Origin of the sequence: Bradyrhizobium sp. CCGUVB1N3, from assembly GCF_024199925.1 — a bacterium.
In the GTDB taxonomy this organism is placed as follows: domain Bacteria; phylum Pseudomonadota; class Alphaproteobacteria; order Rhizobiales; family Xanthobacteraceae; genus Bradyrhizobium.
Genome location: NZ_JANADR010000001.1, coordinates 9,508,429 through 9,563,503 on the forward strand (window position 1 = coordinate 9,508,429; position 55,075 = coordinate 9,563,503).

A 55,075-nucleotide genomic window follows, 5' to 3' on the forward strand; every position below is an offset into this window, starting at 1 on the left:
GAGTTCCAGCGAGGTTGGAGGCACCACAGCCTTTTAACTAGCTACTCTACTGTCATCTCAAGTGATTTTGCTCTCAGATATTTGTTATCCACGGAGGTAAAATGCCCGATTTTCGCGGCTAGATAGCGGCAAGCATCGGCCTGAATTGAGACTTGCAAATATTAATTGATTGAGATAATTATCGTCACGGTTACGGGCAGTGCGAACTCTTCAATAAGGGGTTCTGAAACACCGCTCGTTAAACCTCCAAGGAAACCCTCGGGATGCCCCCCGAGGGTTTTTTGCTTTTGATCTCGGTACGAAATCGGCTCAAATCCCTCGAATTCGGTGGTGTTGCACTCCTACAACAGCTCGTCACGAACAGTCGATTGATTGAAACAATTAATTGAGGCGATTGTTTTGGTGAATTATATCGAACTTAACGACGGAGGGGGGCACCTCGAAGTCGTTTCCGCAACCGGAGACCGGGGCGGGCGAATGGGGAATTGAGGGGCCGGAGGCCGCGATCTTCGATCGCGTCCAAGTCGCCCAACACCAACTTGGAGGTAAGCAAATGAAATTGATGAAGAGCCTTTTGCTCGGTTCGGCGGCGGGTCTGATCGCCGTGGGCGGAGCGCAGGCAGCCGATCTGCCCGTGAAGGCCAAGGCGGTCGAATACGTGAAGATCTGCTCGCTGTACGGCGCAGGCTTCTACTACATGCCGGGCACTGATACCTGCATCAAGTTCGGTGGTTACACGCACGGCACGGTGGCGCTCGGCACCAACAACATGTACGGCTTCGCCGGCGGCGTCACCGGTGCAAACAACCGTCTGAGCAACTACTACACGTCTCGTGCCCGCTTCGATATGACCGTCGACACCCGCACCGCGACCGAGTATGGCGTTGTTCGCACCTACGCCGATTTCGCTCTCAGCTGGGTGAGCGGCGGCTACGCGGGCGGCGCCACCGCCCCCGCCCTGACCGCATATGACACCAGCACCGCAGTCTCGCTCGGCCTGTACCACGCGTTCGTCCAGTTCGCTGGCTTCACCTTTGGTCGTACCGCCTCGGTGTTCGACGCTCCTTGGACGGGTTATCCGGCTGGCGGTCCCGATACGCTCCCGGGCGGCAGCAACCAGGTCATCGGCATCAACCAGGCTACCTACACGGCAGACTTCGGTCAGGGCATCACCGGTTCGATCTCGTTGCAGGATGCGGTTTCGCAGACCCAGTCGAACCTCTGGAACCTGTCGGGTGCGACCGCTGGCGGCATGATCGCCGGCACGTATGGTTCCGCCGATTGGGGTGGCTCGCGCTCTCCGGACATCGTCGGTGCCATCCGCGTCGACCAGGCCTGGGGTCTGTTCCAGATCTCCGCGGCGGCGCATGACATGCATGCGGCCTACTACGGCGCGACTGAGACGACCGGTCACCCCGACGACAAGTGGGGCTGGGCAGTTCAGGCGGCGTTGTCGATCAAGAACATCCCGACCGGACCTGGCGATACCATCAACTTGACGGCCGTCTATACGGATGGTGCGACCAAGTACAACTTCCAGACTTTGTTCCCGCAGTCCTTCGCGATCTACAGCGGCACGGGCCTCGCCGGCGCCTATCAGAGCGTCGGGATCGCCGGTCTGGCTGATGGTGTCTTCACCGGAACGTCTGCCGCCAATGGCAGCTCGATCGAAAGCGTGAAGACCTGGGGTATCCGCGGTGGCTATACGCACAACTGGAGCCCGACCTGGGCGAGCGGCCTCTACGGTGCGTATGCTCAGCTGAAGTATGGCAGCAACGGCGCCGCGACGATCTGCGCCAACGCCGGCACCCTGCTCGGCTTCGTCGGCACCTGCAGCCCCAACTTCAACGTTGGCATCATCGGTACCAACCTCGTCTGGACTCCGGTGAAGAACCTGGCCTTCACGGCGGACGTCAACTGGACCCATCTCGACCAGAAGTACTCGGGAACGTTCACGAGCCCGGCGGTGGCCTCGATTGCCAAGCCGGCAGCTGTGTACGAGGCGAAGGATCAGGACGCCGTCAGCGTTCGGCTCACCGCTGCGCGCAACTTCTAAGATCGATCTTTCGACCGATCAGAGAACCCCGGCGGGCAACCGCCGGGGTTTTTCTTTGCGGCTTATGTTCGAGCGGAACGGGTCTTTCTCGGGATCAACTGCCTCAGGCTAGGACTGCAATCCGCATGTCGGTCGCAGATTGGCTTTGGCTTCGGCTTCGAGTCGCTGCTCACTGACCGGAAGCTCGCGAAAGCCGCCGCAGACAGCGCGGAGTGAGTTCTTGCGAATCAGCTCGCGGGTTCGGACCTGCCTAGCCGCGCGCTCGCGCAATTCCATTACCCCTGGGGTAATGGAAGGGCCGAAATCCGCATGCTACGTTTTTGACCATGAACGCATATGCATCCGCCGCGCAGGCCGAGCGCGCCCAGCCTATCCATATCGGCGACCACTTGCGCGAATGGCGGCAGCGCCGCCGCATGAGCCAGCTCGATCTCGCAGGCGAAGCGGAGATCTCGGCGCGGCATTTGAGCTTCGTCGAGACCGGCCGCGCGACGCCCTCGCGCGAGATGGTGCTGAGGCTTGCCGAGCGGCTCGATGTTCCCCTGCGCGAGCGCAACGTGCTGCTGGTCTCGGCCGGCTACGCGCCGGCCTTTCCGCAGCGCCCGCTGGAGGATCCGGCCTTGAAGTCAGCCCGCCAGGCGATCGACCTCGTTCTCAGGGCGCACGAGCCGAACCCGGCACTCGCCTATGACCGGCACTGGAATCTGGTCTCGGCGAATCGCATGGTGGCGCCGCTCCTGGCTGGCATCCCGCAGCGGCTGCTCGGCCAGCCCTTCAACGTGCTGCGACTCGCCTTCCATCCCGAAGCGCTCGCGCCACGCACCGTCAATCTCGCCGAATGGTGCGGGCATCTGCTGGAGCGGCTGCACCGGCAATGCGAGGCGACCGCCGACCCCGAATTGATCAAGCTCTACAATGATCTGAAGAGCTATCCGATTCCGGCACGCTCCGCGCCGCTGTCGCACGACAATGTCGCGATTCCCTTCAAGCTGCGGCATGAGGGCGAGATACTAAGTTTCTTTTCCACCACCATGGTGTTCGGCACGCCCGTCGACATCACGCTGTCGGAGCTCGCGCTGGAGACGTTCTTCCCGGCGGATGAGCGCACGGCCGAGCGGCTGAAGCAGATGGCGGCCAGAATGGGCTAGCGCCCTTGCCTCGGGGCTCGTTCGGCTTATCTTCCGGCGGAACCGATGGTCCGCCCGAAGGAGATCGCCCATGAGCTCACCTAACATGAGCACGCTCAAGCCGCTTCAGATCGACGTCGTCTCCGACGTGGTGTGCCCCTGGTGCTATATCGGCAAGCGCCGAATCGAGAATGCGCTCGCGCTGGTGCCGGATGTGCCGGTCGAGCTCAACTTCCGCCCGTTCTTCCTCAATCCCTGGGTGCCGCGCGAGGGCATCAGCCGCGAGGAATATCTGACCAAGAAGTTCGGCTCGGTCGAGGCCTATAAGGGCATTGCCGGCCGCGTGGTCGCGGCCGCAGGCGAGGAGGGGCTGACCTATCGGCCGGATCTCGTGCAGCGCCAGCCCAACACGATCGACTGCCATCGGCTGATCCATTGGGCTGAGGCTGCCGGCAAGGCGCCCGAAATGAAGCAGCGGCTGATGGAGCTCTATTTCCGCGACGGCGGCGATCTCACCGAGGTGAACGTGCTGGTGCAGGCGGCGGCCGATGTCGGGCTCAATGCGGACGACGTGCGGCGGCGGCTTGCCACCGACGAGGACGTCGCCCTGATCTCGGCGCAGGCGCAGGACGCCGCCGAGAAGGGCATCTCCGGCGTGCCGACCTATGTCTTCGCGCAGAAATACGCCGTCTCCGGCGCGCAGGATCCGAATCTGCTCGCGCGCGCGATCCGCCAGGTGTCGGAGGAGATCAACGCGCAGGCGGCGGAGTAGACGTCACCTGCGAAGCAGGTGAAGCGCTCGCCGCGCGATGTCCAGCGCGGCATTGCGCGCGACGAGTGCCGCATGGATCAACGCCGCCATCGCATCATTCCGCCGCAGTGGAATCAGCACATCACCGATTGCAAAACGGCCGCGCCAGATCGGGTTGATCATGGGGTGATCGACGCTGGCGGTGGAATCGGCGCTCGTGATGGCCGGATCGGCGCAGAGATGGCGGGTCAGCTCGACGGTGAGCTGCACGCCCGGCGAATACCTTGCAAAGCGCTCGTCGATGCCGAGCTTGAAGAAGAAGGCGCGGTCGCGATGGCGCAGCACGATGCCGGCGGCAATCGGCGTTTCTCCGGCGCGCAGGCTGATGATCTCGCATTGACCGGTTTCGGCGAGCGCAGCCGCGGCACGGCGAATGAAGGTGGCATCGCCTGCATGCTGGATCAGCGCGGTCCCGCGCTTGCCTTTCCAGCCGCCCGCCTCGAGTCGCAAGAATGTTTCGAGCGCTGCTTTAACCGCGTCAGGCGTGCGCGCAACTTCGAACGTGACCGGACCATGCTCTTCGAGCCGGTGCCGCTGGCGCCGAAGCTCCTTGAGCTTCTTCGTCCCGAGCGCCTCGCGCAGCAGCGCATCGCCATCCTGCGTCGCATCGAGACTGGCGCGCACGTAAGAACTCAGCACGCGCGGCTTCAAACCGTCGCGAGACAAGATTGCAGTCAGCGATTTCATCGCCGCACCGTCAAGCGCGACGTCGCGCAGGATCAACGTGTGGGCGCCGGCATCGCGCGCTTGATCGAGCAGGCGCGTCGCGGCTTCGCTCGCGGTGTCACGATCAAGCAGCGGGCTGCACAGCGTGCCGTAGGGATGCGCGCTCACCAGCGCGGGCAGGGGGATTTTCCAGGCGCGCCATAGCGAGACGACCGGCAGCAGCCCGATCAGTTGTGCAGATGGGCTCAGCGCGCGCAGCGCCATTGCGCCGGTGCGGCCGCGGGCCGTCGCGCTGACGGCGAGCACCCAGGGTGGTAGATAATAGCCGTTCGGCTCGATCGCCTGCGCGCTGAGCGCCTGCCATTGCCCCACCTCGACGGACGCAAGCGGGACGAGCGGCTCAGGGTCGGAGAGGTTACGGGCGCGCGGAGCCGTGGCATCGCTTGCCGATGCGCTCTTGACCGCAGCTCGATGTGCGATATCGACCACGTTCCGTCGTTCCCCGTTCACGCCGCCCGGGCCGGAGTCCGAGCCGCATCACGGCTCATGCTTAGCGCAAACATTGGAAAATACCGTTGGCGCAAGGCTTCAATTCGAGCGGTAGTGTTAACGTCCCGTTGACCACATCCGCGGCAAGCCGCCGGATGCCGCCCTGTTACTGGTCGGCCGGCACAAAATGATCCAGGTCGGTTAAGCCCGCCTGACCGGGCCACCATCAACCAATGACGCAAAAACGAAACAGGACCGGACGACGATTGTCGTCCGGTCCTTTCCGATTCCATGCGACGGAACTAGTAGCGATCGTCGCCGACACCCACGCCTACACTAACGCCCGGCGTGCGAATGCCGACGCCCGCGCGCGGTTCGTCCCAGTCGCGATAGCTGCGTCGCTCATAGTAACGCTCGCGCGGCATGTAGCCGTAGGAATCGCGGATGATCACGCGCGCGCCGTTATGGGTGCGCCAGCAGCGGCCGGCGTCGTCGCAGACGAGGCGCACCTGCTGCACGAGATCGGGATTGGCGTATTCGCTGGTCGCGGAGATGTCGGTAGCCTTCGCGACTCCTGTCGCGGCCAGGGCCCCGACGCCTGCCAGCAGCGCAATCATCGTTGTCCTCATCAGTCCTCTCCGTGGCAACTGCCCTCGGGGTGACAAGAGTGGGCGTGCGCATTCGTTCCGGATGTTCTTGCGGGTTTTCCCGGAACATGACCGTTGTTCTGGGGAACATGATGACGTTGAGCGGAAGACGAAGCTGTTTCCTAGATCGGCTCGTAGGTTTCGGATCCGCAGATGTCGTCGGCCTCTGCGCGCCGCCGGTCGACCATCTTGCCGCCGCTGATGGTCACGACATAGGTCTGGGTGCCGAGCGCGGCGCCGGTCGCCGATGTGAGCTGCGCGCGGACGCAGGACGTCCAGCCCGGTCCGCGGACTTCGTGATCGGGTGGGGCGACCTGCACCTCGCGCGGATATGACGTCGCCATGAAGACGAATTCGATCTGCTCGTGAACGATTTTTTTGACGTCTGGTGGCGGTTCGGGAGGCGGCTGCTCGGCGTCTTTCATGCGCATGAATTCGGGCACCGGCGCGCGGCTGTCGGCAAAGCCGCAGGCGCCGAGCGCCAGCGCGCCGGCGAGCAGTGCCGCATGAGCAACGATCCGTAGCATCCGTGAAGATCCCCCGCGTCCCGACAGATGGGTACGAAGACTGCCGATCGAAGCCCCCCTCGATCAACAATTGCTGAGCGGGACCGAACGGCCGGCGGGGATTTGCCAATGAGGCAATGCAGGCTAGGTTGATACGCCAGGTGGGAGGGATTGACGGATGAGGATTTTTGTCGTCGCGGTGATCGTGCTGGCATGCGTTGCCGCGCCTGCGCAGGCCCAAATGGGCGGCCGGCGCCACGGCAATGACGGCCCCAAGACCGAGAAGAAGGCTCCCGAGGTCGACGAGAAGGCGTACAAGGCAGCCCTCGATCGCATTCCCGATCCCAAGGAGAAATACGACCCGTGGGGCGGGGCGCGCCAGACCGAGCCCGCCAAGAAGCCGAAATAGCACCGGGCGAGCCCGATGATCCGCCTCTGTCATCTGGCCGGCCTGCTCGCGGTCCTGATGCTTGGGCCAAGTCCGGCCTCCGGCTGGGAGTTTTGGGGCGGCGACGCCGGCGGTCAAAAATATTCAGCACTGAAGCAGATCACGCCCGACAATGTCGGCAATCTCGTCCGCGCCTTCGAATATCACACCGGCGATCTCGTGACGCGCCCGAGCGAGGTGATGAAGCGGACGAAATTCGAGAGCACGCCGCTGTTCGTCGAGGACAGCCTGATCTTCTGCTCGCCCTTCAACGAGGTGATCGCGCTCGATCCCGGCACGGGCGCCGAGAAGTGGCGCTACGATCCGAAGATCGGCACCTATTATCGCCCCGCAAACCGTTTCGTCTGTCGCGGCGTCACCTATTGGGTGGACGACCAGGCGCCGGCGAATGCCGCGTGCCGCGCCCGCATCTTCATGGGCACCAACGATGTGCGACTGATCGCGCTCGATGCGCGGACCGGAATTCCCTGTGCCGGTTTCGGCGACAAGGGCGAGGTCAGGATCGACGTCGGCATGAAGCTGGAATGGCCCGGCGAATTCCAGATCACCTCGCCGCCCGCGGTCGGGCGCGGCGTCGTCGTGGTTGGCTCTGCGATCGGCGACAACCGGCGCGTCAACGCGCCGGCGGGAACGGTGCGCGCGTTCGACGCACGCAGCGGCCAGCCGCGCTGGAGCTTTGAGCCTCTGAAGCACGACGGCATCGAAGCCGGCCACGCCAATGTCTGGGCGCCGATGTCGGTGGACGAGGCGCGCGGACTGGTGGTCCTGCCGACATCCTCGCCGTCGCCGGATTTCTGGGGCGGCAGGCGCCCCGGCAACAACGAGCACGCCAATTCGGTCGTAGCCCTGCGCATCGAGACCGGCGAGCTCGCTTGGTCGTTCCAGGCCGTGCATCACGATCTCTGGGATTACGATCTGCCGTCGCAGCCGACGCTCGCGCGCATCGACACCGGCGAGGGGCAGCGCGACGTGGTGATCCAGCCGACCAAGCACGGCTTCGTCTTCGTGCTCGACCGCGACAGCGGCAAGCCGGTGTGGCCGGTCGAGGAGCGCCGCGTTCCGCAAGGCGCGGCCGAGGGCGAAAAACCGTCGCCGACGCAGCCGTTCCCGACCCATGTGCCGGCGCTGACGCAGCAGACGATCTCGGTGGACGATGCTTTCTCGCTGATCCCCGGCATGGGCTCCGCCTGCGAGCGGCAGTTCGCGGCGGCACGCAACGAGGGCCTGTTCACGCCGCCCTCGACGCAAGGCACGCTTGAGTTTTCCGTTCACCGGCGGCGGGGTGAACTGGGGCAGCGCGGCGTTCGATCCCGGCAACCAGATCCTCTATGCCAACACCAGCCGGGTCGCACATCTCATCAAGCTGATCCCGCGCGCGGAGGCGGCCGGCTTCAATCCGCCGCCGGGCCATGATTTCGGCCAGCAGCAGGGCGCGCCGTTCGCGATGTCGCGTTCGGTGGTGATGTCGCCGATGGGGCTGATCTGCGTCAAGCCGCCATGGGGCGAGATGGTCGCCGTCGACCTCAAGGCCGGCAAGATCCTCTGGCGCTCCACGGTCGGCACCACCGAGGATCTCGCGCCGCTCGGCCTGCCGTTTGCGTGGGGCACGCCGCTCGTCAACGGCGTCGCGATCACGGCGGGCGGTCTCGTCTTCACCGGCGCGATGGATGCATACTTGCGCGCCTTCGATGCGAAAAGCGGACGCGAGCTGTGGCAGGGCCGGCTGCCCGTACCAGGCGTTGCCAATCCCATGACCTATCTCTGGAAGGGCGAGCAATATGTCGCGATCGGTGCCGGCGGCCATTCGGAAGGCGGCACGTCGATCGGCGACAGCGTGGTCGCGTTCCGCCTGGCGCGGGAAGGGGAATCGCCCTCGCTATTGTCGCGTACGCTCGATCGTCCCGGCGGCCGGTTCTGGGCGACGGTCGCCGTGCTGGTGCTCGTGGTGATCGCGCTCGTCATCGCCGGCTTTCGCGGGCGCGTGAGTCGTCGCAGGACGGTCTAGTCGCCCGGCGCGAAAGACGCGTTTTGCGAACCACGGTTCACAGCCTCGGCATTATTGTTCGAAGGCGAGACCGAGGCGTTTATCGTTGCGCCACACGGTGCGGCACTTGCGCACGAACAGATCGCTGGAGATCGACAGAGTAAACGACGGCGGCAGTAAAACGCGGCCGTCGAGGTCGATTGCAGCGCCGCTGCTCGACAAATTCCGCACCGTGCACGCAACGCCGCGGCTTTCAAAGCTGATCGTCCCACCCTTGAAAACCCGATGTCGCTGCGCTGCACGCTTCTCAAACATGTCCGTTAATCCAAACTGAGAGAGTGTAAATTACGGCATGAAAATTACATCGAACTAAATTCAATCTACGTCGTACTTGCCGGGCGCTTCATACTTCGTTTACGACAATGCGCGGCAGGCGCGGGCGTTGTGCTCGCGCTTCCCAGCGGCCTCGCGAAGAGGTCGATCAATTTGTGGCGCGCCTCGCCAATGGAGATATTGATGAAGACCACGATTTCGATTTTGTTCGCTGCCGCGCTCGCACTGTCGTCGGCTCCCGCCAACGCCACCAAGCTCGATCTGTCGACCATGAGCTGCAAGCAGTTTCTCGAGAGCGGTGATGACACCATCAAGCTGGTGCTGACCTGGATGGACGGCTGGTACAAGGGTGACGAGGACAACGCGATCATCGACACCGACGTGTTCGTCGACAACGCCAAGAAGTTCGGCACCTATTGCGGCAACAACCCGACGGTCAGCATCGTCACCGCCGCCGACGAAGTGCTGGGCAAGTAAACTACCCCGGCAGCATCGCAAACGCGCTCGAGACCATTGCCACCGGCTTGTTGTCGGTGGCGGACAACAGCGTGACGCGACCGAAGCTCATGGTGCGTCCGAGCCGCACCACCTTCGCATCCGCCAGGACGTCCGACGATGAGACCGCGCGCATGAAGTGCGTGGTCTGGTCGACGGTCGTCATCGGCCGGTAGCCGCGGTTGGCGGCGAGGATCGCGATCACCATCGAGGTGTCGGCGAGCGCCATCAGGGCCTGGCCGCAGACCACGCCGCCGCTGCGGCACAGCCGCTCGGAGAAGGCCATGCGCAGCACCGCGCCTGGCTGCCAGTCTGTATCGTTCGGCGGCGGTTCGTGGTCGATGCGCTCGACCGACAGGCCGAGATCCTGAACCCACGGCGCGAACACGTCGCCCAGCACGCGCCTCGCCTCCTCGATGCTGAATTCCGTCGTTGGCTGCACTGGCATGAATTCCGTTTCCCCCTGTTGCCCGATGTTTCGGCCATTCTGCCCGGTATGGCACGGCAAAGTCACCTCGTCCCGGGGGCTTCCGCCTTGGCTTGAAAATGCCCGACTTCGCCCCCTATGATGCCGCGCCTCGGAACAGGGTGGATGATGTTGCGGCGATTTGTCTTGGTGTTTTGCTTGGGCCTGGTCGGCCTTGCGCTGGGCGGGTGCACCAAATGCGGCCCGATCTGGGACGATTGGCTGCAATCGCCGAAATCCTGCAAATCTGACCGTTTCTAGCGGGTCGCGCGGGCATGCGGCGTCTCAGTTGACGACGCGCCGGCTCGACCCATCGATATCAAGGAGTGACACGATGAAGGTTTTCCGTATGGCGGCGCTGCTGGCTGTGATCGCCGGGCCGGCCTACGCGCAGAATGCGATGCCTCATATCAATATGTTGCAGGATGGGCCGAGCAAGACCGACGAAGAGAAGGCGGCCGATGCCGAGCGCGACCAGCGCTACAAGGAGACGCTGAGGAAGATTCCGGACGCCAAGGCCCCCAACAACGACCCCTGGGGCGGCATGCGCGCCGATCCCCCCAAGACCGCAGCGCCCAAGGCGTCGGCCGCAGCCAAGAAGACCAAGACCGCTCCGACCGCCAACTGACCGCGACAGCCGGCCGGACTCCTCTTCGCTCTCCAATCTCCCTATATTCGGGGGCGTATGGGTGAAGGAGTTGCGGCATGGTGTTTCGCCCGCGGGATCTTGCCGACCGGATGGCGCGCCGGCGCAAGGCGGGCGACGGCTATTTGCGCGAGACCTTCACATTGCCCCGCGAGGCGGCGAGGGCGAAGGCGCAGGCCTTCTTCGCCCGCTATCCGAAGGCCGGCTACATGAGCGAGGTCGAAAGCTGGCGCGAGCTGCCCGGCGGCGACATCGAGTTCACGATGCGGCGCCTGCCGAGCGCCGACTGAAGCGAGCGGCCCGGCTTCCAGCTTGCAGCAACTTTTAGTTTTTTTCGGAAACCCCGTTCAAAGCTTTGCGCTTTAGTGTCTCCTCTTTCAGGGGAGGGCGATGGCCCGGCACCGCAAAGATCTTGGCGCCCGCAGACATGTGCGGGTCGATCTCTACAGGCCCGGATTTCTGATTCCGGCGCCCGATGCGCCATGGATCGAATGCACGATCGTCGATGTCTCCGACGAGGGCGTGTCTCTCGACGTCGGTGCGTTGCCTGTGCCGAAAGTATTCGGCCTGTCGTTCACGACCGGCGGCGAGGTGATCCGGATCTGCATCCTGACCTGGCGCAATGGCGAGCACGTCGGGGCGCGCTTCGTACGTGCCAGGGACTTGCGGCGGAAGCGCCAGCGCGAGGCAGCCAGGGAGACGGCCGGGAAGGTGGAGGGCAGAGCGGCCGGACGCGGCTAACCTTTGAGCCTAATCAAAGGATTCCGCGACGATACGAATCCGGAAGACCGGTTGCTTGGTCTCGTCCAGGAGCTCCATGTGCCATTCGGAGTTCTCCTGCAATTTGCGGGCGATACCGGCGGCCATGTCGGCGCAGACATGGGTCATTTCCTTCCATGCGGCATCGCGGTCGGCGAATTCGCTGGCCTGTTCCGATGAGCCCGAATAGCGCCCGTTCCGGATCCGGAAAAAATAGAGCGGCATGGCTGGCACCGATCGGATAATGGCCGCGCCCCGAGGCCATGAAGGCGCGCAGTGCAATCCCAAACCGCAGGCAGATCAACTCCGGAACTCTACGGGATTCATGAGCAGCAAAGCTGTGTGGACAATGCGTATGACAGCGCACCACAGGGGGCACGGCGAGGCCTTGCCGACAATGTCCTCGCGACCGGTTTCAGGCCGTCTTGCGATCGATAGCCTTGAGTTCGCGGTCGATACGCAATTGCACGCGACGGATGGCAAGGAGATCAATCTTGGTCTCGGTCTTGCCGGTCTTGACCGTTTCGCCGATGCGGAATTGCCATTGCCAGACACCTTGTATCGCCGTCTTGGCCACGGTGAATTCGATGCCCCTGTGATTCATGGCCTACCTCCACGATTCACCCTTGGTTAACGTAACATGTTGAACGTCATAATATTCCCGCCGTCTGTCAAATTTGCCGCTAAGCCGTGGATAATGCAACGAAATCCTTGATGTCCGGGTGGCGTGAAACACGAGGGGATGTCGCGAAAGATGCTCCCCACGAATGGTGCGGCGCAAATTTCGGCTGGGGATGAGGGAACCGGTCGGCTGGCCGCGCATTGGCTGGGCAATGATTCATCCAGAGCCATTCGGCTCAAACCCGGCGGCCCGGCAACTCGTTCGGATTCCATGAAGCTGATCGTCGACCTCCTCAAGCGGGTCTGGCAGCGCGGCCGGCCCGAGACAGACGGCTACATCCTGCGCGCAAGCGAGGGCGACGACCGTTCGAGCATGGCAGATTTCGTCCGCATCCTTCAGATGCACGACCGGGAGGGCGGGCGGAGCAACTATCCGAATTGACCGCGCTGCCGCTGCTTGCGCAGGAACTTTGTTCATGGCCGGAGAACCACGGATTCCGCGAGCGACATGTCCGCGGACGACGCGCGGCGTGACGCGATATGCAGTGTGAATACGCAGCGCGTTGCGGCTTTCAGGTGCGGACGCTATGGCCTCGGCGAGGACGCTCGCCTGCGAGCGATGCGGCGAGGCGAGCGTGATCACCTTCTGGCGCTTTGAGGGACTGTCGAAACAGCCGCGTGGCTGCGGCGGCGATTCATCCGCCGAGCAGCGTTGGCACCCGGGTCGCATCGCGCGGTGAGATGAGCGCATGGCACGTGCCTTGCTCCGCTCGTGGCGGATTGGAGACAAGGCGCTTCATGCTCGGCATTCCCCGTCGCTACAGCCATTTTGTATTCGGCACGATCCAGTCCGGCCTGACCTGCCTGATCGCCGCCGCCATTGCGAGTTTGCCCGCGACCGCAGCACCCGACTTCGTCAAACACTGGCTCGCGTCCTGGTTGATCTCCTGGACCGCGATGCTGCCGGTCGTCCTCCTGGCCGCGCCTGCGATCAGATCCTTCTCGCTGCGGCTGACGCGCGAATCTCAGGATTGAGCACCGCGAAAAAAGCCCCGCCAGGGGAGAGCCGGGCGGGGCAGAAGGTTATTGGAGGCTGAGGTGCTGGGCTGCAACACCGTAGCCAAGCGAGGTTAACCCGCGCAGCTTACAGGGAGCTTACAGGCCGAAGCGGGCGATTGGCTCTTCAGGGCCGGATTGCCAACTCAAGGACGAATCCCGTCCCAATTCCGACACCCACTCGCAGAAATTACGACACAGCGATTGGGGAGACTCAGCGCGTTCGGCGACGCCATGGGGGAACGTGGCCCGCCGATCAGGGGTGGCAGATGGATAACGTAGAGCGATCATTCGCCGCTGCGACGGCGATGGGTTTTGTCGTGCTGGTCGTGGGGCTCATTCTGTTGGCCGTGCTGTAGGCCGGCACGCGCGGGGAGAGGAGGCTGCTGGGCGGGGCGGCCTTGCTCGTTTCACGGGCCAAAACTGCGGACGGTGGCGATGAGACGTAGCGACCGGGGCGGGGCCGGCTACTTTGCATGGGGTTGTTTTCGCGGATTTTGGTGAGAGCCCGAAACCGTCCCCGAAACCGTCCTGGAAATGAAAGAGGCCGCCAGTTCGGGCGGCCCTGTCCTTGAATATAAACGGCCCCAATGGGGGGCCGCCAACCCGCTTGAGGGGTTTTCCTCCAGCAGTCGGGGGGGCACCTTTCGGCTGGGGGCCTCATACCGACGCGTTGCCCGGCTGATTGTTCCCTATACGAAATGGGCTACCCCATTCAGACTAGGCGCTCCGAGGCATGAACGCCTTGAGGCGGTTTGCGAACAAATTAGGACACCCACAAATTCAACTTAGGGCGCTGGGGGTTAAATGCGAACGGTACCCCGAAGCGCAAAAGAACATATTGCGAACTTGGAACAAACGGTGTACATTGCTTTTATCGCCGACCCGCTTCGCCAATCGTTTGTCGCAACGCCGAATCCCCGCCATAAGGAGCACGACCAGATGTCCGCCACTGCCCTGCGTATCGTCGAAGGATCTTCCATGGACAAGAGTAAAGCCCTGGCTGCCGCGCTCTCTCAGATCGAGCGTCAGTTCGGCAAGGGTTCGGTGATGAAGCTCGGCAAGAGCGATCGTTCGATGGACATCGAGGCGGTGTCCTCCGGCTCGCTCGGGCTCGATATCGCGCTCGGCATCGGCGGCCTGCCCAAGGGGCGCATCGTCGAGATCTACGGGCCGGAATCCTCGGGCAAGACGACGCTGGCGCTGCATACGGTGGCGGAAGCGCAGAAGAAGGGCGGCATCTGCGCCTTCATCGACGCGGAGCACGCGCTCGATCCGGTCTATGCGCGCAAGCTCGGCGTCAACATCGACGACCTCCTGATCTCGCAGCCCGACACCGGCGAGCAGGCGCTGGAAATCTGCGACACGCTGGTGCGCTCGGGCGCGGTGGACGTGCTGGTGATCGATTCGGTCGCGGCGCTCGTGCCGAAGGCCGAGCTCGAGGGCGAGATGGGGGAATCGCTGCCGGGTCTCCAGGCGCGGTTGATGAGCCAGGCGCTGCGCAAGCTGACGGCCTCCATCAACAAGTCCAACACGATGGTGATCTTCATCAATCAGATCCGCATGAAGATCGGCGTGATGTACGGCTCGCCGGAAACCACGACCGGCGGCAACGCGCTGAAGTTCTACGCCTCGGTCCGCCTCGACATCCGTCGCATCGGCGCGATCAAGGAGCGCGACGAGGTCGTCGGCAACACCACGCGCGTGAAGGTGGTGAAGAACAAGCTGGCGCCGCCCTTCAAGCAGGTCGAGTTCGACATCATGTATGGCGAGGGCGTCTCCAAGATGGGCGAGATCCTCGATCTCGGCGTCAAGGCCGGCATTGTCGAGAAGTCCGGCGCCTGGTTCTCCTATGACAGCCAGCGCCTCGGCCAGGGCCGCGAGAACTCCAAAGCGTTCCTGAAGGCCAACCCGGACGTCACCGCCAAGATCGAAACCGCGATCCGCCAGAACTCCGGCCTGATCGCCGAGCAGATATTGGCCGGCAATCCCGAGCGCGACGCCGACGGCGAGGAGCCGACGGAGGAGTAGGACCTAACACCAGTCAAGTTTCGCGAGGAGCGGGCGCTGAGGACGTTGAGTTGCCGACGTCTTCGGCGCCCGTTTCGTTTGGGTGCTGAGTGGGCGGAGTCACATGTCGCATTTGATCCTGACGACGAACGATCTTGCGCCACTTCAATTGCGGCCGACGCCTTTGGCGAACATCGTACTTGGCTTTTCTCTTCGCTTCGTCCTGGACCGGCTACCGTCCGAGGAGCAGCTTGTCATCGGGCTGGAGCCACGCTCCGCGAAGCACTGCAATGTTGGCGATCACTGGCTCGACGACGTTCCGCGGTGCTCACTGAAAGGTTTCGGCACGCGAGATATCGGCTTCTTCGAGCTCTGCGAGAAATTCGATTCGATTGAAGTGTGGGTTGATCCGCTGCCAAACGATCAACTCGTGCTGGTCTGGCTGCTCAACCTTCTTCGCCCATACAAGGAGATCACGACCAAGCTGAGCCTGGTGCACACGGACGACGCCGTCGCGGGGTATCACCCGGAATCAGTGGCGGAATGGAAGTTGCCGGCGTTCAAAGTTGCGGATAGTCACCTGACACTAGCGAGCCGCGCCTGGCAGGCCTGGCGTGCGCCGACGCCCGAGTGCTGTTTCGATCTCTTGATGAATGATCTGATGCTCCTTCCTCGGCTGCGGTCGGCTCTTATCGCCCTGCTTCAGGAGTTGCCTAATTTAACAACAGGCCTCGGCCTGAGCGAAATGGCAATGCTGGACTACATCGAAGACGGGTGCGCCGACCCTCAGGTGGCGCGTCGAGCGGCGCAGCACCAAGAGGTGTTCGATGAGAGCGAGGCCGGCGAATTGCTGGACGATTTGGCACAATGCCCAAAGCCGATGATTTTTGGGTTGGGCGAGGCGCCGTTCGAGAAGGACGAAGTGGCTCGTTACCACCGTTACAGGAAGAGCCAGGTCGCGCTGACTGAGCTTGGGCGGGCAGTCGTGGCCTGCGAAGATGATTTCTGCCGCCACAATCCGATCCATCGCTGGTGGGGCGGCACTAAGCTGACCAACGAGAGGCTCTGGCGGTGGGACGCAGGCGCTCGTGCGCTGGTTGCGCCGTAGAGCTTAATGAGACGTGCGGTGGCCTGTCTCCCTCCTTCTCCCCTTGTGGGAGAAGGTGGCGCGAAGCGCCGGATGAGGGGTTCTCTCCGCACGTGAGAATGTCGAGAAAGACTCCTCACGCTAGCGAGTTTGTATCTCGTGGCGGAACTGCCCCTCTCCCACAAGGGGAGAGGCACAGCAATGCGCGAAGCGTAACCCATCGCCTTCTTCATCGCTTGAGAATCGCAGTGGTGGGTTTCGCTGACGCTCTACCTACCCTACAAATTCATCACTCCGCCGCCTGCGCGTAGTCGCTCACCGGCGGGCACGAGCACACGAGGTTGCGGTCGCCGTAGACATTGTCGACGCGGCCCACCGGGCACCAATATTTGTCGGTGCGCGAGACGCCGTTAGGGAAGCAGCCCTCAGTGCGGGTATAGGCGCGGGTCCAGTTGTCGTCGGCGATGTCGTGCACGGTGTGCGGCGCTTGGCGCAACGGCGACGCTTCGATCTTGAAGCGCCCGGCTTCGACCTCGGCGATCTCCTTCCGGATCGCGATCATGGCGTCGCAGAAGCGATCGAGCTCGGCCTTCGATTCCGACTCGGTCGGCTCGATCATCAGCGTGCCCGGCACCGGGAAGCTCATGGTCGGGGCGTGGAAGCCGTAGTCGATCAGGCGCTTGGCGATGTCGTCGACGGTGACGCCGCTTGTCGTCTTCAGCGGTCGCGGGTCGATGATGCATTCGTGCGCGACGCGGCCCTTCGCGTTCTTGTAGAGCACCGGGAAATGCGCATCCAAGCGTGCCGCGACATAGTTGGCGTTGAGGATCGCGATCTCGGTCGCACGCTTCAACCCTTCGCCGCCCATCATCAGGATGTAGATGTAGGAGATGGTCAGGATCGAGGCCGAGCCGAATGGTGCGGCCGAGACCGGGCCGACCGTCGCATTCGGATCGGTTGAGGGATGTCCAGGCAGGAACGGCGCAAGGTGCGCCTTGACGCCGATCGGTCCCATGCCCGGGCCGCCGCCGCCATGCGGGATGCAGAAGGTCTTGTGCAAATTGAGATGGCTGACATCGGCGCCGTAGTCGCCGGGCCGCGACAGGCCGACCTGCGCGTTCAGGTTGGCGCCATCGAGATAGACCTGGCCACCATGGCCATGCACGATATCGCAGATCTCCCTTATGTGCTCTTCGAACACGCCGTGCGTCGAGGGATAGGTGATCATCACGGCGGCGAGATCGTTCGAGTGCTTCTCGGCCTTGGCGCGGAGATCATTGACGTCGACGTCGCCGTTCTTCTCGCAGGCGACGACCACCACCTCCATGTCGACCATCGCGGCCGAGGCCGGGTTGGTGCCATGCGCAGAGGAGGGGATCAGGCACACCTTGCGATGGCTTTCGCCACGCGCTGCATGGTACCCACGGATGGCCAAAAGTCCGGCATATTCGCCTTGCGCACCTGAGTTCGGCTGCAGCGAGATCGCGTCATAGCCTGTGATGTCGCAGAGCCATTTTTCCAGCCGCGCGAACAGCGCGTGATAGCCTTTTGCCTGCTCGCTTGGCGCGAATGGATGCAGGCTGCCGAATTCCGGCCAGGTCAGCGGCATCATCTCGGTGGTCGCGTTCAGCTTCATGGTGCATGACCCCAGCGGGATCATGGCGCGGTCGAGCGCGAGGTCGCGGTCTGAGAGCTTGCGCATGTAGCGCAGCATCTCGGTTTCCGAGCGATGCGCGTGGAACACGGGATGGGTGAGGAAGCCCGTCGCCCGCTTCAATGCGTCAGGCAGCGCCTCGCGCGTTGTCGCGTCGATCTCGGCATAAGCGAGCTTGCCGCCGAACGCGCGCCAGACCGCCTCGATGGTCGCCGGCGTCGTGGTCTCGTCGAGCGCGATGCGCAAGCCGTCGTTGCCGACGCCGAGATTGATTGTCTCGGAAGCCGCGCGCGCGACGATCTCGTCGCGCTTGGCGCCGACGTCCACGGTGACAGTGTCGAAGAAGTTTTCGGAACGCGGCGCGAAGCCGAGCTTGCGCAGGCCCGCGGCCAGCACGGCGGCGCGGCGATGCACGATGCGCGCGATCTGCGAGAGGCCTTCGGGGCCGTGATAGACGGCGTACATCGAGGCGATCACCGCAAGCAGCACCTGCGCGGTGCAGATATTGGAGGTCGCCTTCTCTCGGCGGATATGCTGCTCGCGGGTCTGAAGCGCGAGGCGATAGGCCGGCGCGCCGCGCGAGTCCACGGAGAGGCCGACGATGCGGCCGGGCAGCGAGCGCTTCAGCGCATCGCGCACTGCCATGTAGGCCGCGTGCGGTCCGCCATACCCCATCGGTACACCAAAGCGCTGCGCCGAGCCGATCGCAATATCCGCCCCTAGCTCGCCGGGCGAAGCGAGCAGCGTCAGCGCCAGCAGATCGGCGGCAACGATCGCGAGCGCGCCCTTGGCGCGCAGCGTCGCGATTGCCGGCCGCAGGTCGCGTACCGCACCCGAGCTGCCGGGATATTGCAGCAGCGCGCCGAGCACGTCTGCCTTATCGAGATCGGTGAGGGGATCGCCGACGATCAGGTTCCAGCCCAAGGGTTCGGCACGGGTGCGCATCACGGCGAGCGTCTGCGGATGCACGTCCTTGTCGACGAAGAAGGCTTGCGCCTTCACCTGCGAGTGCCGCTCCGCGAGCGCCATGGCTTCCGCCGCAGCCGTCGCCTCATCGAGCAGCGAGGCGTTGGCAACATCAAGCCCGGTGAGGTCGCAGATCATGGTCTGGAAGTTGAACAGCGCTTCCAGCCGGCCCTGGCTGATCTCGGGCTGGTAGGGCGTGTAGGCCGTGTACCAGGCGGGATTTTCCAGAATGTTGCGCTGGATGACCGCGGGCAAGATCGTGCCTGAATAGCCCTGGCCGATCAGCGAGGTGAAGACCTGGTTCTGGGCTGCGAGCTCGGCCATATGCGCGATCGCTTCGGTCTCGCTCAGCGGCTTGCCGAGATCGAGCGGAGCGGCCTGCCGGATCGATGCCGGCAGCGTCTCCGCCATCAGCGCGTCCACGCTTTTCGCACCGACCGTGTCCAGCATCGCCGCGACATCGCGCGCGGAGGGACCGATATGGCGGCGAACGAAAGAGGCGGCGGTATCGCCGTTGGATTTGCGGTGCGCGGTCATCGCTTGCTCCATCGCTTAAGCCGTGTGCGCCTTGTAGGCGGCTTCATCCATGAGTCCGCCGAGCTCGCTCTTGTCGGCAATCTTGATCTTGAAGAACCAGGCCTTGCCTGCGGCATCCGAATTGACCAGCGCCGGCTCATCGACGACCGCCTGGTTGACCTCGAGCACTTCGCCCGAGATCGGCGCATAGACGTCGGACGCCGCCTTCACGGACTCGACCACGGCGGCGGCTTCCGTCTTCTTCAGCGTACGGCCGACCTTGGGCAGCTCGACGAACACGACGTCGCCGAGCTGCTGCTGGGCGTAATCGGTGATGCCGACGGTTGCGACGTCGCCGTCGATATCAAGCCATTCATGGTCGGAGGTGTACAGCGTCGTGGTCATTCTCGATCCTCAGCGTTTGTAGGTGTTTTTCACAAATGGCATGGCGGCGACGGTGAGCGGCAGCCGCTGGCCGCGCACTTCGGCAAAGAGCTTTGTGCCGAGCGCGCCTTTCGCGGCAGGCACATAGCCCATCGCCACCGGCGCATTCAGGCTCGGGCCAAAGCCGCCCGAGGTGACGGCGCCGATCGCCTCGGTCGACGTCGCGTCCGCAAACAACGGCGCGCCCTCGCGCACCGGCGCGCGGCCCTCAGCGCGCACGCCGACGCGGCGGCGGCCCGCGCCCTGGTCGAAATGGGCGAGGATCTTCTCTGCACCGGGAAAACCGCCGGCGCGGGCGCCACCGGTGCGGCGGCTTTTCTGCACCGACCATTCCAGCGCGCCCTCGACCGGCGTGGTCGTGGTGTCGATGTCATGGCCGTAGAGGCAAAGGCCGGCCTCGAGCCGCAGGCTGTCGCGGGCGCCTAACCCGATCGGCAACACGTCGGAATTTGCGAGCAGCGCCTTGGCGAGGCGTTCGGCATCGCCCGCGGGAACCGATATCTCGAACCCGTCCTCGCCGGTGTAGCCTGAGCGCGACACGAAACAGTCGACGCCGTCGACCTTGCGCGGGCCGGCGTCCATGAACTTCATGGACGGAGCCTCTGCACAAAGTTTCGCCAGCACGGCCTCGGCCTTCGGACCCTGAAGTGCGATCAACGCGCGCTCGGTAAGCGACTCGATGATGCAGTCATCGGAGAGATGCGCGCGCAGATGCGCCTCGTCCTCGGCCTTGCAGGCGGCGTTGACGACCAGGAACAGGTAATCGCCGAAATTGGCGACCATCAAATCGTCGAGGATGCCGCCGTCCGGATTGGTGAACTGGGCGTAGCGCTGCCGCCCCGGCGCAAGCGCCGCGATGTCTTGCGGCACTAGGCGTTCCAGCGCGCGGGCCGCGTCCTCGACCCTGCCGGATTTCGGCCGGAGCGCGATCTGGCCCATATGGGACACGTCGAACAGGCCAGCAGAACTGCGGGTATGCAGATGCTCTTTCAGGACGCCCGCAGGGTACTGCACGGGCATCTCATAGCCCGCGAACGGCACCATCTTGCCGCCAAGGGACACGTGGAGCCCGTAAAGGGGGGTACGTCTGAGGGAGTCTTGGTCGTCGCGCGCAAGCATCACAGGGGCCCTCGCGGTTCCCGGGGAGGATTCCCCGAAAAACCAGTCGAAGCCCCATCTGTCGCTGTGCCTGAGAGTATTATCCCGTCGGCGGGTGCCACCCGGGCTTCAATGCCCGTCGGCGCCTCTTTCCAGATGCTGTCAAAGCCACGCGGTCCTTTTGCCTGAGAGTTTCCGGGGCGGTTGCTCCTTCGGCGCCGGCACCAAAGCCGGTCTCTCCCGACGTGGCCGTACGATACAGGTAGGTACAGAACACAGGCTGGCCAAGCCTGTCAACGCGCCTGCAACAGCTATCAACGAGGATTGCGCGCCTGCGGCAACCCTCTGATCTCTCTGCACAGTTTCTGGACAGGGCAGCTCACCTTGTCTAAAAGCGCAATCGCCCGCAGATATCAGCCTTGATGTCGAGTTTGGATGGCTCTGGCGGGTCCTATCACCCGATTGGATGAACATGAGCGGCGTCAACGAGATCAGGTCGACCTTTCTGAACTTCTTTGCCAAGAACGGCCACGAGATCGTGCCGTCCTCGCCATTGGTGCCGCGCAACGACCCGACGTTGATGTTCACCAATGCCGGCATGGTGCAGTTCAAGAACGTCTTCACGGGCGTCGAGAAGCGCCCCTATCAGCGCGCCACCACGTCGCAGAAATGCGTGCGCGCCGGCGGCAAGCACAACGACCTCGACAATGTCGGCTACACCGCGCGACATCTCACCTTCTTCGAGATGCTCGGCAACTTCTCCTTCGGCGACTACTTCAAGGAGCGCGCGATCGAGCTCGCCTGGAATCTGATCACCAAGGATTTCGGCCTGAAGAAGGACAAGCTGCTCGTCACCGTCTATCACACCGACGACGAGGCGGCCGGCCTCTGGAAGAAGATCGCGGGCTTCTCCGAGGACCGCATCATCCGCATCCCGACCTCGGACAATTTCTGGGCGATGGGCGATACCGGCCCGTGCGGCCCGTGCTCGGAGATCTTCATCGATCGCGGCGAGCACATCTGGGGCGGACCTCCGGGCAGCCCGGAAGAGGACGGCGATCGCTTCCTCGAATTCTGGAATCTCGTGTTCATGCAGTTCGAGCAGGTGACGAAGGAGGAGCGCCAGCCGTTGCCGCGTCCCTCGATCGACACCGGCATGGGGCTGGAGCGCATGGCCTGCATCCTCCAGGGTGTCGACAGCATCTTCGAGACCGATCTCTTCCGTCAGCTGATCGATGCGACCGCATCCGCGCTCGGCAGTGGACCGAATGAGCAGACGGTGGCCTCGTTCCGGGTGATCGCCGACCATCTGCGCTCCTCGGCCTTCCTCGTCTCCGACGGCGTGCTGCCTTCGAACGAGGGCCGCGGCTACGTGCTGCGCCGGATCATGCGCCGCGCGATGCGCCATGCGCAGCTCCTGGGGGCGAAAGAGCCGCTGATGCATCGCCTCGTCTGGGCGCTGGTCCGCGAGATGGGCCAGGCCTATCCGGAGCTGGTGCGCGCGGAGAAGCTGATCGAGGAAACGCTGCGGCTGGAAGAGACCCGCTTCCGCAAGACGCTGGTTCGCGGCCTTGCCATCCTCGACGAGAAGAGCGCGTCCTTGAAGAAGGGCGACATGTTCGATGGCGACGTCGCCTTCACGCTGTACGACACCTACGGCTTCCCGCTCGATCTCACGCAGGACGCGCTGAAGTCGCGCGGCATCGGCGTCGACCAGTCCGCCTTCACCGATGCAATGGAGCGTCAGCGCGAGAAGGCGCGCGCGTCCTGGGCCGGCTCCGGCGAGGCCGCCTCCGAAGCGATCTGGTTCCCGCTGCGCGAAAAATTAGGGGCCACCGAATTCCTTGGCTATGAGACCGAGAGCGCCGAAGGCGTCGTCGCGGCGCTGGTCAAGGACGGCAAGGAGATCGACAGCCTCGAGGCCGGCGAGACCGGCTCGATCGTGCTCAACCAGACGCCGTTCTATGCGGAGTCCGGTGGCCAGGTCGGCGATATCGGCGTGATGGTCGGCGAGGGCGGGATCAAATTCCGCGTGACCGACACGCAAAAGAAGCTCGGCGACCTCTTCGTGCATATCGGCACGGTGGAGCAAGGCACGCTGAAGGCCGGCACCGCGCTCCAGCTCGAGGTGGACCATGCGCGCCGGTCCTCGATCCGCGCCCATCACTCCGCGACGCATCTTCTCCACGAGGCGCTGCGCCAGGTGCTTGGCGATCACATCGCGCAGCGCGGCTCGCTGGTCGCGCCCGATCGTCTGCGCTTCGACTTCGTGCATCCGAAGCCGATCACTCCGGAGGAGCTCGCGCGCGTCGAGGACATCGCCAACGAGGTGGTGCTGGAGAACGACGAAGTCACCACGCGCGTCATGGGCGTCGACGAGGCCCGCGAGGCCGGTGCGCGCGCGCTGTTCGGCGAAAAGTACGGCGACGAGGTCCGCGTCGTCTCGATGGGCAAGACCGCGCGCGAACACGGCGCCAACGCGCTCGGCTGGTCGGTCGAGCTCTGCGGCGGCACCCATGTGAAACGCACCGGCGATATCGGCCTGATCACGCTAACCGGCGAGAGCGCAGTCGCCTCCGGCGTGCGCCGCATCGAGGCGCTGACCGGACGCCATGCGCGCAAGCACGCCAACGACACCATGGCGCTGGCGAAGACCGCAGCCGCCGAGCTGCGCACCTCGCTCGAGGACGTGCCGGCGCGCATCACCGCGCTGATGGACGAGCGCAAGAAGCTCGAGCGCGAATTGTCCGACGCCCGCAAGAAGCTTGCGATGGGCGGTGGTGCATCGTCCGGAAATGGCGCTGCCGCAGGCGTGCGCGAGGTCGGTGACGTCAAGCTGATGGCGCGTGCGGTCGAAGGCATCGAGATGAAGGATCTCAAGAGCCTTGCCGACGATGGCAAGAAGCAAATCGGCTCCGGGGTGGTCGCGATCGTCGGCGTCACCGAGGACGGCAAGGCCGGCGTCGTGGTTGGTGTCACGGCCGACCTCACCTCGCGTTTCAACGCCGTCAACCTGGTTCGCGTCGCCTCCGAAGCGCTCGGCGGCAAGGGTGGCGGCGGCCGGCCTGACATGGCGCAGGCTGGCGGACCCGACGGCGCCAACGCGGCGGCGGCGCTCTCGGCGATCGAAAAAGCCATGGTCGGCGCGTAGACACCGTGCGCCTCGTTCCGCGAGGACGTGGGCTTCGCGATCCCAATTTGAGGGATCGCTTGTACGAACTGCTGGAGCACGATCCGCTGGCCTATTCGGCCGGGTCGCGCTTCATCCAGGTGATCATTGCCGTCATCGTGCTCGACGTCGTGGCAATGACGCTTGCCTCGGTGCCGGACCTCGACGCGCAGTTCGGCCCGCTGTTCTCGGCGATCACCATCCTGTCCGTGATCGTGTTCGCGCTGGAATATGCCGCGCGGCTGTGGACGGTGGCGGGGCACACGCCGCGCAAAGGCTCGGCGCTCGCCGACCGCCTCGACTATGCCTTCTCCGCGCTCGGCATCATCGATCTCATGGCGTTCCTCCCCGCAGCCATCGTGCTGGCCACTGGCCGGCACGCGACGCTGGCTGCGCTCGGCGTGCTGCCGTTCTTCAAGTTGATCCGCTATTCGCCAGCGATGCGCTCGCTGCTCGCAGCCGTCCATGCCGAACGGCGCGCGTTGATCGGATGCATCGTCATCCTGATCGGTGTGGTGCTCACCTTCGCTTCGCTCCTCTATGCCATCGAGCGCGAAGTGCAGCCGGAGAAGCTCGGCACCATCCCGCAGGCGATGTGGTGGGCGATCGTGACGCTCGGCACAGTCGGCTATGGCGACGTGGTGCCGGTGACGCCGCTCGGCAAATTCGTTTCCGTGTTCGCCATCATCAGCGGCTTTGCCATGATCGCGCTGCCGGTTGCGATCATCTCGAGCGCCTTTGCGGAAGAGGTGAGGCGGCGCGACTTCGTCGTCACCTGGGGCATGCTCGCGCGCGTGCCGCTGTTCTCGCACCTCACGGCATTGGAGATCGCCGACATCATGCGGCTGCTGCGGGCACGCACCATCGAGCAGGGCGAGATCCTGGTTCGGCGTGGCGATGCTGCCTCGTCGATGTATTTCATCACGGCCGGCGAGGTCGAGATTTCACTCCCGAGCCAGCGCGTGCGGCTTGCGGACGGCACTTTCTTCGGCGAGATCGCACTGCTGCACAAAACCAAACGCAGCGGCACCGTGACCGCCACGCGCAAGACCCGCCTTCTGGTGCTCGACGCCCAGCATTTTCATGCCCTGATCGAACGCATGCCGACGCTCGCCGCGCATGTGCACAAGACGGCTAAGGCGCGTCTCGAAGAGACTGGCGACCTCGCGGCGACCGAGCTCGCGCAGGCGGAGCGCGAGGGCACGGACCGCTGAGTGATTAGCCCTTGCGCAGGAAGATGTAGTCGGCCGAGTAGGGTGCGCTCTTGAACTCGCCGGCCTTCTCGCAGGCGCCGTCGAGCTTGCCGCCATGGGTGTTGATGCGCTGAACCGTGGTGACGGGTGTCAGAATGCCGCTACCCCGACGCGAGGCGACCTCGAGCTTCAGCCAGGGGATATCGCCTGCGGTTGCGCCCGGCGCGTTGCCGATGGCCTTGCCGACCACTGCGCTGCCGTCGGCGTGCTCCCAATTGGGGCCTGCATAGTGGCGGCCGATCGTCTTGCCTTCGGAAAGCAGCGTCGCGATCGGCTCGCGGAAGGCCCAGGCGAGCTTGCCGTCGGTCCCTGCCTTGCACTCATAAACCTGCGCGCCCTCGGCGTGGACGCTCAGCACGACGGTCTCGCCGGGCGCGGCGATCGCGTCGGGAAGCTCCGCGGCTGCGGCAACGGCCGATGTGCTGGCCAGTGTGAGGACGGCGAACGCGAGGCTCTTGATTGTCGGCATGATGCTTACCCGGATAAGAGGCTCGTCATTGCGAGGAGCGACGAAGCAATCCAGTGTCCGACCGTGGAGACAGCCTGGGATTGCTTCGCTTCGCTCGCAATGACGGTTGAGGCGAGACGCCGGCTTACGCCGCCAGCGCCTTCGTGAGGTTCTCGGCGACCTTGTCGAGGAAGCCGGTGGTGGAGAGCCAGCGCTGGTCGGCGCCGACGAGGAGCGCGAGGTCCTTGGTCATGTAGCCGTCTTCCACGGTGTCGACGCAGACCTTCTCCAGCGTGGCCGCGAACTTCGCCAGCTCCGGATTGTTGTCGAGCTTGGCGCGGTGGGAGAGGCCACGGGTCCAGGCGAAGATCGAGGCGATCGAGTTGGTCGAGGTCTCCTTGCCCTTCTGGTGCTCGCGGTAGTGGCGGGTCACCGTGCCGTGGGCGGCTTCGGCTTCCACCGTCTTGCCGTCGGGCGTCAGCAGGACCGAGGTCATCAGGCCGAGCGAGCCGTAGCCCTGCGCGACCGTGTCGGACTGCACGTCGCCGTCGTAGTTCTTGCAGGCCCAGACGTAGCCGCCGGACCACTTCAGCGCCGAGGCCACCATGTCGTCGATCAGGCGATGCTCGTAGGTCAGGCCCTTGGCCTCGAATTCCTTCTTGAACTCGCGGTCGAAGATGTCCTGGAAGATGTCCTTGAAGCGGCCGTCATAGACCTTGAGGATGGTGTTCTTGGTTGACAGATACACCGGGTAGCCGCGCAGCAAACCGTAGTTGAACGAGGCGCGGGCGAAGTCGATGATGGAGTCGTCGAGATTGTACATCTCCATGGCGACGCCGGCGCCGGGAGCCTTGAAGACCTCCTTCTCGATCACGGTGCCGTCCTCGCCGACGAACTTCAGCGACAGCGTGCCCTTGCCCGGGAACTTGATGTCGGTGGCGCGGTACTGGTCGCCATAGGCATGGCGGCCGATGATGATCGGCTTGGTCCAGCCGGGGACGAGGCGCGGCACGTTCTTGCAGATGATCGGCTCGCGGAAGATCACGCCGCCGAGGATGTTGCGGATGGTGCCGTTCGGCGACTTCCACATCTGCTTCAGGTTGAATTCCTTCACCCGGGCTTCGTCCGGGGTGATGGTGGCGCACTTCACGCCGACGCCGACCTTCTTGATCGCCTCGGCGGCGTCGATGGTCACCTGATCGTTGGTCTGGTCGCGGTACTCCATCCCCAGGTCGAAATACAGGAGCTGGACATCGAGGAACGGGTTGATCAGCTTGTCCTTGATGTACTGCCAGATGATCCGGGTCATCTCGTCGCCATCGAGTTCGACGACGGGGTTGGACACCTTGATTTTTGCCATGATCGGGGAAGCCTCTTGGGAACGGCGCTTTGGCGCGTCAACGGGAATATCCGCCGCCTCATAGCACCGGGAAGCGGCGGGCGAAAGCCAAGGGATTATGCACTTTTAGCCCATCCAGCATCCTTAAGCGGGGAGCCGCGGCGGCACTGCGGCCGGGTCCGGAGCTGAAGTTTCGGGCGAGATTCAAAAGCCGAATCTAACCCCGTTATTTCGCTTGAGAATTCTGTCAGGACAGGCAAACGAGGCGCAATCGGCGGAGCCGGTCGGTGGCCGGCTTGAATCATTTCCTAAGGCGCCCTCTCCAAGGCCTTGAGAACCAGCGTGAAAGCAGAACGAGATGTCGGGGACTGACAAGAGCAAGGCGGGCCTCGCCCTCGACGGTCCCATCGTGATCCTGGTCGAGCCGCAACTCGGCGAGAACATCGGCATGGCGGCCCGTGCCATGGGCAACTTCGCCCTGAGCCGCTTGCGCATCGTCAACCCACGCGACGGCTGGCCCAACATCGCCGCCCAGCGCGCCGCGGCCGGTGCCGACCACATCCTGGAGCGGGTCGAGCTGTTTGACACCGTCGAGCAGGCGGTCTCCGACCTCGACCTGTTGTTCGCCACCTCCGCCCGGGCCCATGACCAGGCCAAGCCGGTGGTCGGCCCGGAAGCGGCGACGACCGAGATCGCCAGCCATGTCGCGACCGGCGGAAAGGCCGGCATCCTCTTTGGCCGTGAACGCTGGGGGCTGACCAACGAGGAGGTCGCGCTGGCCAACCGGGTCATCACCTTCCCGGTCAATCCCGGCTTTGCCTCGCTGAATCTCGCGCAGGCGGTGCTGCTGGTCGGCTACGAATGGTTCAAACGGGTTACGGAGGGCGCGCTGCCGCACGGCATGCCGGAGCGCTCGGAGCGCGCCTCGCAGCACCAGATTCAGGCCTTCTTCGACAACCTCGTGCGCGAGCTCGACCGGGTCGAGTTTTTGCGCCCGGCCGAGAAGCGCGACACCATGCTGGTCAACCTGCGCAACATCTTCACCCGCATGGAGCCGACCAAGCAGGACATGCACACCCTGCACGGGGTGGTCATGGCGATCGCGGAAGGGCGCAAGGGCCCGGCCAAGGGCGGCGTGCTCGACGGCGAGCAGGCGACGCGGCTGCGCGCGCTGCTCGCCGAACACGGGCAGGGCGGGGTGCCCGACAGCGGCAGCACCGTGCGCGGGCTCGCGCGCCTGCTTCGCCGTAACCCGACCGACGCCGAGCGCCTGCTCTGGCAGGCCCTGACCCACGACCGTCGCTTCGCCGGGCAGTTCAAGCGCCAGACGCCGGTCGGGCGGCACATTCCGGACTTCGTCTCGTTTCCGCACCGGATCGCGATCGAGCTGGTCAATCCGGGCGAGGGCGAGACCATCGACGCCGACCGCGCGTCACGGCGGACGTGGCTGGAGGCGCGCGATTATCGGGTGATGGAGATCCGCGCCGCGGACGTGGAGCGCGATCTGGAGTCGGAGCTGGTGCGGCTGCAGGGGGTGATCGAGCAATCACAGTAGGTCTCGTAGGGTGGGCAAAGCGGAGCGTGCCCACCATTGCGAATCGAGCAACCGGAGAGATGGTGGGCACGGCGCAAGAGCGCCTTTGCCCACCCTTGTATTAGCGCGCCGGATTACAATGGCCTGGTTCCGTGAGGAATGGCCCAGCCCGGGCGGCCACCCGAGCTGGGCCGCCGATCGATCGGATCGATGCCCACCGAAGCCTTGAGGGCTGCGTTTCGTAGCAAGATCGCGATCGGCACTTCATCGGGACCCGCATGGTTGAACGAACTTCAGGTTCGCATCACAAGGGAGGGTCGAGGAAGATGGCCAAGCGTATCACGATCTGTGCCGGGATCGATACCGGCAAGCGCAAACTTGACGTGGCAGTCGATGGCTGTTCGGAGCCGTTGCAGGTCGAGAACACACCGGAAGGCTACAAGGTGCTGGTGGAATGGTTGCAGCGCCGGAAGGTCAAACGGGTCGGGATCGAGGCGAGCGGGGGCTATGAGCGGGCGGTCGTCGCCGAGCTGCGACGCAAACGTTTTGTCGTCGTGGTCTTTCAGCCGGTCCAGGTGCGCGCCTTTGCCATGTTCCACCTGCAGCGGGCCAAGAATGACAAGATCGATGCAGCGCTGATTGCAGCCTGCACCGCCGCGGCCAAGAAGATCCACCCCGCTCCGGATCCTCGGCTGGGGCCCTTTGCCGAGCATCTGACAATGATCGAGCAGATCGGAGAGGATATTGCAAAGCTCAAAAACCGGTTGGAGAGCTGCCGCAACGCGCGTATCCAGAAGCTCTGGAAGGAGCAGATTGCTCTCTTGGCCAGGCACAAACGAGCCGAGTTCAAGGCTCTGGTGGCAGCGATCCGCAAGCATCGCGATCTCGCCGAACGGCTCGATCTGATCTACGGCGTCGCCGGCAGCGGCCTTCCGACTGCGGTTTCCATCCTGATCAGGATGCCCGAGATTGGCCAGGTCACGCGCGAGCAAGCCGCAGCCCTCGTCGGGCTTGCGCCTTACGACAACGACAGCGGCGATCACGTTGGCGTCCGTCACATCGAAGGCGGGCGCGAACGCTTGCGCCGGGCGCTCTACACCGCGGCTCTACCGGCATCATTCCGCTGGAATCCGCAGCTCATGGCCCTGTACAACCGGCTGATCGCCGCCGGCAAGGGCCACAAGCGCGCGCTCATCGCCTGTGCCAGGAAGCTGCTCGTCGTCATCAACGCCGTCGTCGCACGCGGAACGCCGTGGCTCGCCGAACCGCCCAAAATCGCGAGCGTGCCCGCCACCTGATCGCGTTTCTTTGTTCGGCCGAAGCACCGTTTCTTCGTCCCGACCTGCCCTCGCAAATGACGCCGCGCACAGCGGCCGTCAAGGCTGGCCGTCGTGCCGGCCTCGCCTCACATCCGCCGCTGCCAGGCCACGCCTTGACGGCCACGAGCACGGCGTCATCCTCCCGGCAATCGGACGTCGCTTTAATGGTTGCTACGAGAGCGAATTGTTGGTTTGCTGAGGGCGCCGGCGTGAAGCTGTAAGCCTCATTTATTGGCACGTTTCGTGCGTCCCAAAGCGGCAGGCTCGTCACATGCCTGACCTAGGGAGACCCTCACATGAAGCGTTCCGACCTCACCGAAAAACTGCTCGACATCAAGCGCGAGAAAGGCTGGAGCTGGAAATACATCTGCGAGAAGATCGGCGGCTATTCGGAGGTGCTGATCGTCGGCGCGATCATGGGCCAGATGAAGCTGACGAAGCCGCAGGCGGCCAATGCCGGCGAGCTGTTCGGGCTGTCGAAGGCGGAGACCGTGATGCTCAACGAGGTGCCGATGCGCGGCACCGGCACGCCGATGCCGCCGACTGATCCCTTGATCTATCGCTTCTACGAGATGGTGATGGTCAACGGCCCGGCCTGGAAGGCGCTGATCGAGGAGGAGTTCGGCGACGGCATCATGTCGGCGATCGATTTCGACATGGCGATCGAGCGCGTCGCCAACCCCAAGGGCGATCGCGTCAAGATCACCATGAGCGGCAAATTCCTGCCCTACAAATATTACGGCGCCAGCGGCAACGTGCCGGAGTACGGCTTCAAGGAGGAGTGACCGCGGCGAAGGCGTCGCGGAGCTCCTTGATCGGCGCCATCTCGCGAACGTAGGTGAAGGATCCCTTCTCCTTCATCTCCCGCGCGCTGCGCAGGAAGGCTGCGAGCGCAAATCGCGACATGGCACCCCCGACGCTGACGCGCTTGACGCCGGCCTCCGACAATTGCGCGCGCGTCAGCGTCGGGTCGGCAAAGCCCATCACCAGGTTGAAGGGCTTTGTCACCGACGAGACGACCATCTTGATCGTCGCGAGGTCGTAGACGCCGGGCGCATAGAGCACGTCAGCGCCTGCGGCCTCGAACGCCCTGAGGCGCTTGATGGTGTCGTCGAGATCATTGCGCCCGTGCAGCAAGTTTTCGGCACGCGCGGTGAGCGTGAACGGTACGGGCAGCGAGCGGGCCGTCTCCACCGCGGCCTGGACACGCTCGAGCGCGTGCGAAAAATCGTAGATCGGCCGCGTCCGATCGCCCGTGAAATCCTCGATCGAGCCGCCGACCGCGCCAGCCTCGGCCGCGCGCCGGATGGCCTCGGCCGCGCGTTTCGGCTCATGCGCGCCGCAGTTCTCGAGATCGACGCTGACCGGCAGGTCGGTCGCCGCGGCGATCGCGCGGCAATTGACGAGGATGCCATCCAGGCTGACGGTCGAGCTGCCGAGCATGTTGGCAAGCCCGAGGCTGGTGGTCGCGAGCGCCTCGAATCCCATGGCCGCGAGCAGCTTTGCGGTGCCGGCATCCCAGGGATTGGGAATGATGAAGGCGCCCGGCCGCTCGTGCAGGGCTCGAAACGTCTTTGCCTTCTCCAGTTGGCTCGTCATGGCTCGCTTCCCGTGTCGTGGTATCTGTTCCGACACCATCGATAGGAGCATTTTCGCCATCCGCCAAATTTGTTATTTCTCTTCAGATCATCAGTTTTCTGCATGAGGTGTTCGTGATGGACAGCGATGCCCTCGATACGTTCCTGACCGTTCACCGCAGGGGAGGGATCTCGAACGCGGCCAAGGTGCTGCATCGCTCGCAGCCGGCAATTTCGCGCCGCATTGCGCTGTTGGAGCAGGAACTCGGCGTGCCCCTGTTCGAGCGGATTGCGGGCCGGACGCTGCTGAGCGATGCCGGGCGCGTGCTGGTCCCCTATGCCGAGCGCGCCGTCGCGGCTGCGCAGGATGCGTCGCAGGCGATACGCGCGCTCACGAAACAGAATTCAGGACCGGTCACGCTCGCCGTCACCGGCACGCTCGCCGACAGCCGCCTCTCGGAGATCATGAAGGGATTTGCGAGAGCGCATCCGGACGTCGCGCTCACGCTTCGCACCGCCACCAGCACTGAGGTCAGCGACCTCATCCGCCGCGGGGAAGCGACGATCGGGCTGCGCTACAATGTCGATCGGTCGGCCGATCTAGCTTGCGAGCCGATCCTGACCGAGCGGCTGCAAGTCGTGTGCGCGCCCGATCATCCGCTCGCCGGCAAACGTGTCAGACGTCTCGCCGAGCTTCGTGGGCAACGCTGGATCGCTTTTCCCGAGATACCCGGACGCCGCGAGATTGCGGCCTCCCACGTCTTTGCGTTGTTTCTCACGCAAGGATTGGGCGAGGTCGAATGGACGCCGGTCGACAGCCTCACCGCGCAGAAGCGCCTCGTGGAATCAGGCTTCGGCGTTGCGCTGCTCGCGCAAAGCCACGTGGCCGAGGAGATGGTCTCAGGCACCATGTCGACCATTGCCGTCGGCGATCTTTCGGCGAGCCACGATGTGACCGTCGTCACCCGGCGCGGCGGATTTTTGAGCATGGCGGCGCGGCAATTGCTGGAGGCCATCCGCCGTGACTACGGCGCGGCCGATCACGTCGTGGCCGGGCGTCCGCGGAAGCGTCGCGCGGCGCGCAAGACACGTGCGCGCCGGCGCGCTGCATAGAAGGCGTTCGCTTACTTCCCGGCCTTGACCTCGATCGCCGCCACGGCCAGCAGCTCGGTCATTTTGGCGCGAATCGCCTGCTCGGTGACGGCAACGCCCTTGGCTGAAAAGTCGCCCAAAACCTTGCGCAGGACGTCACCGTCGCCGGCTTCCTCGAAATCGGCTGCGACCACATCCTTGGCATACGCCGTGGCGGCATCGCCCGTGATGCCGAGCTTCTCGGCCGCCCACAGGCCGAGCATCCGGTTGCGGCGGGCCTCGGCCTTGAATTTCTGCTCCTCGTCGAGGGCGAATTTCTTCTCGAAACCTTCCTGGCGCTTGTCGAACGTGGTCATGCTTTTCCGTTCCAATTCCCTGGCTGAATCCGGCCGTGACGCCGCGTTGCGGTGACCCCGGCCGATGCCTAGATAAGGGGCACGAATCGGCAGACCAATGAGCCGTTAAGCCGCAGGCAAGACGGTATAAGTTGGTGCTGGAAGAGCCGGGTCGATTGTGCTGGGACAGCCAATCGGATAGGTTGCCTAAAGGTTTGGTTCCTGTTCTGTTTCTGTGGGTTCCAGGCCGTTCACGGCAGCTCCGCTGTGGGTCCTGATCCTTGTCAACCGGAGCACACCAAATTCATGGATTTTAACAAAACACGGTACATCCCCATGAGCCGTCGGCGACGCATTTATGAAGGCAAGGCAAAGGTTCTCTACGAAGGCCCGGAGCCCGGGACCCTGATCCAGCACTTCAAGGATGACGCCACTGCGTTCAATGCGAAGAAGCATCAGGTGATCGAGGGCAAGGGTGTCCTCAACAACCGGATCTCGGAGTACCTGTTTCAGCACCTCAACGACATCGGGGTGCCGACCCATTTCATCCGCCGCCTCAACATGCGCGAGCAGTTGATCCGCGAGGTCGAGATCGTGCCGCTCGAGGTGGTGGTGCGGAACGTCGCCGCCGGCTCGCTGTCGCAGCGCCTCGGCATCGAGGAGGGCACGCAGCTGCCGCGCTCGATCATCGAATTCTATTACAAAAACGACCAGCTCAACGACCCCATGGTGTCGGAAGAGCACATCACCGCCTTCGGCTGGGCGACGCCGCAGGAGATCGACGACATCATGGCGCTCGCCATCCGCGTCAACGACTTCCTCACCGGTCTCTTCCTCGGCATCGGCATCCGCCTCGTCGACTTCAAGATGGAGTGCGGCCGCCTGTTCGAGAACGAGATGATGCGCATCATCGTCGCCGACGAGATCTCGCCGGACTCCTGCCGTCTGTGGGACATCAAGTCGAACGAGAAGCTCGACAAGGACCGCTTCCGCAGGGACCTCGGCGGACTCCTGGAGGCCTATACCGAAGTTGCAAAGCGGCTCGGCATCCTCATGGAGAACGAGCGTCCGGCGGGCTCCGGCCCAGTGCTGGTGAAGAGCTAAAGAGGGATTATCGACGTGAAGGCACGTGTCACCGTTACCCTGAAGACGGGCATTCTGGATCCGCAGGGCAAGGCCATCGAAGGCGCGCTGAAATCGCTCGGCGTCGATGGCGTCGCCAGCGTCCGTCAGGGCAAGGTGTTCGACATCGAGTTCGCTGGCGCCGACAAGGCCAGGGCCGAAGCCACGCTGAAGGAAGCCGCCGACAAGCTTTTGGCGAACACCGTGATCGAGAATTATCGCGTCGAGATCGTCTGAGTCTGTATTGTGGTCCTCATGGTGAGGAGCGCGAAGCGCGTCTCGAACCATGCAGGCCTGGCTTTCGCACCTTGGCCTTCATCCTTCGAGACGCCCGCCTTTGGCGGGCTCCTCAGGATGAGGAGCGAGACTGATCGCGACGCTGTCGGTTGAGTATTTTCGCCTTCACAGCCACCCGACGCGGCGGAAGCGCCAGTAGAGCGCGAGACACGCGACCACCATCAGGCCCAGTACGGCAAAGTAGCCGTACTCCCACTCCAGCTCCGGCATGTGCTTGAAGTTCATGCCGTAGATGCCGGCAACCGCCGTCGGAACGGCGATGATCGCGAGCCAGGAGGCCAGCCTCTTGGAGACCACGGTTTCCTGCGCCTGGCCGACCAGGAGGCTTGCTTCGAACGCGAACGCGAGCACCTCGCGCATGGAATCGATGCGCTCCTGGATATTCCTGACGTGGTCGGTGACGTCGCGGAACAGCGGCTGCATGGTCGGGCGGACCATCGACAGTTCGTCGTGCTCCAGCCGGCGGCAGACCTCGACAAGCGGGCCGATCGCGTTGCGCAGCCGCAGCAGGTCGCGGCGCAGCATGTAGAGCCGCTCGATCTGCGCCTTGCTGATTGGCTTGGAGAGCACGTCCTCCTCGATCCCCTCGACCTCATCGTGAATGCTTTCGAGCACAGGGGAGTAGTTGTCGACGATGAAATCGAGAACGGCATAGAGGATGTAGTCCTCGCCGCGTGCCAGCGCCCGCGGGCAGCTCTCGCAGCGCTCGCGCACTGCCGTATAGGACGTCGAGGCGCCGTGACGGACGGTGACGAGATAACCGTCGCCGACGAAGATGTGCGTCTCGCCGAAGACGGTCCGGCCCTCGAAGAGTTGCGCAGTCCGCGCAACGATGAACAGGGCTTCGCCATATTGCTCGATCTTCGGCCGCTGATGGGCGTGGTTGGCATCCTCAATCGCGAGCTCGTGCAGATCGAATTGCTTCTGCACGGCGCTGAGTAGCGCCATGTCCGGCTCGTGCAGCCCGATCCAGACGACATGCCCGGGCTTTGCCCGCCAGCTCGAGGCTTCGCTGATCGCGATATTGGCGACGCGCCGGCCGTCGACATAGGCACCGGCCGCGACGACGCCCTCGGCGGAGACCGGTTCTGCCGGAGACGTGGGCGATGACGGGACGTTCATGGCTTCAATCCCGGGCAAAATCGTTCGGCCAAAAGGCGGGCTATGGCCTGTGCACAAAGCGGCCAAGTGAGGCTAGCACTGGTAAAATCCGCGTCAAATGGTTATGTCTCCTCACGATTTGGCCGCTGGCCAGCCCGATTCCATTCCTCGCTTCGGAACTCAAAGCCATGAAAGCCGCCATCCTCGTCTTTCCCGGAATCAACCGCGAGCGCGACATGGCGCGTGCGCTGAAGCTGATCTCGGGACACGAGCCGGCGATGGTCTGGCACGCCGAGACCTCGCTTCCGGCAGGAACCGATCTCGTCGTGGTGCCCGGCGGCTTCTCCTATGGCGATTACCTGCGCTGTGGCGCCATCGCGGCGCGCGCGCCGGTGATGGATGCGGTGCGCGACTATGCGGCCAGGGGCGGGCTCGTGCTCGGCGTCTGCAACGGTTTCCAGATTCTCTGCGAGTCCGGCCTGTTGCCGGGCGTGCTGATGCGCAATGCGCGGCTCAAGTTCATTTGTCACGACGTGCATCTGCGCGTCGAACGCTCCGATACGCCGTTCACCCGCGGCTACAACGCCGGCCAGGTGATCCGCGTGCCGGTCGCCCATGGCGAGGGCAATTACGAGGCGGATGAAGAGACCATCAAGCGCCTCGAGGGCGAGGGGCGAGTGCTCTATCGCTACTGCTCGGCCGAAGGCGTCGTCGACGAGGCCTACAACATCAACGGCGCGGCGCATTCCATTGCCGGCATCGTCAACGACAAGGGCAACGTGCTCGGCATGATGCCGCATCCGGAAAACCACGTCGAAGACATCATGGGCTGCACCGATGGGCGCGGCCTGTTCGCCGGCCTCGTCGCGCATCTCGACCGCGCGGCGTGAACCTCATCACGCGACATCGCGACTGACGAAGGGTTGTTCGATCGCGCGCGAAGATCCGCGCGATCCGAACAACTCTGGATTGTCGCATCGCGCCGGCATGCCATCAAAGGTGCCAGCGCCATTGATACGCGCGTCGGATTTCGCATGCCCGTTGCCCTGGTCGTCCTGCTGCTCGAAATCACGCTCATTTGGCACGCAGCGCGCACCGGGCGGTTGCGGCCTTGGGCGTTCATCATCCTGATGGTGCCGCTGATCGGCTCGCTGGCCTACATCGTCGTCGAGCTCATTCCCGAATGGTTTTCGAGCCCGCAGGCGCGGCAAGCCCGCCAGCGCTTCGCCGACCGGCTCGATCCGGAAAAGCGCTATCGCGAATTGCAGGATCGCCTCGCCGCGACCGACACCATCGCCAATCGCGCGGCGCTCGCCCAGGAATGCGTGAGGATCGCGCGGTTCGGCGAGGCCGAACGGCACTACGATCACATCCTGAAGCTGCCGACGGGCCACGACCCTGCTTATGCGCTCGGCAAGGCGCAGGCGGAATTTTCAGGCAATCGTCCGGCCGATGCGCTGGTCACCCTCGACGATCTCCAGAAGCAGTGGCCGGAGTTCGACTCGGCCGAAGCGCATCTGTTGTACGCTCGCGCGCTCGCCGAGGTCGGACGCCTCGACGAGGCGCTCGAGGAATATCACGCGGTGTCGGCCTATTTCCCCGGTGCCGAGGCGCGGGTGCGCTACGGCATGCTGCTGCAAATGGTCGGCCGCACCGCGGAAGCGCGGGTGATCTTCAACGAGCTCCTGATCCAGATGCGGCGCGCACCAAAATATCTGCGCAATGCGCAGGCCGAGTGGCTCTCGATCGCCGAAAAGCAGCTCTCGACCTGAGCGGCCCGGCGAGCGTGCCGTCCATCGCGAGGGCTGCGGCCCTCGGGCTAGGCGCCGGTCGGCGGCAGCGCCTTCCGCTTCACCCGCTTGATCGTGCCGGAGAAGGTGAACAGCCTGCGCTCGCCGGCCATCATCTCCCCGCGTAGGAAGATCAGCGAGCCGCCGGCGCGGGTGATCTCGCCGGTGCATTCGATCAGCTCGCCCTCGTGCCCGGCATCGAGGAATTCGCAGCCAAAATTGACGGTCACGCCCCGGCCGTTCAGCGCATGGCGGCCGATCGCGAACAGGCAGTAATCGGCGAACGCCATGAAGCAGCCGCCATGGACGTTCTGGGACCCGTTGAGGTGCTTTTTCTCGACCCGGAAGGCGCAGCGGACGCGGCCGTCCTCCTCGAAACGGTGCCAGAAGGGGCCGATATGGTTCTCAAAACTGTCGCGAATCCAGGTCTGCCAGCCCTTGAATTCCCCTTCGGTCGCGACATGCAGGTCGGGGCGGTGGGGAGGCGTCATTTTGGTCAGCTCGTGCAAGGAATGGGGCCTTCAAATGAGGGGTTTTTGCCCTTAAATCCGATCCGTCCGCGCTGTGCAATTCCTGTTCCTGCGGGCCCCTTCTGCAAAACTATGGACAGTGGGAAAATGCGCCTTAAAGGGCTTTTCCCAGGCCGTGGATGTTCCTAAGAACGGCCAGACCCCGCCGAAAGCGCCGAATCCATGCTCAAGAACGAACCGAAGATCACCCCCGAACTCGTCGCCGCCCACGGGCTCAAGCCCGATGAGTATGAGCGCATCCTGAAGCTGATCGGCCGGGAGCCGACCTTCACCGAGCTCGGCATCTTCTCGGCGATGTGGAACGAGCACTGCTCCTACAAATCCTCGCGCATCCATCTGCGCGGCCTGCCGACGAAAGCGCCCTGGGTGATCCAGGGGCCGGGCGAGAACGCCGGCGTGATCGACATCGGCGACGGCCAGGCGGTGGTCTTCAAGATGGAGAGCCACAACCACCCGAGCTACATCGAGCCCTATCAGGGCGCGACCACCGGCGTCGGCGGCATCTTGCGCGACGTCTTCACCATGGGCGCCCGGCCGATCGCCTGCCTGAACGCGCTGAGCTTTGGTGCACCCGAGCATCCCAAGACGCGGCACCTCGTCTCCGGCGTGGTCGCCGGCGTCGGCGGCTACGGCAATTCCTTCGGCGTACCAACGGTCGGCGGCCAGGTGCGCTTTCACACCCGCTATGACGGCAATATCCTCGTCAACGCCATGGCGGTCGGCCTCGCCGATGCCGACAAGATCTTCTATGCGGCCGCCTCCGGCGTGAACATGCCGATCGTCTATCTCGGCTCCAAGACAGGCCGCGACGGCATCCACGGCGCCTCGATGGCGTCGGCCGAGTTCGACGACAAGTCCGAGGAGAAGCGTCCCACCGTGCAGGTCGGCGATCCCTTCGCCGAAAAGCTGCTGCTCGAGGCCTGCCTCGAGATCATGGAAAAGGGCTGTGTCATCGCGATCCAGGACATGGGCGCGGCGGGGCTCACATGCTCGGCAGTCGAGATGGGCGCCAAGGGCGACCTCGGCGTCGACCTCGACCTCGACGCGGTGCCGACGCGCGAGACCGGCATGAGCGCCTACGAGATGATGCTCTCGGAGAGCCAGGAGCGCATGCTCATGGTGCTCAAGCCCGAGAAGGAGAAAGAGGCCGAGGCGATCTTCAAGAAGTGGGGGCTGGATTTCGCCGTGGTCGGCTACACCACGCCCACCAAGCGCTTTGTGGTCAAGCATGGCGGCGACGTCATGGCCGATTTGCCGATCAAGGAGCTCGGCGACGAGGCGCCGGTCTACGACCGGCCGCATGTCGCCTCAAGCTCGCTGCCGGTCGTGCACGCGCGCGAAGTGGCGGCGCCGATCGGCCTTGGTGCCGCGCTCGAAAAGCTGATCGGCACGCCCGAGCTGTGCAGCAAGCGCTGGGTGTGGGAGCAGTATGACCACGTCATCCTGGGCAATACGCTGCAGCGCCCCGGCGGCGATGCCGCCGTCGTGCGCGTAGAGGACGGGCCGAAGGGCCTCGCGATGACCGTCGACGTCACGCCGCGCTATTGCGAGGCTGATCCGTTCGAAGGTGGCAAGCAGGCGGTGGCCGAAGCCTGGCGCAACATCACCGCGGTCGGCGGCAAGCCGCTCGCGATCACCGACAATCTCAACTTCGGTAATCCGGAGCGGCCCGAGATCATGGGCCAGTTCGTCGGCTGCCTGAAGGGCATTTCGGAAGCTTGCCGCGCGCTGGATTTCCCGGTCGTGTCCGGCAACGTCTCGCTCTACAACGAGACCAATGGCCGCGCGATCCTGCCGACGCCCTCGATCGGCGGCGTCGGCGTGCTCGATGATTTCACCAAATCCGCTTCGCTCGCCTTCAAGGCCGAGGGCGAGGCGATCCTGTTGATCGGGGAGACCCATGGCTGGCTCGGCCAGTCGGTTTATCTGCGCGACATCTGCGGTCGCGAGGAGGGCGCGCCGCCGCCGGTCGATCTCGCTGCCGAGAAGCGCAATGGCGACGTCGTGCGCGGCATGATCCATGCGGGCACTGCGACCGCGGCACACGATCTTTCCGACGGCGGTCTTCTGGTGGCGCTGGCCGAGATGGCGATGACCAGCGGCATCGGCGCGCGCCTTTTGGCTGCGCCGGCCGCGCTGGTGCCGCACGCCTATTGGTTCGGTGAGGACCAGGCGCGCTACATCGTGACGGTGCCTGAAACACAGGCCGGCCTCGTGCTTGCGAAGATGCGCGGCTGCGAGGTGCCCTGCGTGCGCATCGGCACCACCGGCGGCGACGTGATCGCGATTGCTGGCGAGGCGCCGGTCAAGATCGAGACGCTGCGCACCGCATTCGAGCGCTGGCTGCCGGAGTATATGGGCGCGAAGGTGGCGTAAGTCACCGCCACATCCTCCGTCATTGCGAGGAGCGAAGCGACGAAGCAATCCAGACTGTCTCCGCGGAGACAGTCTGGATTGCTTCGCTGCGCTCGCAATGACGAACTGAGAGGGCGAGCCTCACAACACCCGCGTCGCGCCGGGAATCTTTCGTAGCGCCGCGGTGGCGGCCCAGCTCAGGATCACCGTGAGCACGAATGCGATCGCGGCCTTCACGATCGCCGGCACGCCGATGTCGAACAGATAATACTGGATCCACAGCACGATCGGATAGTGCACCAGGAACATGCCGTAGGCTTCGCCCTGCATGCGGTCGAGCAAGGTCGGTCCCGGTGCTTTCGAGTGCAGGAAGAAGGCGAGGATCGTCAGCAGGATCGACGCCGAGAACAGCACGAAGCACGTGCCGTAGATCGTATGGTACCACCATGGCAGTATCGGCGGATTACCGAGGATCTCGCGCTTGACGAAGATCATGCACCACATCCCGGCGTAGGGGATCAACGTCACAAACAGCCAGCTCCATCGACTCTTCGGCAACTGGCCATCCGCGCCGAGCACACCGGTCGAGATACTTGCGCAGCCCACGCCGGCGCCGATGAAGAAGTAGGACGCATAAAGCAGCACGCGGCTCGCCTGCAACGAGAATGGCCCGAACTCGAACCAGCGGTTGACGCCGTAATGGACGAGCAGCGGGATGTAGGCGATCTCGGTGACGATCCAGAGCAGCAGCCAGAACCGCCACGGCTCCTTGAAGCCCAGTTGCGAGATGCGGTTGATCGGAAACACCAGCGTCGAGGAGACCCGGTAGAGCAGGCACGCCGTGACGTCGAAGGCGAGCAGCACCCAGACGAACCAGATCGGTCCGCTTGGCCATGGCCCGACCGTCACCATCTTCCACCAGAACGCCGAGAAGCTGAGATCGGAGCCGCCCTGCAATGCCAGCGCGTAGTAGGCGAGCGGGATCACCGTCAGCGCGCAGATCGCAAACGGCAGCCCGAGCCGCAGCAGGCGGTCGCGGATGAAGGTCAGCGGCGCCTTGTGGCCGAGGCCGGGCCATACGAACAGCCCCGACAAGAAGAAGAACATCGCCATGAAGAAGGAGTCATTGGCGAGCACGATCAGGTCGAAGCCGATCCACTCGGTCGGATCGGTGTGCCCGAAATAGGTGTAGGGGATGACGGCATGATGCAGCAGCACGACCAGGGTCAGGAACGTACGCGCCCGATCCAGCGACAGGTTTCGCACCTTGCTCTTGGGAGTTGCGCTGACCTCCGCGCCTGCCGTCGCCGTAGGTGAGATCGTTGTCATGTTCGCCCCGGTTGCATCCTTCCCTGGGTACGGATGTTGCCGCCGGGACGGGAAATCAGCAAGTTCTGTTTGGCCTAAAGCGCGATGAGATTAGGATGAATCGTCATCGCGCCTTAGGTTGTTGTTTGAGCATGATCTTTTCGGAAAACCGCTCCACACTTTTCCGGATCATGCTCTAGCCATGCTCCGTCTCGCGGCCGTACCAGTGGCGGAGGAGCCGGTCCATCCCCTGCACGCTAAAGTTCACGAAATCTTTGCTCGCCCGCCTTGGCGGCGCGGAGCGGAAGCGACGCCGTCCCTTGGGTCGCGCCGCGGCTACCCCACTTCCTCGATCTTCACCTTGTCAGGATAGAAGGCGAGATGGCCGGAGATCTCCGTCATGGCGGGGAACGGCGTCTCGTAAGTCCAGATCGCATTGTCCAGCGTCTTGCCGTCGGCCTTGACGCTGAAATAGCTCGCGTCCCCCTTGTAGGGACAATGGGTGACGCGGTCGGTCCGCTCAAGCAAGGCCATATTGGCATCTTCCCGCGGCACATATTGGACGGCCGGATACCGGGCCTCCTTCAGCGTCAGCGCCTTCATGGTGTCCGCGATCACGACGTCGCCCGCTGTCACGCGGACACGCCTGGGGTTGTGGGTGATGGTGATGGGGTGGTCGGGGCCCGGAAGCTTCATGTTTTCACGCCTTTTTGGTCGGTTGGCCGCGCGCGGCACTTTGTCGTGCCTTTATCCCGCTTGAAGGGGGAATATAGTGGCTGAAAGCGTGACCCAGAAGGCCGTTCACGCTAAGTTTGGGCCTGCCGGTCCCGGGGACCCCGGCAGGTGATTCGAAGGCCTGAATTGCGAAGACAGGAGCGAGAGCAGAATGCCAATGGACGCCCACGATATCGAGGCGATGATCAAGGCAGCGATCCCCGATGCCGAGGTGACGATCCGGGACCTCGCCGGTGACGGCGACCACTATGCCGCGACCGTGATCTCGGAATCCTTCCGTGGCAAGTCCCGCGTCCAGCAGCACCAGATCGTCTATCAGTCGCTGCGCGGCCAGATGGGCGGCGTGCTTCACGCGCTGGCGCTGCAGACCGGCGTGCCCGGAAGCTGATGTCGAATTGAACTTTTTGCCGGCGGGGTAGGCTATGGCTGCGGACAATCCTCGCGGCGCGATGTTTCGTGTCATCGTGCCGAACCAGCCGAGCCGCGTGACCTATGTCGAGCTGTTCTTCGATCTCGTCTTCGTCTACGCCGTCACGCAGATTTCTCACACGTTGCTCGGCCGTTTCACACCGCTCGGCGCGGTGCAGGTCACGCTGCTGTTCCTCGCGGTGTGGTGGGTCTGGGTCTACACCGCCTGGGTCACCAACTGGCTGAACCCCGAGCTGACGCCGGTCCGCGTCCTGCTCTTCCTGATGATGCTGGGCGGCCTCGTGCTGTCGATCTCGATCCCGACGGCCTTCGAGGGACGCGGCCTGTGGTTTGCGATCGCCTATGCGGCCATGCAGGTCGGGCGGACGGCCTTCTGGCTGTTCGCAACGCCGCCGCACCGGATCTTGGTGCGGCATAATGCGATCCGCATCCTGGCCTGGCTCTCCGTCTCTGCCGTGCTGTGGATCGCAGGCGGGTTTGCTGAGGGCGAGACGCGGCTGTGGTTCTGGCTCGCGGCCGTCGCCTTCGAATACATCTCGCCAGCCGCGCGCTTCTGGGTCCCGAAGCTGGGATTTTCCTCGATGGAGGCCTGGAGCGTCGAGGGCGGCCACATGGCCGAGCGCTGCGCCGGCTTCATCATCATCGCGCTCGGCGAGGCCATCGTCGTCAACGGCGCGACCTTTGCAGAGCTGAGCTGGACCGGTGAAAATATCTCCGCCTTTCTTGCAGCTCTGCTCGGCAGCGTCACGATGTGGTGGATCTATTTCCACAAAGGTGCCGAAGCGGGCTCGGAGCTGATTTCGAAATCCGCCGAGTCCGGCCGGCTGGCGCGGCTCGCCTACACCTACCTGCACATGCCGATCATTGCCGGCATCATCCTGACCGCCGTGTCCGACGAGCTCGTGCTGAAGCATCCGACCGGACATTCCGATCTCAGGACGGTGTTGAGCACGGTCGGTGGTCCCCTGGTGTTTTTGGTCGGCACCATCCTGTTCAAGCACGCCATCCGCGGCTTCCTCCAGCTCTCGCACGGCGTCGGCATTCTCATGCTTCTGGCGTTAGGCTGGTTCGGCGGTGAATGGTCGCCCCTCTGGCTGTCGATCGCGACGACGGCGATCCTGATCGTGGTGGCGGTATGGGAGTCGGTGTCGCTGGGATCCAAGCCTGAAGCGGCCGATTGAACCGCTTGTGCCGATCGGACGTCTAACGACGAGCCGTTCTCCGCCAGGGATATCATTCAGGCCCGACGTCTCGCGCCGTGTCGGCCTTGCCGGGGCATTTTGCGCCTGCTCATAGCTGAATTTGTGATGTCCCTCGTCAAGGCTCCGACAGACATGGACCTTCCCGTGTTCCGATATCATCCTGATCCGATTGCAAGCGGCAGCATCGTTGCGTCCGGGGCGCAATGCGTTTGCTGCGATCAGCGGCGCGGCTTCATCTATACGGGGCCAAGCTATTGCGAGGCGGAGCTCGACGAGGCTCTCTGTCCGTGGTGCATCGCCGACGGCTCGGCGCATGAGACATTCGACGCGAGCTTCGTCGACGAAGCGCTCTTCCCGGACGAGATTCCCCGCGAGGTCGTCGAGGAGATCGCCTTTCGCACCCCGGGCTTCTCCGGCTGGCAGCAGGAGCAGTGGATGGCCTGTTGCTGTGATGCGGCCGCCTTCATCGAGCCTGCCGGCCATGCCGAGATCCGCGCACGCCATCCGCAGCTCGAGGGCACATTGATGATGCACATCGTGCACGATCACGGCCTTTCCGGCGGCGCCGCGACGCGATTTCTCACCTCGCTCAACCGCGACCGCGGGCCGACAGCTTACGTCTTCTGCTGTCGTCACTGCGACAGCAAGCTCGCCTACATCGACTGTCTTTAGCCAAGGCACGCGGAGCCAACATGAGCCACGCCTTCTGGAGCTGCTTGACCTGCCTTGCGATCATGACGTTCTCGTCGACGTCAGGCTTGGCCGGCGACACGGTCCTGCTGGAGGTCGAGCTCAAGCTGACGGATCGGGACTACAAGCCGCTCGCCGGCGTGCCGGTTCGCCTGGTATTCGGCACCGGGGATTGGCAGGCGCCCAATGCCGGCACGCGTGTCGTCTCCGCGGACGATGGCACCGCGCGATTTACGGCGCAGGCCGTCATCGACCGACGCTGGAATTTTAGCAATATCGGCTTCACACCGTTCAGCATGCCGTTTCGTGCCGACCATCTTTTTCTTGCGGCCGAGCTCGAATTCGTAATTCCGAGGCGGGACGGCGGGGATGCCGTTCATCAGTTTCTCTACACTGCCGATATCGATCGGATGCCCGACGGGGACTGCAGCACGTTGGATCTCGACAAGGTGTACGAGGCGGGCCCGGACGGCCGATTCACCAGGCTCGTCGGCTCCAACGCTGCGGGCCCGAATTTCGACGGCACGATCGACGGTTGGAGGCTCGACAGCGCCGGGTACAGGATGTGGGACTCCATGCTGACGCCGGTCAAGGATGAGCTGACCGGCACGCGCAAATGGCACCTGAAGCTCGGCTTGATGCGCCGGCCGAAGCCCGTTCTGGTGCAATAGAGGTCTGCTCTACTCCGAGGTGACCAGCGCATGCACGGAGAACATCCGTGCCGCATCGGTCCAGGTTTCCCGCACGCGCCAGCCGGCGCCGCGCGCCAGCGCTGCAAACCGCTCCAGGCTGTATTTGTAGCTGCTCTCGGTATGGATGCTCTCGCCCGGCCGGAACGAGAAGCTCGTGCCCAGCATGCGCACGGTCTGGCTCTTCCTGCTGATCAGGTGCATCTCGATGCGGTGCTGCTCGCGATTGTAGATCGCGCGATGGGTGAAGGCGGAGAGGTCGAAATTGCCGCCGAGCTCGCGGTTGATGCGCACGAGCACATTGAGGTTGAAGCGGGCGGTGACACCGGCCGCGTCGTTATAGGCGTCGTGGAGTACCCGCTCGTCCTTCTCCAGATCGGCACCGATGATCATCAGCGCGCCCCGGCCCAGAATCTCGCGTGCACTCTTCAGAAATGCCCGGGCTTCGTGCGGCTCGAAATTGCCGATGGTTGAGCCCGGGAAGAACCCGACCTTCGGCAGCGAGGCGACTGCCGGCGGCAGCTCGAACGGCGTGGTGAAGTCTGCGGCGACCGGATGGATGCCGAGCGAGGGGAAATCTTGCCGCAGGCCGTTCGCCTGCCCCTGGAGGAAATCGCCGGAGATGTCGACGGGCACGTAGGCGGCGAACCTGCAATGCTTCAGGAGCAGGCGGACCTTGGTGGTCGCGCCGGCGCCGAACTCGACCAGCGCAGAGTGCTCCGGGATGATTTTCGCGATCTCGCAGCCCCGCTCGCGCAGGATCGAGAGCTCGGTGCGCGTCGGATAATATTCCGGCAGGCGCGTGATTGCCTCGAACAGCTCTGATCCCGTCGCGTCGTAGAAATATTTCGGCGATAGCTTTTTCGGCTGCTGCGACAGATCCCCGATGGCGTCGCGGGCAAAGGCGGTGGTCTGTTCGTCAGGAAGATGGGCTTCGGCCAAAGCGCTGGCGTGCACATTCATGATACTCTCCTGAACGCGCTGTCCGGCGCGCGGTTGTCGTCGGATGAGATTCTAAAGCGCGATGAAATTAGGATGAATTGTCATCGCGCTTTAGGTCGTTGTTTGAGCATGATCTCTTCGGAAAACCGCTGCTCACTTTTCCGGATCATGCTCTAGTCGTAGTCGGCGAGGCGCAGTCCCGTGAATTGCCAACGGTGGTGCGGATAAAAAAAGTTGCGATAGGTAATACGGCTGTGCCCGCCCGGAGTTGCAAGCGAGGAGCCGCGCAGCACCAGCTGGTTGACCATGAACTTGCCGTTGTACTCGCCGAGTGCGCCCTCCACGGCGCGGTAACCGGGATAGGGCGAATATGAGCTGCGGGTCCACTGCCAGACGATGCCGAAGGCATCATTGAGTTGGCCCGCGCGGGCCGCGACCTCCCATTCCATCTCGGTCGGCAGGTGTTTTCCAGCCCAGCGCGCGAACGCATCCGCCTCGTAATAGCTGACGTGGCAGACCGGCGCGTTGGGATCGACCGGCTTGAGGCCGGCGAGCGTCATCACGTGCCAGTGACCGTCGATCTCGCGCCAGTGGCCCGGAGCCTGCCAGCCCTCGTTGCTGACGGTAGCAAAGCCGTCCATCAGCCAGAGCGGCGCGGCTCGGTAACCGCCGTCGCGTATGAAGGCGAGCCACTCGGCATTGGTGACGAGATTGCGCGCGATCCTGACGGGACCGACGAGCGCGCGATGCGCCGGCTTCTCATTGTCGAAATGAAAGCTGTCGTCGGCGTGTCCGATGCTGTGAATGCCTTCGTTCAGGGATAGCCATTCCGCGCCGGTCTTGTTCGGGGCCGGGAAGCGCCACTCGCGATCGTAAGCGGGGAGAACCGGATTCTGCGCAAAGGCGTGCAGGATATCCGTGAACATCAACTCCTGGTGCTGCTGCTCATGATTGAGGCCGACTTCGACCAGCGGGCTGATGGCGCGAAGCTCGGCCTCGTCCGCCTCGCGGAAGAATCTTACAACGGCGGCATCGACATATGTCCGATAGGCGGTGACCTGATCGGCGCTCGGCCGCGTGATGTCACCGCGGCGATGCCGGGCATGGCGCGGGCCGGCGCTGACATAATAGGAATTGAACAGGAATGCGAAGTCGGGGTGGAAGGGCTTATAGCCCGGACAGTGCTCGCCGAGCAGAAACTGCTCGAAGAACCAGGTCGTATGCGCGCGGTGCCATTTCGCAGGACTCGCATCCGGCATGGACTGGATCTGCTGGTCTTCCGCGCTGAGCGGCGCAGCGCGACGCTCGGTCTCGTTGCGGACCGCCACAAAGGCATCCACCAGCGCCTCGGCCAAGCTGCCGGATTCGGAGAAAGGTGACGCAGGGAGCGGGCTGGCCGTCGCGGAGGCTTGTTTCGTCACGGTTTTCTCCAGGTGGACAAGAGAACGTTGCAGACGTAGCTCGGTTCCAAGAGACAGGTTCGTCCTAGATAGGGCCTCCGTTACGGGATAAAAGTCCTCCTTGGTGATGATATTAGAGCCATCAGGCTATGACCCGGCCGGCCCCGAACTGGCAGGCCGGTTGCATGGCAGGGCTTCGTCGCCGCCATTTTACTTTGGATGTCCAATAGTTTGCGCTACATATACGGGCAGGTATCGGGTTAGATGGCTGAGCCGGCCCGAAGCGATGAGGGCTCTGCCCCGGAAGGACATGGATATGAGCATCGAGGAATTCATCGACAGCGAAGTGAAGTCGAACGACGTGGTTCTGTTCATGAAGGGCACGCCGCAATTTCCGCAGTGCGGTTTCTCCGGCCAGGTCGTGCAGATCCTCGACCATCTCGGCGTCGGCTATAAGGGCCTGAACGTTCTCGAATCGGCTGAGCTGCGCAACGGCATCAAGGTCTATTCGAACTGGCCGACCATCCCGCAACTTTATGTGAAGGGCGAGTTCGTCGGCGGCTGTGACATCGTGCGCGAGATGTTCCAGGCCGGCGAATTGCAGCAGCTCTTCTCCGACAAGGGCGTTGCGGTCAACGCAGCGGCCTGATCCTTGACGATGCTGACGCGCCGGATCGGTGGCGCGCGGCTCGAAATCATCGTTGCCGACATCACGACACTCGGCGTTGACGGCATCGTCAACGCCGCCAATACGTCGCTCCTCGGCGGTGGCGGCGTCGATGGTGCGATCCACCGGGCCGCCGGTCCGGACCTTGTCGCCGAGTGCCGCATGCTCCACGGCTGCAAGACGGGTGATGCCAAGATTACGCGGGGCTACCGGCTGAAGGCCGCGCATGTGATCCACACCGTCGGTCCGGTGTGGAATGGCGGCACTCTCGGCGAAGACGATCTGCTCGCCTCCTGCTATCGCCGTTCGATGGAGCTCTGCCGCAAGCACGAGCTCGCCTCCGTGGCATTCCCGGCGATTTCGACCGGCATCTACCGTTTCCCGGCGGACCGCGCCGCGCAGATTGCAGTCGCGACCACGGTCGAAGCTCTGGCCACGACCCCTTCGGTCACTCAGGTCATCTTCTGCTGCTTCTCCGAGCCAAGTGCTGTCCTGCATCGTGACGCGCTGTTGGCGCACGGCGCCGGCGATTGACGATGAGGCAGGGCCGTCGTTCCGCCGAAGGACGTCTGGCCCTCATACGTTGGCTGTCCGTCTGCGCTGGGCTCCTGGCGTTCGCTGCGGTTGCAACGGCGCAAGACCTGCTTGCCGGCCGTGAATTCGATCCGCAGAAGCTTGCGCGCGTCAGCGACTATCTTCGCAACGAGGTTACGGCCGGCAGGATTCCCGGCGCGATCCTGCTGATCCAGCAGCACGGCAGGCCCGTCGTCTACGAGAGATTTGGCCTGCGCAACGTCAAGACGGCGCAGCCGATGACGGACGACACCATCTTCCGCCTCTATTCGATGTCGAAGCCGGTGACCTCGGTCGCCGCGATGATGCTGGTCGATGACGGCAAGCTTGGTCTCGACGATGCACTTTCGAAATACATTCCAGCCTTCGCCGATGTGAAGGTCGGCGTCGAGCAGCCGGACGGCAGCTTACGGCTCGTACCGCCGGCGCAGCCGATCATCATCCGCGACCTCCTGCGTCACACCTCCGGCGTCACCTACGGCTTCTACGGCGACAGCCCGGTGCGCAAGCTTTATGCGAGCGCCGGCCTGTTTGACGGCGATCCCGACAATGCCGAGTTCGTCGCGCGGCTGGCGCGGTTGCCGCTCGCCGAGCAGCCAGCGACACTGTGGGACTACGGCCATTCGACCGACGTGCTGGGGCGGGTGATCGAGATCGTCTCGGACGGCTCGCTCTATCAGTTCGAGAAGGAGCGGCTGCTCGATCCGCTCGGGATGCGCGATACCGCTTTCTTCGTCGCCGACGATACCAGGCGTCCCTTGATCGCAGAGCCTCTGCCGAGCGACTGGTTCGACCGTCCCGTCGCGGGCATCAAGGAGCCGAGCGCGCCGCATCGCTGGGAATCCGGCGGCGCCGGCATGGTCGGCACCGTCGGCGATTATGCGCGCTTTGCTCAGATGCTGCTCAACGGTGGCGAACTCGATGGAAGGCGCTATCTCAGGCGCGAGACGGTCGCGCTGATGACCTCGGACCAGATCGGCGAGGGGACCGGGATCGGAAAGGATCCAGAGTTCTATTTTCCGGGCCCTGACAGCGGCTTCGGCCTGGGATTTGCGGTGCGGATGGATACGAAGGCCCCGTTGCCGGCCGGCGAATATCGCTGGGACGGCGTCGGCGGCACCTTCTTCTTCATCGATCCCGCCGACGACATGTTCGTCATCTGCATGATGCAGTCGCCGTCGCAGCGCGGGCCGATCCAGACCGAATTGAAGCGGCTGGTCTACGACGCGATGGGCCGCTGATCACGCCCCGCGCACGATCTCGCGCACATGGCCGATCGTTTCCTCGATCATCGCAGCCGTCACGTCGAGATGCGTGCAGGCGCGGATGCGGCCGTCCATCATCGCAAGCATCACGCCGCGCTGGCGCAAGGCGCCCACCATCTTGTCGCCGGGGACGCCAGTGCCGTCGGGCTTGAAGAACACGAGATTGGTCTCGGGCTCCTGCACCTCGATGCCTGCGATCTGCGATAGCCCGCGCGCCAGCGCGCGCGCATTGGCGTGGTCATCCGCAAGGCGATCGACGTGGTGGTCGAGCGCGTAGATGCAGGCGGCCGCGCAGACGCCGGACTGCCGCATCGAGCCGCCGAGGCGCTGCTTCCACTGCCAGACCGCGTCGATGAACTCGCGGGAGCCGGCGAGTGCACCGCCGATCGGCGAGCCCAGGCCCTTCGAGAAGTCGATCCAGGCCGAATCCCAGCCTGCCGTCATGTCGCGCGGGGCGATGCCGGTGGCGACGGTTGCGTTGAGCAGGCGCGCGCCGTCCATGTGGGTGGCAAGCCCGTTCTGCTTCGCGATCGCGACGATCTCGTCGAGCGCCGCCTTCTTCCAGATCGTGCCGCCGCCGATATTGGCGGTCTGCTCAACACTGACGACCCGCTGTGTCGGCTGGTAGCGCGTGCGCGGATGAAGGGCTTTGCGGAACGTCTCAGGGGTGAACTGCCCGTCGGGGCCCTGGAGCTGCGTGATCTGGAAGCCGCCGAGGGCAGCATGCGCGCCACCTTCGCGCGCGATGATATGCGCGGTCTCATGCGCGAGGATCTCGTCGCCGGGACGGCAGTGCACCAGCGTCGCGGTGACGTTGCACATCGTCCCCGAGGGCATGAACACCGCGGCTTCCTTGCCGAGCAGGTCCGCGACGCGCTCGCAGAGCGCATTCGTGGTCGGGTCGTCGCCGACCTGCTCGTCGCCGACCTCCGCACGCGCGATCGCCTCGCGCATCGCGGGCGTCGGCCGCGTCTGCGTGTCCGAGAGCAAGTTGATGCGCACAAGCGGCGCCTTGGGATCGACGGGGGGAGGGGTATAGAGCATGCGACGCCTCTTGGATTGGGACGGCCCTTGCCGGGTCTCTTAAGCAAAAAGGCCCCGGTTTTGCCGGGGCCTTTCGAACTTCGTTATCAGCGCGAATAGAATTCGACGACCAGATGCGGCTCCATCTGCACCGGGAACGGTACGTCGGAGAGGCCGGGGATGCGCGCGTATTTCGCGGTCATCTTGCCGTGGTCGACTTCGAGATAGTCGGGGGTGTCACGCTCGGGGAGCTGGCTCGCTTCGAGCACGTGGGCGAGCTGCTTGGAGGCTTCCTTGACCTCGATCACGTCGCCGACCTTGAGCTGGTAGCTCGAGATGTTGACCTTGCGGCCGTTCACCTTGATGTGGCCGTGGTTGATGAACTGGCGGGCGGCGAAGATCGTCGAGACGAACTTGGCGCGGTACACGACCGCGTCGAGACGGCGCTCCAACAGGCCGATCAGGTTCTCGCCGGTGTCGCCCTTCAGGCGGCTCGCCTCGACATAGATGCCGTGGAACTGGCGCTCGGAAATGTTGGCGTAGTAGCCCTTGAGCTTCTGCTTGGCGCGGAGCTGCACGCCGAAGTCGGAGAGCTTGCCCTTGCGGCGCTGGCCGTGCTGGCCGGGGCCGTACTCACGACGATTCACAGGGCTCTTCGGGCGGCCCCAGATGTTCTGGCCCATACGGCGATCGATCTTGTACTTCGCCTCACTGCGCTTAGTCATCGCGTCCTCTTTGATAGAGTTAGGTTGGTTTGAGGAGACGCGCCCTCCTGTGTGACCGGGAAACCCCGGCACCGACAGGCCCCATCCCCAAAGCTTCAAGGGACAAGGCCACGGGTCGCGAAACGCTTCGCGGGCCGAAACCGGCCCGCGAGCAGGCGGCTTTTAGGAGAAATCGGGCCGTCCTGTCAATCTTTTACGTCGCCACAGCCCGGATCGGCTTGGGCTCCACAGCCTGCCGGTTACCGCGCAATTCGGCAGCGATTTCAGTGTTCAGGGCCTGTTCCAACCGGGTCAGGACCCGGGCGATCGGGGCGGCATCGGTAATCCGGTGATCCCAACGAAGGACGACGTTGATGGTCTGGTCCGACTCGGCCACCCCATAGCTCAGGATGAACGGTCCTGGCGTGATGGCGTGGAGCTCGCCCCCGCCATAGGCCGCAACCGAGGTGACCGAATAGCTGCCGAAAAAGCTGGCGCGCTGGCGGCCGAAATTGAGCCCGATCAGCCAGGCCAGCCGGCGCAGCGGCAGCGGCAGGCGCATCGCCAGCATCATCTTGCGAACCATCGGCACGTCCTTGAGCGGGGCCTCCTTGGCATGCCGGATCAGGGCGTCGATCTCGGCGAGCGGCAGGGAATCCGGGCCGGCAATCCGCTGCGCCACCACGCATTCCTCGCCGTCCACGACGCGGGCGATCGCCACCATCGCCACGCTTTTGGGCAGCTCGTAGAAGGTCGGCCACGGCCATTTGGCATAGAGGGTGCGCAGGATCGGCTCGTCCTTGGCGACGAGCGCGAAGCCCTTGACGAAGATCGCGGCCCAGCCGGCCGGCACCTTTGCGCTGGCGCGCGCTTCGAGCAGGGGGCGGATCTGGAGTGGCCGCGACAACGAGACGAAGGGCACGCCCATCGAGGCGTGCATGAGGTCGAAGACCATGCGCCGCAGCAGCGAGATTTTCCTGGGTGTACCGCGCATCGTCCTCGGGTTTCCGCGGGCTCAAACAGATGTGGCGAGTCGATCGTCCGCCCGCTGCCTGATCTAGCATGAACCAGCCGCGTTGGAGCCAGCGGCTTCATGAATCATGGCCTTCTCAGGCTTGGAAGAAGGTCCATGAATTCGGTAGAATCATGTCGTTTCAATGCCTTAAATGGCTAATTTGATGTGGTCTGCAACCGATCTTGAGAATCGCTCGAAGGCTGGCCTACCGCCTGATTCCCTCGAACGCCGCCATGATGCCGCGCTGGAACAGCGACCAATCGAAACCGAGCGCGATGGCGCGGTAGCCGCGGTCGATCAAGCGATTGGCCTGCTCGGCGGTGCGCGCCACCCCGCCGATCGGCACGCCGCTTTTGAGGATGCCGGCCTCGGCCCGGGCGATCAGGTCCAACAGCTCAGGGTCCTCCATCTGGCCGCGCTTGTTGATGGAGGTGGCGAGATCGCCGGGACCGATCACCGCGATGTCGATGCCGGGCGTTGCCATGATCTCGTCGATGCGGTTGACGGCGTCGACATGCTCGATGGTGATCATGCAGAGCATCTCGTCATCGGCTGAAGCCATGTAGTCGGGCATCGACTGGCCCCAGCGGAACGGCGCATGGAAGGGACCCCAGAGACGATCGCCGCGTGGCGGATAGCGCACGCTGCGCACCGCCTTTTCGGCTTCCTCGCGGCTCGTGATCATCGGGAAATTGATGCCGAACGCGCCGATGTCCATCGGGGCCTTGGCAAGCCAGGGCTCGTTGGCGGCAATCCGCACCAGCGGCGTGCATGGCGTGCCGGTCGTCGCCGCGATCATCGCATGCGCTTCAGTGAGCCCGATCGGTCCGTGCTCGAGATCGACGATGATCCAGTCGAGCGAGCGCGCCATGATTTGCACGGCCTGCACGCTCGGAATGGTCGCGATCGCTCCGAAGGCGGGACGGCCTTCGCGCCAGAGCTGGCGGAGACGATTGAGCGGCGTTGATGTGGCTGACATGGCCAGAACCTGCGGGAGAGGGGCGGCGCAACCTAGCAGCGTGCACGCGACGCGAAAAGTCAGGCCGGGACGCGCCCGCCGAAGAACGGCGTCAGCGCAGGGCCCAGCGCATGGGTGCGCTTCGACGTGAAAACGATTTCGGCGCCGCACTGGACGAGATCGGTGACGCGCGGGCCGAGCAGGTCCGAAACGCGGCGGGCGATCGCCGGGGCCGGATCGATCCAATTGACCGGCCAAGGTGCAAGCTTGATCAACCGGTCAAGCAGCAGCGGATAATGCGTGCAGGCGAGCACGATCGTGTCGGTGCGCGCAGTCGCATCCTCGGGGTTTCCGACGAAGCAGGGTTTCAGCTCCTCGAAGATGTCGCCGTCGCCGACCGTGGTGCCGCTGAGCGCAGCCTCGGCGAGCGACGCGAGTTCGGGCGAGCCGACCAGCGTCACCTCGCAGCCCTGGCCGTGATCCCGGATCAGCGCCTGGGTGTACTCACGCTTGACGGTGGCCTTGGTGCCGAGCACCGAGACGCGTCGGGTCTTCGACTGTGCGCAGGCTGGCTTGATCGCCGGCACCGTGCCGACGAAGGGCACGAGGTATGCAGCACGCAAGTGGCTCATGACCGAAACGGACATGGTGTTGCAGGCGATCACCACCAGGTCAGGCTTGTGCGCGGTGATCAGATCGCCGACCAGCGGCACCACGCGGGCGATGATTTCGTCTTCGCTGTGATGGCCGTAGGGGAAGAAGGCGTCGTCGGCGACGTAGACATAGTGCGCCTCGGGGCGCGCCGCGACGACCTCGCGCAGCACGGTGAGCCCGCCAAGGCCGGAATCGAACACCAATATGGTCGGGGAGTCTGCCACGCGGTTACCCTAGCCTTGCCATGGTTACCATTCGGTTTTTGGGGCGCTTTTGCGGCGAACCCGGGTGCAGCCCAGTTTTGAACGATTCAAATCGCCTCGATCGCGCTCGCCCGCTATCAGATCGCGCCATGCTGCGCCGCAGTTGGGGACATTCGCAGAATTCGGGGGAGCCGACATGATCAGAAACACCAATGCCGGCTGGGGCAGCATCTCCCGCTGGTTTCACTGGATTCTCGCGATCGCGATCATCGGCATGATCGGCTTCGGCTGGTGGGTCAACCACGTGCCGGCGAGGCCCGACCGCTTCTTCTACCGCTCGATCCACGCCGACATCGGCTATGTGGTCCTGCTGCTCACCGTCATTCGCCTGGCTTGGCGCATCGGCAACCCGACGCCGACGCTGCCGGACGACAGCCGTCCCTGGCAGAAGATCGCCGCGCGCATCAGCCAC

Annotated in this window: 56 protein-coding genes, 1 pseudogene and 1 riboswitch (1 of these 58 cut by a window edge); of the genes and pseudogenes, 32 read left to right on the top strand and 25 right to left on the bottom strand. The window is 64.1% G+C overall.

Features of this window, described 5'->3' with window-relative positions; translation table 11 throughout:
* Positions 1 to 553 precede the first annotated feature (553 nt).
* The 3 genes from NLM33_RS44815 (at position 554) to NLM33_RS44825 (ending at position 3,955) form a co-directional block, all read left to right on the top strand.
* Positions 554 to 2,056, top strand: coding sequence for a porin (locus NLM33_RS44815; protein ID WP_254105031.1), 1,503 nt, complete (start codon positions 554 to 556; stop codon positions 2,054 to 2,056).
* 326 nt (positions 2,057 to 2,382) lie between these two features.
* Positions 2,383 to 3,204, top strand: coding sequence for a helix-turn-helix domain-containing protein (locus NLM33_RS44820; RefSeq protein WP_254105032.1), 822 nt, complete (start codon positions 2,383 to 2,385; stop codon positions 3,202 to 3,204).
* 85 nt (positions 3,205 to 3,289) lie between these two features.
* Positions 3,290 to 3,955, top strand: coding sequence for a DsbA family oxidoreductase (locus tag NLM33_RS44825; protein WP_254106167.1), 666 nt, complete (start codon positions 3,290 to 3,292; stop codon positions 3,953 to 3,955).
* A gap of 3 nt (positions 3,956 to 3,958) precedes the next feature.
* Here the strand turns inward: NLM33_RS44825 and NLM33_RS44830 are convergent, their stop codons facing one another.
* The 3 genes from NLM33_RS44830 to NLM33_RS44840 all read right to left on the bottom strand — a co-directional run bounded on the left by NLM33_RS44830 (position 3,959) and on the right by NLM33_RS44840 (position 6,323).
* Complete coding sequence (locus NLM33_RS44830) at positions 3,959 to 5,149, bottom strand: GNAT family N-acetyltransferase (RefSeq protein WP_254105033.1); 1,191 nt, start codon at positions 5,147 to 5,149, stop codon at positions 3,959 to 3,961.
* A 302-nt stretch (positions 5,150 to 5,451) separates the two neighbouring features.
* Positions 5,452 to 5,778, bottom strand: coding sequence for a hypothetical protein (locus NLM33_RS44835; protein WP_254105034.1), 327 nt, complete (start codon positions 5,776 to 5,778; stop codon positions 5,452 to 5,454).
* A 140-nt stretch (positions 5,779 to 5,918) separates the two neighbouring features.
* On the bottom strand, positions 5,919 to 6,323 hold the full coding sequence (locus tag NLM33_RS44840; protein WP_254105035.1) for a hypothetical protein: 405 nt from the start codon (positions 6,321 to 6,323) through the stop codon (positions 5,919 to 5,921).
* 157 nt (positions 6,324 to 6,480) lie between these two features.
* Here NLM33_RS44840 and NLM33_RS44845 point away from each other — a divergent pair, with 157 nt between their 5' ends.
* Both NLM33_RS44845 and NLM33_RS44850 read left to right on the top strand, forming a co-directional pair.
* Positions 6,481 to 6,711 (top strand): hypothetical protein, encoded by a 231-nt coding sequence (locus tag NLM33_RS44845; RefSeq protein ID WP_254105036.1) that lies wholly within the window; start codon positions 6,481 to 6,483, stop codon positions 6,709 to 6,711.
* 57 nt (positions 6,712 to 6,768) lie between these two features.
* Positions 6,769 to 8,755, top strand: a pseudogene (locus NLM33_RS44850) (pyrroloquinoline quinone-dependent dehydrogenase).
* A gap of 51 nt (positions 8,756 to 8,806) precedes the next feature.
* Here NLM33_RS44850 and NLM33_RS44855 read toward each other — a convergent pair.
* Complete coding sequence (locus NLM33_RS44855) at positions 8,807 to 9,049, bottom strand: PilZ domain-containing protein (protein WP_254105037.1); 243 nt, start codon at positions 9,047 to 9,049, stop codon at positions 8,807 to 8,809.
* Between the two features lie 201 nt (positions 9,050 to 9,250).
* Here NLM33_RS44855 and NLM33_RS44860 point away from each other — a divergent pair, with 201 nt between their 5' ends.
* Complete coding sequence (locus NLM33_RS44860; protein WP_254105038.1) at positions 9,251 to 9,544, top strand: HdeA/HdeB family chaperone; 294 nt, start codon at positions 9,251 to 9,253, stop codon at positions 9,542 to 9,544.
* 1 nt (position 9,545) lies between these two features.
* Here the strand turns inward: NLM33_RS44860 and NLM33_RS44865 are convergent, their stop codons facing one another.
* Entirely contained in the window at positions 9,546 to 10,010 is a 465-nt protein-coding gene (locus NLM33_RS44865; RefSeq protein ID WP_254105039.1) for a PaaI family thioesterase, read from the bottom strand.
* Between the two features lie 352 nt (positions 10,011 to 10,362).
* On the opposite strand from NLM33_RS44865, the gene NLM33_RS44870 reads away from it, so the two are divergent.
* From NLM33_RS44870 to NLM33_RS44880, 3 genes are all read left to right on the top strand, one after another.
* Positions 10,363 to 10,656 carry a hypothetical protein gene (locus NLM33_RS44870; RefSeq protein WP_254105040.1) on the top strand — a complete coding sequence of 98 codons (294 nt, stop codon included), beginning with the start codon at positions 10,363 to 10,365 and terminating at the stop codon, positions 10,654 to 10,656.
* Positions 10,657 to 10,733: 77 nt separating this feature from the next.
* A complete protein-coding gene (locus tag NLM33_RS44875) occupies positions 10,734 to 10,964 on the top strand; it encodes a hypothetical protein (RefSeq protein WP_027526271.1) in 231 nt (76 codons plus the stop codon).
* 100 nt (positions 10,965 to 11,064) lie between these two features.
* Positions 11,065 to 11,415, top strand: a complete 351-nt coding sequence (locus NLM33_RS44880) for a hypothetical protein (RefSeq protein WP_254105041.1) — start codon at positions 11,065 to 11,067, stop codon at positions 11,413 to 11,415.
* 9 nt (positions 11,416 to 11,424) lie between these two features.
* On the opposite strand, the gene NLM33_RS44885 is transcribed toward NLM33_RS44880, so the two are convergent.
* Together NLM33_RS44885 and NLM33_RS44890 are read right to left on the bottom strand one after the other, a co-directional pair.
* Positions 11,425 to 11,658, bottom strand: a complete 234-nt coding sequence (locus NLM33_RS44885) for a hypothetical protein (protein WP_254105042.1) — start codon at positions 11,656 to 11,658, stop codon at positions 11,425 to 11,427.
* Between the two features lie 190 nt (positions 11,659 to 11,848).
* The gene (locus NLM33_RS44890) at positions 11,849 to 12,037 is read right to left on the bottom strand and encodes a hypothetical protein (protein ID WP_254105043.1); all 189 of its coding nucleotides are present in this window, start codon (positions 12,035 to 12,037) and stop codon (positions 11,849 to 11,851) included.
* Between the two features lie 150 nt (positions 12,038 to 12,187).
* On the opposite strand from NLM33_RS44890, the gene NLM33_RS44895 reads away from it, so the two are divergent.
* From NLM33_RS44895 to NLM33_RS44910, 4 genes are all read left to right on the top strand, one after another.
* Complete coding sequence (locus NLM33_RS44895) at positions 12,188 to 12,496, top strand: hypothetical protein (protein ID WP_254105044.1); 309 nt, start codon at positions 12,188 to 12,190, stop codon at positions 12,494 to 12,496.
* A 356-nt stretch (positions 12,497 to 12,852) separates the two neighbouring features.
* Positions 12,853 to 13,089 (top strand): DUF2798 domain-containing protein, encoded by a 237-nt coding sequence (locus NLM33_RS44900; protein WP_254106168.1) that lies wholly within the window; start codon positions 12,853 to 12,855, stop codon positions 13,087 to 13,089.
* Positions 13,090 to 14,052: 963 nt separating this feature from the next.
* On the top strand, positions 14,053 to 15,141 hold the full coding sequence (gene recA / locus NLM33_RS44905) for a recombinase RecA (protein ID WP_254105045.1): 1,089 nt from the start codon (positions 14,053 to 14,055) through the stop codon (positions 15,139 to 15,141).
* Positions 15,142 to 15,244: 103 nt separating this feature from the next.
* Entirely contained in the window at positions 15,245 to 16,228 is a 984-nt protein-coding gene (locus NLM33_RS44910) for a hypothetical protein (protein WP_254105047.1), read from the top strand.
* Between the two features lie 268 nt (positions 16,229 to 16,496).
* Here NLM33_RS44910 and gcvP read toward each other — a convergent pair whose 3' ends face one another.
* Genes gcvP through gcvT form a run of 3 tightly spaced genes read right to left on the bottom strand, consistent with a single transcriptional unit; the run spans position 16,497 to position 20,906 of the window.
* Positions 16,497 to 19,364, bottom strand: coding sequence for an aminomethyl-transferring glycine dehydrogenase (gene gcvP / locus NLM33_RS44915; protein WP_254105049.1), 2,868 nt, complete (start codon positions 19,362 to 19,364; stop codon positions 16,497 to 16,499).
* A gap of 15 nt (positions 19,365 to 19,379) precedes the next feature.
* Positions 19,380 to 19,748: a glycine cleavage system protein GcvH gene (gcvH, locus tag NLM33_RS44920; RefSeq protein WP_254105051.1), complete on the bottom strand. Its 369-nt coding sequence runs from the start codon at positions 19,746 to 19,748 to the stop codon at positions 19,380 to 19,382.
* Positions 19,749 to 19,757: 9 nt separating this feature from the next.
* Positions 19,758 to 20,906, bottom strand: coding sequence for a glycine cleavage system aminomethyltransferase GcvT (gene gcvT / locus NLM33_RS44925; RefSeq protein WP_254105053.1), 1,149 nt, complete (start codon positions 20,904 to 20,906; stop codon positions 19,758 to 19,760).
* 143 nt (positions 20,907 to 21,049) lie between these two features.
* Positions 21,050 to 21,138: riboswitch (glycine riboswitch) on the bottom strand.
* Positions 21,139 to 21,357: 219 nt separating this feature from the next.
* On the opposite strand from gcvT, the gene alaS reads away from it, so the two are divergent.
* Both alaS and NLM33_RS44935 read left to right on the top strand, forming a co-directional pair.
* Complete coding sequence (gene alaS, locus NLM33_RS44930) at positions 21,358 to 24,036, top strand: alanine--tRNA ligase (RefSeq protein WP_254105055.1); 2,679 nt, start codon at positions 21,358 to 21,360, stop codon at positions 24,034 to 24,036.
* Between the two features lie 5 nt (positions 24,037 to 24,041).
* Positions 24,042 to 25,268, top strand: coding sequence for a cyclic nucleotide-gated ion channel (locus NLM33_RS44935; protein ID WP_254105057.1), 1,227 nt, complete (start codon positions 24,042 to 24,044; stop codon positions 25,266 to 25,268).
* A gap of 4 nt (positions 25,269 to 25,272) precedes the next feature.
* On the opposite strand, the gene NLM33_RS44940 is transcribed toward NLM33_RS44935, so the two are convergent.
* Both NLM33_RS44940 and NLM33_RS44945 read right to left on the bottom strand, forming a co-directional pair.
* Positions 25,273 to 25,776, bottom strand: coding sequence for a DUF3455 domain-containing protein (locus NLM33_RS44940; RefSeq protein ID WP_254105059.1), 504 nt, complete (start codon positions 25,774 to 25,776; stop codon positions 25,273 to 25,275).
* Positions 25,777 to 25,900: 124 nt separating this feature from the next.
* Positions 25,901 to 27,115, bottom strand: a complete 1,215-nt coding sequence (locus NLM33_RS44945) for an NADP-dependent isocitrate dehydrogenase (protein ID WP_254105061.1) — start codon at positions 27,113 to 27,115, stop codon at positions 25,901 to 25,903.
* Between the two features lie 337 nt (positions 27,116 to 27,452).
* Here NLM33_RS44945 and NLM33_RS44950 point away from each other — a divergent pair, with 337 nt between their 5' ends.
* The 3 genes from NLM33_RS44950 to cynS all read left to right on the top strand — a co-directional run bounded on the left by NLM33_RS44950 (position 27,453) and on the right by cynS (position 30,732).
* Complete coding sequence (locus tag NLM33_RS44950; RefSeq protein ID WP_254105063.1) at positions 27,453 to 28,649, top strand: TrmJ/YjtD family RNA methyltransferase; 1,197 nt, start codon at positions 27,453 to 27,455, stop codon at positions 28,647 to 28,649.
* A gap of 305 nt (positions 28,650 to 28,954) precedes the next feature.
* On the top strand, positions 28,955 to 29,926 hold the full coding sequence (locus tag NLM33_RS44955) for an IS110 family transposase (protein WP_254095913.1): 972 nt from the start codon (positions 28,955 to 28,957) through the stop codon (positions 29,924 to 29,926).
* Between the two features lie 317 nt (positions 29,927 to 30,243).
* Positions 30,244 to 30,732 carry a cyanase gene (gene cynS / locus NLM33_RS44960; RefSeq protein ID WP_254105065.1) on the top strand — a complete coding sequence of 163 codons (489 nt, stop codon included), beginning with the start codon at positions 30,244 to 30,246 and terminating at the stop codon, positions 30,730 to 30,732.
* Here the strand turns inward: cynS and NLM33_RS44965 are convergent.
* Positions 30,719 to 31,546 carry an oxaloacetate decarboxylase gene (locus NLM33_RS44965; RefSeq protein WP_254105068.1) on the bottom strand — a complete coding sequence of 276 codons (828 nt, stop codon included), beginning with the start codon at positions 31,544 to 31,546 and terminating at the stop codon, positions 30,719 to 30,721. The two genes, cynS and NLM33_RS44965, sit on opposite strands and share 14 nt — an antisense overlap.
* A 116-nt stretch (positions 31,547 to 31,662) precedes the next feature.
* On the opposite strand from NLM33_RS44965, the gene NLM33_RS44970 reads away from it, so the two are divergent.
* Entirely contained in the window at positions 31,663 to 32,637 is a 975-nt protein-coding gene (locus NLM33_RS44970) for a LysR family transcriptional regulator (protein ID WP_254105070.1), read from the top strand.
* Positions 32,638 to 32,648: 11 nt separating this feature from the next.
* Here NLM33_RS44970 and NLM33_RS44975 read toward each other — a convergent pair whose 3' ends face one another.
* Positions 32,649 to 32,972, bottom strand: a complete 324-nt coding sequence (locus NLM33_RS44975) for a DUF1476 domain-containing protein (RefSeq protein WP_254105072.1) — start codon at positions 32,970 to 32,972, stop codon at positions 32,649 to 32,651.
* A gap of 315 nt (positions 32,973 to 33,287) precedes the next feature.
* Here NLM33_RS44975 and purC point away from each other — a divergent pair, with 315 nt between their 5' ends.
* Positions 33,288 to 34,055, top strand: a complete 768-nt coding sequence (gene purC, locus NLM33_RS44980) for a phosphoribosylaminoimidazolesuccinocarboxamide synthase (protein ID WP_008974302.1) — start codon at positions 33,288 to 33,290, stop codon at positions 34,053 to 34,055.
* A 15-nt stretch (positions 34,056 to 34,070) separates the two neighbouring features.
* Positions 34,071 to 34,310, top strand: coding sequence for a phosphoribosylformylglycinamidine synthase subunit PurS (purS, locus tag NLM33_RS44985; RefSeq protein WP_254105080.1), 240 nt, complete (start codon positions 34,071 to 34,073; stop codon positions 34,308 to 34,310).
* Between the two features lie 165 nt (positions 34,311 to 34,475).
* Here the strand turns inward: purS and corA are convergent, their stop codons facing one another.
* Entirely contained in the window at positions 34,476 to 35,492 is a 1,017-nt protein-coding gene (gene corA, locus NLM33_RS44990; RefSeq protein WP_254105082.1) for a magnesium/cobalt transporter CorA, read from the bottom strand.
* A 167-nt stretch (positions 35,493 to 35,659) separates the two neighbouring features.
* Between corA and purQ the strand changes: the two genes are divergently transcribed.
* Both purQ and NLM33_RS45000 read left to right on the top strand, forming a co-directional pair.
* Positions 35,660 to 36,361, top strand: a complete 702-nt coding sequence (gene purQ / locus NLM33_RS44995) for a phosphoribosylformylglycinamidine synthase subunit PurQ (protein WP_254105084.1) — start codon at positions 35,660 to 35,662, stop codon at positions 36,359 to 36,361.
* Positions 36,362 to 36,505: 144 nt separating this feature from the next.
* Positions 36,506 to 37,243 carry a tetratricopeptide repeat protein gene (locus tag NLM33_RS45000; protein WP_254105086.1) on the top strand — a complete coding sequence of 246 codons (738 nt, stop codon included), beginning with the start codon at positions 36,506 to 36,508 and terminating at the stop codon, positions 37,241 to 37,243.
* 47 nt (positions 37,244 to 37,290) lie between these two features.
* Here the strand turns inward: NLM33_RS45000 and NLM33_RS45005 are convergent, their stop codons facing one another.
* Complete coding sequence (locus NLM33_RS45005; RefSeq protein WP_254105088.1) at positions 37,291 to 37,770, bottom strand: PaaI family thioesterase; 480 nt, start codon at positions 37,768 to 37,770, stop codon at positions 37,291 to 37,293.
* 183 nt (positions 37,771 to 37,953) lie between these two features.
* Here NLM33_RS45005 and purL point away from each other — a divergent pair, with 183 nt between their 5' ends.
* Complete coding sequence (gene purL, locus NLM33_RS45010; RefSeq protein WP_254105090.1) at positions 37,954 to 40,167, top strand: phosphoribosylformylglycinamidine synthase subunit PurL; 2,214 nt, start codon at positions 37,954 to 37,956, stop codon at positions 40,165 to 40,167.
* Between the two features lie 120 nt (positions 40,168 to 40,287).
* Here the strand turns inward: purL and NLM33_RS45015 are convergent, their stop codons facing one another.
* Positions 40,288 to 41,475 carry an acyltransferase gene (locus tag NLM33_RS45015; RefSeq protein ID WP_254105092.1) on the bottom strand — a complete coding sequence of 396 codons (1,188 nt, stop codon included), beginning with the start codon at positions 41,473 to 41,475 and terminating at the stop codon, positions 40,288 to 40,290.
* A gap of 315 nt (positions 41,476 to 41,790) precedes the next feature.
* Positions 41,791 to 42,150 (bottom strand): DUF427 domain-containing protein, encoded by a 360-nt coding sequence (locus NLM33_RS45020; RefSeq protein WP_254105094.1) that lies wholly within the window; start codon positions 42,148 to 42,150, stop codon positions 41,791 to 41,793.
* 190 nt (positions 42,151 to 42,340) lie between these two features.
* Here NLM33_RS45020 and NLM33_RS45025 point away from each other — a divergent pair, with 190 nt between their 5' ends.
* The 4 genes from NLM33_RS45025 (at position 42,341) to NLM33_RS45040 (ending at position 45,181) form a co-directional block, all read left to right on the top strand.
* On the top strand, positions 42,341 to 42,577 hold the full coding sequence (locus NLM33_RS45025) for a BolA family protein (protein WP_027525381.1): 237 nt from the start codon (positions 42,341 to 42,343) through the stop codon (positions 42,575 to 42,577).
* 34 nt (positions 42,578 to 42,611) lie between these two features.
* On the top strand, positions 42,612 to 43,799 hold the full coding sequence (locus NLM33_RS45030) for a low temperature requirement protein A (RefSeq protein WP_254105096.1): 1,188 nt from the start codon (positions 42,612 to 42,614) through the stop codon (positions 43,797 to 43,799).
* Positions 43,800 to 43,925: 126 nt separating this feature from the next.
* The gene (locus NLM33_RS45035) at positions 43,926 to 44,492 is read left to right on the top strand and encodes a CbrC family protein (RefSeq protein ID WP_254105098.1); all 567 of its coding nucleotides are present in this window, start codon (positions 43,926 to 43,928) and stop codon (positions 44,490 to 44,492) included.
* Positions 44,493 to 44,512: 20 nt separating this feature from the next.
* The gene (locus tag NLM33_RS45040; protein ID WP_254105100.1) at positions 44,513 to 45,181 is read left to right on the top strand and encodes a hypothetical protein; all 669 of its coding nucleotides are present in this window, start codon (positions 44,513 to 44,515) and stop codon (positions 45,179 to 45,181) included.
* Between the two features lie 9 nt (positions 45,182 to 45,190).
* On the opposite strand, the gene egtD is transcribed toward NLM33_RS45040, so the two are convergent.
* On the bottom strand, positions 45,191 to 46,162 hold the full coding sequence (gene egtD / locus NLM33_RS45045) for an L-histidine N(alpha)-methyltransferase (RefSeq protein ID WP_254105102.1): 972 nt from the start codon (positions 46,160 to 46,162) through the stop codon (positions 45,191 to 45,193).
* A 152-nt stretch (positions 46,163 to 46,314) separates the two neighbouring features.
* Positions 46,315 to 47,562, bottom strand: coding sequence for an ergothioneine biosynthesis protein EgtB (gene egtB / locus NLM33_RS45050; RefSeq protein WP_254105104.1), 1,248 nt, complete (start codon positions 47,560 to 47,562; stop codon positions 46,315 to 46,317).
* A gap of 295 nt (positions 47,563 to 47,857) precedes the next feature.
* Here egtB and grxD point away from each other — a divergent pair, with 295 nt between their 5' ends.
* From grxD to NLM33_RS45065, 3 genes are read left to right on the top strand one after another with little or no spacing between them, the layout of a single operon-like run.
* On the top strand, positions 47,858 to 48,190 hold the full coding sequence (gene grxD, locus NLM33_RS45055) for a Grx4 family monothiol glutaredoxin (RefSeq protein ID WP_254105106.1): 333 nt from the start codon (positions 47,858 to 47,860) through the stop codon (positions 48,188 to 48,190).
* A gap of 3 nt (positions 48,191 to 48,193) precedes the next feature.
* Complete coding sequence (locus tag NLM33_RS45060) at positions 48,194 to 48,742, top strand: O-acetyl-ADP-ribose deacetylase (RefSeq protein ID WP_254105108.1); 549 nt, start codon at positions 48,194 to 48,196, stop codon at positions 48,740 to 48,742.
* 2 nt (positions 48,743 to 48,744) lie between these two features.
* A complete protein-coding gene (locus NLM33_RS45065) occupies positions 48,745 to 50,022 on the top strand; it encodes a serine hydrolase (RefSeq protein WP_254105110.1) in 1,278 nt (425 codons plus the stop codon).
* Here the strand turns inward: NLM33_RS45065 and NLM33_RS45070 are convergent, their stop codons facing one another.
* From NLM33_RS45070 to murI, 5 genes are all read right to left on the bottom strand, one after another.
* Positions 50,023 to 51,090 (bottom strand): low specificity L-threonine aldolase, encoded by a 1,068-nt coding sequence (locus tag NLM33_RS45070; RefSeq protein ID WP_254105112.1) that lies wholly within the window; start codon positions 51,088 to 51,090, stop codon positions 50,023 to 50,025.
* Between the two features lie 86 nt (positions 51,091 to 51,176).
* Entirely contained in the window at positions 51,177 to 51,794 is a 618-nt protein-coding gene (rpsD, locus tag NLM33_RS45075; protein WP_254105120.1) for a 30S ribosomal protein S4, read from the bottom strand.
* A 193-nt stretch (positions 51,795 to 51,987) separates the two neighbouring features.
* Positions 51,988 to 52,767 (bottom strand): acyltransferase, encoded by a 780-nt coding sequence (locus tag NLM33_RS45080; protein ID WP_254105123.1) that lies wholly within the window; start codon positions 52,765 to 52,767, stop codon positions 51,988 to 51,990.
* 226 nt (positions 52,768 to 52,993) lie between these two features.
* Positions 52,994 to 53,767: an HpcH/HpaI aldolase/citrate lyase family protein gene (locus NLM33_RS45085; protein ID WP_254105125.1), complete on the bottom strand. Its 774-nt coding sequence runs from the start codon at positions 53,765 to 53,767 to the stop codon at positions 52,994 to 52,996.
* Positions 53,768 to 53,826: 59 nt separating this feature from the next.
* Positions 53,827 to 54,624, bottom strand: a complete 798-nt coding sequence (murI, locus tag NLM33_RS45090) for a glutamate racemase (protein WP_254105128.1) — start codon at positions 54,622 to 54,624, stop codon at positions 53,827 to 53,829.
* Positions 54,625 to 54,799: 175 nt separating this feature from the next.
* Between murI and NLM33_RS45095 the strand changes: the two genes are divergently transcribed.
* Positions 54,800 to 55,075, top strand: the 5' portion of a protein-coding gene (locus tag NLM33_RS45095) for a cytochrome b (RefSeq protein WP_254105130.1). Its footprint extends 282 nt past the window's final position; 276 of the gene's 558 nt are visible here — the first part of the coding sequence; its start codon is at positions 54,800 to 54,802; its stop codon lies off the right edge, out of view.

Coding starts and splice junctions, on each gene's coding strand:
- NLM33_RS44815 (WP_254105031.1), top strand. CDS start 554: ATGAAATTGATGAAGAGCCTTTTGCTCGGTTCGGCGGCGGGTCTGATC.
- NLM33_RS44820 (WP_254105032.1), top strand. CDS start 2,383: ATGAACGCATATGCATCCGCCGCGCAGGCCGAGCGCGCCCAGCCTATC.
- NLM33_RS44825 (WP_254106167.1), top strand. CDS start 3,290: ATGAGCACGCTCAAGCCGCTTCAGATCGACGTCGTCTCCGACGTGGTG.
- NLM33_RS44835 (WP_254105034.1), bottom strand. CDS start 5,778: ATGAGGACAACGATGATTGCGCTGCTGGCAGGCGTCGGGGCCCTGGCC.
- NLM33_RS44840 (WP_254105035.1), bottom strand. CDS start 6,323: ATGCTACGGATCGTTGCTCATGCGGCACTGCTCGCCGGCGCGCTGGCG.
- NLM33_RS44845 (WP_254105036.1), top strand. CDS start 6,481: ATGAGGATTTTTGTCGTCGCGGTGATCGTGCTGGCATGCGTTGCCGCG.
- NLM33_RS44855 (WP_254105037.1), bottom strand. CDS start 9,049: ATGTTTGAGAAGCGTGCAGCGCAGCGACATCGGGTTTTCAAGGGTGGG.
- NLM33_RS44860 (WP_254105038.1), top strand. CDS start 9,251: ATGAAGACCACGATTTCGATTTTGTTCGCTGCCGCGCTCGCACTGTCG.
- NLM33_RS44865 (WP_254105039.1), bottom strand. CDS start 10,010: ATGCCAGTGCAGCCAACGACGGAATTCAGCATCGAGGAGGCGAGGCGC.
- NLM33_RS44870 (WP_254105040.1), top strand. CDS start 10,363: ATGAAGGTTTTCCGTATGGCGGCGCTGCTGGCTGTGATCGCCGGGCCG.
- NLM33_RS44875 (WP_027526271.1), top strand. CDS start 10,734: ATGGTGTTTCGCCCGCGGGATCTTGCCGACCGGATGGCGCGCCGGCGC.
- NLM33_RS44880 (WP_254105041.1), top strand. CDS start 11,065: ATGGCCCGGCACCGCAAAGATCTTGGCGCCCGCAGACATGTGCGGGTC.
- NLM33_RS44885 (WP_254105042.1), bottom strand. CDS start 11,658: ATGCCGCTCTATTTTTTCCGGATCCGGAACGGGCGCTATTCGGGCTCA.
- NLM33_RS44890 (WP_254105043.1), bottom strand. CDS start 12,037: ATGAATCACAGGGGCATCGAATTCACCGTGGCCAAGACGGCGATACAA.
- NLM33_RS44895 (WP_254105044.1), top strand. CDS start 12,188: ATGCTCCCCACGAATGGTGCGGCGCAAATTTCGGCTGGGGATGAGGGA.
- NLM33_RS44900 (WP_254106168.1), top strand. CDS start 12,853: ATGCTCGGCATTCCCCGTCGCTACAGCCATTTTGTATTCGGCACGATC.
- recA (WP_254105045.1), top strand. CDS start 14,053: ATGTCCGCCACTGCCCTGCGTATCGTCGAAGGATCTTCCATGGACAAG.
- NLM33_RS44910 (WP_254105047.1), top strand. CDS start 15,245: ATGTCGCATTTGATCCTGACGACGAACGATCTTGCGCCACTTCAATTG.
- gcvP (WP_254105049.1), bottom strand. CDS start 19,364: ATGACCGCGCACCGCAAATCCAACGGCGATACCGCCGCCTCTTTCGTT.
- gcvH (WP_254105051.1), bottom strand. CDS start 19,748: ATGACCACGACGCTGTACACCTCCGACCATGAATGGCTTGATATCGAC.
- gcvT (WP_254105053.1), bottom strand. CDS start 20,906: ATGCTTGCGCGCGACGACCAAGACTCCCTCAGACGTACCCCCCTTTAC.
- alaS (WP_254105055.1), top strand. CDS start 21,358: ATGAGCGGCGTCAACGAGATCAGGTCGACCTTTCTGAACTTCTTTGCC.
- NLM33_RS44940 (WP_254105059.1), bottom strand. CDS start 25,776: ATGCCGACAATCAAGAGCCTCGCGTTCGCCGTCCTCACACTGGCCAGC.
- NLM33_RS44945 (WP_254105061.1), bottom strand. CDS start 27,115: ATGGCAAAAATCAAGGTGTCCAACCCCGTCGTCGAACTCGATGGCGAC.
- NLM33_RS44950 (WP_254105063.1), top strand. CDS start 27,453: ATGTCGGGGACTGACAAGAGCAAGGCGGGCCTCGCCCTCGACGGTCCC.
- NLM33_RS44955 (WP_254095913.1), top strand. CDS start 28,955: ATGGCCAAGCGTATCACGATCTGTGCCGGGATCGATACCGGCAAGCGC.
- cynS (WP_254105065.1), top strand. CDS start 30,244: ATGAAGCGTTCCGACCTCACCGAAAAACTGCTCGACATCAAGCGCGAG.
- NLM33_RS44965 (WP_254105068.1), bottom strand. CDS start 31,546: ATGACGAGCCAACTGGAGAAGGCAAAGACGTTTCGAGCCCTGCACGAG.
- NLM33_RS44970 (WP_254105070.1), top strand. CDS start 31,663: ATGGACAGCGATGCCCTCGATACGTTCCTGACCGTTCACCGCAGGGGA.
- NLM33_RS44975 (WP_254105072.1), bottom strand. CDS start 32,972: ATGACCACGTTCGACAAGCGCCAGGAAGGTTTCGAGAAGAAATTCGCC.
- purC (WP_008974302.1), top strand. CDS start 33,288: ATGAGCCGTCGGCGACGCATTTATGAAGGCAAGGCAAAGGTTCTCTAC.
- corA (WP_254105082.1), bottom strand. CDS start 35,492: ATGAACGTCCCGTCATCGCCCACGTCTCCGGCAGAACCGGTCTCCGCC.
- purQ (WP_254105084.1), top strand. CDS start 35,660: ATGAAAGCCGCCATCCTCGTCTTTCCCGGAATCAACCGCGAGCGCGAC.
- NLM33_RS45000 (WP_254105086.1), top strand. CDS start 36,506: ATGCCCGTTGCCCTGGTCGTCCTGCTGCTCGAAATCACGCTCATTTGG.
- purL (WP_254105090.1), top strand. CDS start 37,954: ATGCTCAAGAACGAACCGAAGATCACCCCCGAACTCGTCGCCGCCCAC.
- NLM33_RS45015 (WP_254105092.1), bottom strand. CDS start 41,475: ATGACAACGATCTCACCTACGGCGACGGCAGGCGCGGAGGTCAGCGCA.
- NLM33_RS45020 (WP_254105094.1), bottom strand. CDS start 42,150: ATGAAGCTTCCGGGCCCCGACCACCCCATCACCATCACCCACAACCCC.
- NLM33_RS45025 (WP_027525381.1), top strand. CDS start 42,341: ATGCCAATGGACGCCCACGATATCGAGGCGATGATCAAGGCAGCGATC.
- NLM33_RS45030 (WP_254105096.1), top strand. CDS start 42,612: ATGGCTGCGGACAATCCTCGCGGCGCGATGTTTCGTGTCATCGTGCCG.
- NLM33_RS45035 (WP_254105098.1), top strand. CDS start 43,926: ATGTCCCTCGTCAAGGCTCCGACAGACATGGACCTTCCCGTGTTCCGA.
- NLM33_RS45040 (WP_254105100.1), top strand. CDS start 44,513: ATGAGCCACGCCTTCTGGAGCTGCTTGACCTGCCTTGCGATCATGACG.
- egtD (WP_254105102.1), bottom strand. CDS start 46,162: ATGAATGTGCACGCCAGCGCTTTGGCCGAAGCCCATCTTCCTGACGAA.
- grxD (WP_254105106.1), top strand. CDS start 47,858: ATGAGCATCGAGGAATTCATCGACAGCGAAGTGAAGTCGAACGACGTG.
- NLM33_RS45065 (WP_254105110.1), top strand. CDS start 48,745: ATGAGGCAGGGCCGTCGTTCCGCCGAAGGACGTCTGGCCCTCATACGT.
- NLM33_RS45070 (WP_254105112.1), bottom strand. CDS start 51,090: ATGCTCTATACCCCTCCCCCCGTCGATCCCAAGGCGCCGCTTGTGCGC.
- rpsD (WP_254105120.1), bottom strand. CDS start 51,794: ATGACTAAGCGCAGTGAGGCGAAGTACAAGATCGATCGCCGTATGGGC.
- NLM33_RS45080 (WP_254105123.1), bottom strand. CDS start 52,767: ATGCGCGGTACACCCAGGAAAATCTCGCTGCTGCGGCGCATGGTCTTC.
- NLM33_RS45085 (WP_254105125.1), bottom strand. CDS start 53,767: ATGTCAGCCACATCAACGCCGCTCAATCGTCTCCGCCAGCTCTGGCGC.